Annotated in this window: 53 protein-coding genes, 1 tRNA gene and 1 pseudogene; 31 read left to right on the plus strand and 24 right to left on the minus strand. The window is 67.6% G+C overall.

The genetic code is table 11. The features are described from left to right. Together RJ03_RS25800 and RJ03_RS25805 are read left to right on the plus strand one after the other, a co-directional pair. Nucleotides 1-845, plus strand: an 845-nt coding sequence (locus RJ03_RS25800; protein ID WP_086007313.1) for an SDR family NAD(P)-dependent oxidoreductase, incomplete at its 5' end; no start/stop codon positions are given. Between the two features lie 123 nt (nt 846-968). Beyond that, a complete protein-coding gene (locus RJ03_RS25805) occupies nt 969-1,397 on the plus strand; it encodes a hypothetical protein (protein ID WP_036506653.1) in 429 nt (142 codons plus the stop codon). A gap of 316 nt (nt 1,398-1,713) precedes the next feature. Here the strand turns inward: RJ03_RS25805 and RJ03_RS25815 are convergent, their stop codons facing one another. Next, nucleotides 1,714-1,965: a hypothetical protein gene (locus RJ03_RS25815; RefSeq protein ID WP_036506659.1), complete on the minus strand. Its 252-nt coding sequence runs from the start codon at nt 1,963-1,965 to the stop codon at nt 1,714-1,716. 219 nt (nt 1,966-2,184) lie between these two features. Then, nucleotides 2,185-2,676 carry a hypothetical protein gene (locus tag RJ03_RS25825; RefSeq protein WP_051025257.1) on the minus strand — a complete coding sequence of 164 codons (492 nt, stop codon included), beginning with the start codon at nt 2,674-2,676 and terminating at the stop codon, nt 2,185-2,187. 353 nt (nt 2,677-3,029) lie between these two features. Here RJ03_RS25825 and RJ03_RS25830 point away from each other — a divergent pair, with 353 nt between their 5' ends. Next, the gene (locus RJ03_RS25830) at nt 3,030-3,878 is read left to right on the plus strand and encodes a helix-turn-helix domain-containing protein (RefSeq protein WP_245552386.1); all 849 of its coding nucleotides are present in this window, start codon (nt 3,030-3,032) and stop codon (nt 3,876-3,878) included. Continuing rightward, nucleotides 3,875-4,081 (plus strand): DUF397 domain-containing protein, encoded by a 207-nt coding sequence (locus RJ03_RS25835; RefSeq protein ID WP_036506666.1) that lies wholly within the window; start codon nt 3,875-3,877, stop codon nt 4,079-4,081. The genes RJ03_RS25830 and RJ03_RS25835 overlap by 4 nt, the downstream gene beginning before the upstream one ends. A 21-nt stretch (nt 4,082-4,102) precedes the next feature. On the opposite strand, the gene RJ03_RS25840 is transcribed toward RJ03_RS25835, so the two are convergent. Next, the gene (locus tag RJ03_RS25840) at nt 4,103-5,380 is read right to left on the minus strand and encodes an NADP-dependent oxidoreductase (RefSeq protein WP_245552387.1); all 1,278 of its coding nucleotides are present in this window, start codon (nt 5,378-5,380) and stop codon (nt 4,103-4,105) included. Here RJ03_RS25840 and RJ03_RS25845 point away from each other — a divergent pair. After that, nucleotides 5,379-6,368 (plus strand): Rpn family recombination-promoting nuclease/putative transposase, encoded by a 990-nt coding sequence (locus RJ03_RS25845; protein ID WP_036506670.1) that lies wholly within the window; start codon nt 5,379-5,381, stop codon nt 6,366-6,368. The genes RJ03_RS25840 and RJ03_RS25845 overlap by 2 nt on opposite strands. Nucleotides 6,369-6,386: 18 nt before the next feature. Here RJ03_RS25845 and RJ03_RS25850 read toward each other — a convergent pair whose 3' ends face one another. After that, nucleotides 6,387-7,079: a helix-turn-helix transcriptional regulator gene (locus tag RJ03_RS25850; RefSeq protein ID WP_036506672.1), complete on the minus strand. Its 693-nt coding sequence runs from the start codon at nt 7,077-7,079 to the stop codon at nt 6,387-6,389. 134 nt (nt 7,080-7,213) lie between these two features. Here RJ03_RS25850 and RJ03_RS25855 point away from each other — a divergent pair, with 134 nt between their 5' ends. From RJ03_RS25855 to RJ03_RS37340, 3 genes and pseudogenes are all read left to right on the plus strand, one after another. Next, complete coding sequence (locus RJ03_RS25855; RefSeq protein ID WP_036506675.1) at nt 7,214-7,738, plus strand: DUF2231 domain-containing protein; 525 nt, start codon at nt 7,214-7,216, stop codon at nt 7,736-7,738. Nucleotides 7,739-7,767: 29 nt separating this feature from the next. Further along, nucleotides 7,768-8,226 carry a hypothetical protein gene (locus RJ03_RS25860; RefSeq protein ID WP_036506677.1) on the plus strand — a complete coding sequence of 153 codons (459 nt, stop codon included), beginning with the start codon at nt 7,768-7,770 and terminating at the stop codon, nt 8,224-8,226. Between the two features lie 135 nt (nt 8,227-8,361). Next, nucleotides 8,362-8,493, plus strand: a pseudogene (locus RJ03_RS37340) (GTP cyclohydrolase I); the annotation flags it as partial. A 22-nt stretch (nt 8,494-8,515) separates the two neighbouring features. Here RJ03_RS37340 and RJ03_RS25865 read toward each other — a convergent pair. From RJ03_RS25865 to RJ03_RS25875, 3 genes are all read right to left on the minus strand, one after another. After that, nucleotides 8,516-9,004: a TIGR00725 family protein gene (locus RJ03_RS25865; RefSeq protein ID WP_036506680.1), complete on the minus strand. Its 489-nt coding sequence runs from the start codon at nt 9,002-9,004 to the stop codon at nt 8,516-8,518. Nucleotides 9,005-9,057: 53 nt separating this feature from the next. Continuing rightward, nucleotides 9,058-10,446, minus strand: a complete 1,389-nt coding sequence (locus tag RJ03_RS25870; protein ID WP_036506683.1) for a DUF7159 family protein — start codon at nt 10,444-10,446, stop codon at nt 9,058-9,060. Nucleotides 10,447-10,600: 154 nt separating this feature from the next. Beyond that, entirely contained in the window at nt 10,601-11,923 is a 1,323-nt protein-coding gene (locus RJ03_RS25875; RefSeq protein WP_036506686.1) for a UDP-glucose dehydrogenase family protein, read from the minus strand. Nucleotides 11,924-12,047: 124 nt separating this feature from the next. On the opposite strand from RJ03_RS25875, the gene RJ03_RS25880 reads away from it, so the two are divergent. Continuing rightward, nucleotides 12,048-12,584 (plus strand): YdcF family protein, encoded by a 537-nt coding sequence (locus RJ03_RS25880; RefSeq protein WP_036506689.1) that lies wholly within the window; start codon nt 12,048-12,050, stop codon nt 12,582-12,584. 67 nt (nt 12,585-12,651) lie between these two features. On the opposite strand, the gene RJ03_RS35205 is transcribed toward RJ03_RS25880, so the two are convergent. Next, nucleotides 12,652-13,704 carry a M48 family metalloprotease gene (locus RJ03_RS35205; protein WP_051025258.1) on the minus strand — a complete coding sequence of 351 codons (1,053 nt, stop codon included), beginning with the start codon at nt 13,702-13,704 and terminating at the stop codon, nt 12,652-12,654. A 138-nt stretch (nt 13,705-13,842) separates the two neighbouring features. Here RJ03_RS35205 and RJ03_RS25890 point away from each other — a divergent pair, with 138 nt between their 5' ends. Then, the gene (locus RJ03_RS25890) at nt 13,843-15,486 is read left to right on the plus strand and encodes a purine-cytosine permease family protein (protein WP_232329246.1); all 1,644 of its coding nucleotides are present in this window, start codon (nt 13,843-13,845) and stop codon (nt 15,484-15,486) included. A 127-nt stretch (nt 15,487-15,613) separates the two neighbouring features. Here RJ03_RS25890 and dcd read toward each other — a convergent pair whose 3' ends face one another. Beyond that, the gene (gene dcd, locus RJ03_RS25895) at nt 15,614-16,213 is read right to left on the minus strand and encodes a dCTP deaminase (protein ID WP_036506695.1); all 600 of its coding nucleotides are present in this window, start codon (nt 16,211-16,213) and stop codon (nt 15,614-15,616) included. 155 nt (nt 16,214-16,368) lie between these two features. On the opposite strand from dcd, the gene RJ03_RS25900 reads away from it, so the two are divergent. The 4 genes from RJ03_RS25900 (at nt 16,369) to RJ03_RS25915 (ending at nt 20,212) form a co-directional block, all read left to right on the plus strand. Then, the gene (locus tag RJ03_RS25900) at nt 16,369-17,037 is read left to right on the plus strand and encodes a fasciclin domain-containing protein (protein WP_036506698.1); all 669 of its coding nucleotides are present in this window, start codon (nt 16,369-16,371) and stop codon (nt 17,035-17,037) included. 117 nt (nt 17,038-17,154) lie between these two features. Next, nucleotides 17,155-17,802 (plus strand): ECF RNA polymerase sigma factor SigK, encoded by a 648-nt coding sequence (gene sigK, locus RJ03_RS25905; RefSeq protein WP_036506701.1) that lies wholly within the window; start codon nt 17,155-17,157, stop codon nt 17,800-17,802. Beyond that, a complete protein-coding gene (locus tag RJ03_RS25910) occupies nt 17,795-18,532 on the plus strand; it encodes an anti-sigma factor (protein ID WP_036506702.1) in 738 nt (245 codons plus the stop codon). The genes sigK and RJ03_RS25910 overlap by 8 nt, the downstream gene beginning before the upstream one ends. 66 nt (nt 18,533-18,598) lie before the next feature. Next, a complete protein-coding gene (locus RJ03_RS25915) occupies nt 18,599-20,212 on the plus strand; it encodes a molybdopterin-dependent oxidoreductase (protein ID WP_373281724.1) in 1,614 nt (537 codons plus the stop codon). Here the strand turns inward: RJ03_RS25915 and RJ03_RS25920 are convergent. The 7 genes from RJ03_RS25920 to RJ03_RS37345 all read right to left on the minus strand — a co-directional run bounded on the left by RJ03_RS25920 (nt 20,131) and on the right by RJ03_RS37345 (nt 29,463). Continuing rightward, nucleotides 20,131-23,895: an ABC transporter ATP-binding protein gene (locus RJ03_RS25920; protein WP_036506704.1), complete on the minus strand. Its 3,765-nt coding sequence runs from the start codon at nt 23,893-23,895 to the stop codon at nt 20,131-20,133. The two genes, RJ03_RS25915 and RJ03_RS25920, sit on opposite strands and share 82 nt — an antisense overlap. Continuing rightward, nucleotides 23,892-25,235, minus strand: coding sequence for an LLM class flavin-dependent oxidoreductase (locus tag RJ03_RS25925; protein ID WP_036506706.1), 1,344 nt, complete (start codon nt 25,233-25,235; stop codon nt 23,892-23,894). Before RJ03_RS25925 ends, RJ03_RS25920 begins: the two co-directional genes overlap by 4 nt. Before the next feature lie 39 nt (nt 25,236-25,274). Continuing rightward, nucleotides 25,275-26,015 (minus strand): ABC transporter ATP-binding protein, encoded by a 741-nt coding sequence (locus RJ03_RS25930; protein WP_036506708.1) that lies wholly within the window; start codon nt 26,013-26,015, stop codon nt 25,275-25,277. Beyond that, entirely contained in the window at nt 25,991-26,845 is an 855-nt protein-coding gene (locus RJ03_RS25935) for an ABC transporter permease (RefSeq protein WP_036506709.1), read from the minus strand. The genes RJ03_RS25930 and RJ03_RS25935 overlap by 25 nt, the downstream gene beginning before the upstream one ends. Before the next feature lie 4 nt (nt 26,846-26,849). Beyond that, nucleotides 26,850-27,935 carry an ABC transporter substrate-binding protein gene (locus tag RJ03_RS25940; protein WP_232329245.1) on the minus strand — a complete coding sequence of 362 codons (1,086 nt, stop codon included), beginning with the start codon at nt 27,933-27,935 and terminating at the stop codon, nt 26,850-26,852. A gap of 53 nt (nt 27,936-27,988) precedes the next feature. Further along, nucleotides 27,989-29,200, minus strand: coding sequence for an ROK family transcriptional regulator (locus tag RJ03_RS25945; RefSeq protein WP_083871337.1), 1,212 nt, complete (start codon nt 29,198-29,200; stop codon nt 27,989-27,991). A gap of 77 nt (nt 29,201-29,277) precedes the next feature. Then, nucleotides 29,278-29,463 (minus strand): hypothetical protein, encoded by a 186-nt coding sequence (locus RJ03_RS37345; RefSeq protein ID WP_157121646.1) that lies wholly within the window; start codon nt 29,461-29,463, stop codon nt 29,278-29,280. A 74-nt stretch (nt 29,464-29,537) separates the two neighbouring features. Between RJ03_RS37345 and RJ03_RS25950 the strand changes: the two genes are divergently transcribed. From RJ03_RS25950 to RJ03_RS25960, 3 genes are all read left to right on the plus strand, one after another. Next, complete coding sequence (locus RJ03_RS25950; RefSeq protein ID WP_051025267.1) at nt 29,538-30,524, plus strand: TauD/TfdA dioxygenase family protein; 987 nt, start codon at nt 29,538-29,540, stop codon at nt 30,522-30,524. A 146-nt stretch (nt 30,525-30,670) separates the two neighbouring features. Then, a complete protein-coding gene (locus RJ03_RS25955) occupies nt 30,671-32,131 on the plus strand; it encodes an NAD-dependent succinate-semialdehyde dehydrogenase (RefSeq protein WP_051025261.1) in 1,461 nt (486 codons plus the stop codon). A 22-nt stretch (nt 32,132-32,153) separates the two neighbouring features. Continuing rightward, entirely contained in the window at nt 32,154-33,098 is a 945-nt protein-coding gene (locus tag RJ03_RS25960) for a zinc-binding dehydrogenase (RefSeq protein WP_036506780.1), read from the plus strand. Nucleotides 33,099-33,143: 45 nt separating this feature from the next. On the opposite strand, the gene RJ03_RS25965 is transcribed toward RJ03_RS25960, so the two are convergent. Together RJ03_RS25965 and RJ03_RS25970 are read right to left on the minus strand one after the other, a co-directional pair. After that, the gene (locus tag RJ03_RS25965) at nt 33,144-34,022 is read right to left on the minus strand and encodes a TIGR03854 family LLM class F420-dependent oxidoreductase (protein ID WP_036506783.1); all 879 of its coding nucleotides are present in this window, start codon (nt 34,020-34,022) and stop codon (nt 33,144-33,146) included. 219 nt (nt 34,023-34,241) lie between these two features. After that, a complete protein-coding gene (locus RJ03_RS25970; RefSeq protein WP_036506717.1) occupies nt 34,242-34,598 on the minus strand; it encodes a winged helix-turn-helix transcriptional regulator in 357 nt (118 codons plus the stop codon). A gap of 64 nt (nt 34,599-34,662) precedes the next feature. Between RJ03_RS25970 and RJ03_RS25975 the strand changes: the two genes are divergently transcribed. Continuing rightward, the gene (locus RJ03_RS25975; RefSeq protein ID WP_036506720.1) at nt 34,663-35,040 is read left to right on the plus strand and encodes a VOC family protein; all 378 of its coding nucleotides are present in this window, start codon (nt 34,663-34,665) and stop codon (nt 35,038-35,040) included. An 11-nt stretch (nt 35,041-35,051) separates the two neighbouring features. Here RJ03_RS25975 and RJ03_RS25980 read toward each other — a convergent pair whose 3' ends face one another. Then, the gene (locus RJ03_RS25980; protein WP_030514283.1) at nt 35,052-35,504 is read right to left on the minus strand and encodes a DUF6325 family protein; all 453 of its coding nucleotides are present in this window, start codon (nt 35,502-35,504) and stop codon (nt 35,052-35,054) included. A gap of 334 nt (nt 35,505-35,838) precedes the next feature. On the opposite strand from RJ03_RS25980, the gene RJ03_RS25985 reads away from it, so the two are divergent. From RJ03_RS25985 to RJ03_RS26030, 9 genes are all read left to right on the plus strand, one after another. Continuing rightward, entirely contained in the window at nt 35,839-36,363 is a 525-nt protein-coding gene (locus tag RJ03_RS25985) for a cysteine dioxygenase (RefSeq protein WP_036506785.1), read from the plus strand. A 45-nt stretch (nt 36,364-36,408) separates the two neighbouring features. Further along, the gene (locus RJ03_RS25990; RefSeq protein ID WP_036506724.1) at nt 36,409-36,801 is read left to right on the plus strand and encodes a rhodanese-like domain-containing protein; all 393 of its coding nucleotides are present in this window, start codon (nt 36,409-36,411) and stop codon (nt 36,799-36,801) included. A 160-nt stretch (nt 36,802-36,961) separates the two neighbouring features. Beyond that, entirely contained in the window at nt 36,962-38,026 is a 1,065-nt protein-coding gene (locus tag RJ03_RS25995) for a hypothetical protein (protein WP_036506727.1), read from the plus strand. 617 nt (nt 38,027-38,643) lie between these two features. Beyond that, nucleotides 38,644-40,140, plus strand: a complete 1,497-nt coding sequence (gene qhpG, locus RJ03_RS26000) for a flavin-dependent monooxygenase QhpG (RefSeq protein ID WP_036506730.1) — start codon at nt 38,644-38,646, stop codon at nt 40,138-40,140. Between the two features lie 49 nt (nt 40,141-40,189). Then, nucleotides 40,190-40,810, plus strand: a complete 621-nt coding sequence (locus RJ03_RS26005) for a hypothetical protein (RefSeq protein ID WP_036506733.1) — start codon at nt 40,190-40,192, stop codon at nt 40,808-40,810. Further along, nucleotides 40,811-42,088: a cation:proton antiporter gene (locus tag RJ03_RS26010; protein ID WP_051025262.1), complete on the plus strand. Its 1,278-nt coding sequence runs from the start codon at nt 40,811-40,813 to the stop codon at nt 42,086-42,088. A 265-nt stretch (nt 42,089-42,353) separates the two neighbouring features. Next, the gene (locus tag RJ03_RS26015; RefSeq protein ID WP_051025263.1) at nt 42,354-43,637 is read left to right on the plus strand and encodes a cytochrome P450 family protein; all 1,284 of its coding nucleotides are present in this window, start codon (nt 42,354-42,356) and stop codon (nt 43,635-43,637) included. A gap of 146 nt (nt 43,638-43,783) precedes the next feature. Next, nucleotides 43,784-43,854, plus strand: a tRNA-Gly gene (locus RJ03_RS26020). Between the two features lie 388 nt (nt 43,855-44,242). Next, nucleotides 44,243-44,542: a hypothetical protein gene (locus RJ03_RS26030; protein ID WP_036506738.1), complete on the plus strand. Its 300-nt coding sequence runs from the start codon at nt 44,243-44,245 to the stop codon at nt 44,540-44,542. 58 nt (nt 44,543-44,600) lie between these two features. Here the strand turns inward: RJ03_RS26030 and RJ03_RS26035 are convergent, their stop codons facing one another. Both RJ03_RS26035 and RJ03_RS26040 read right to left on the minus strand, forming a co-directional pair. Then, a complete protein-coding gene (locus RJ03_RS26035) occupies nt 44,601-45,380 on the minus strand; it encodes an enoyl-CoA hydratase-related protein (RefSeq protein WP_036506741.1) in 780 nt (259 codons plus the stop codon). 73 nt (nt 45,381-45,453) lie between these two features. Continuing rightward, on the minus strand, nt 45,454-45,786 hold the full coding sequence (locus RJ03_RS26040; protein ID WP_036506745.1) for a hypothetical protein: 333 nt from the start codon (nt 45,784-45,786) through the stop codon (nt 45,454-45,456). Nucleotides 45,787-46,034: 248 nt separating this feature from the next. Here RJ03_RS26040 and RJ03_RS26045 point away from each other — a divergent pair, with 248 nt between their 5' ends. The 4 genes from RJ03_RS26045 to RJ03_RS26060 all read left to right on the plus strand — a co-directional run bounded on the left by RJ03_RS26045 (nt 46,035) and on the right by RJ03_RS26060 (nt 49,632). Then, nucleotides 46,035-46,820 carry an alpha/beta fold hydrolase gene (locus tag RJ03_RS26045; protein WP_036506748.1) on the plus strand — a complete coding sequence of 262 codons (786 nt, stop codon included), beginning with the start codon at nt 46,035-46,037 and terminating at the stop codon, nt 46,818-46,820. Between the two features lie 37 nt (nt 46,821-46,857). Continuing rightward, nucleotides 46,858-47,601 (plus strand): crotonase/enoyl-CoA hydratase family protein, encoded by a 744-nt coding sequence (locus RJ03_RS26050; protein ID WP_036506751.1) that lies wholly within the window; start codon nt 46,858-46,860, stop codon nt 47,599-47,601. Nucleotides 47,602-47,751: 150 nt separating this feature from the next. Then, entirely contained in the window at nt 47,752-48,858 is a 1,107-nt protein-coding gene (locus tag RJ03_RS26055; RefSeq protein ID WP_036506754.1) for a glycoside hydrolase family 183 protein, read from the plus strand. 75 nt (nt 48,859-48,933) lie between these two features. Continuing rightward, nucleotides 48,934-49,632 carry a class I SAM-dependent methyltransferase gene (locus RJ03_RS26060; RefSeq protein ID WP_051025264.1) on the plus strand — a complete coding sequence of 233 codons (699 nt, stop codon included), beginning with the start codon at nt 48,934-48,936 and terminating at the stop codon, nt 49,630-49,632. A gap of 17 nt (nt 49,633-49,649) precedes the next feature. Here RJ03_RS26060 and RJ03_RS26065 read toward each other — a convergent pair whose 3' ends face one another. The 3 genes from RJ03_RS26065 to RJ03_RS26075 form a co-directional block, all read right to left on the minus strand. Continuing rightward, complete coding sequence (locus RJ03_RS26065) at nt 49,650-50,066, minus strand: hypothetical protein (RefSeq protein WP_036506757.1); 417 nt, start codon at nt 50,064-50,066, stop codon at nt 49,650-49,652. Nucleotides 50,067-50,190: 124 nt separating this feature from the next. Next, the gene (locus RJ03_RS26070; protein ID WP_036506796.1) at nt 50,191-50,796 is read right to left on the minus strand and encodes an alpha/beta hydrolase family protein; all 606 of its coding nucleotides are present in this window, start codon (nt 50,794-50,796) and stop codon (nt 50,191-50,193) included. 21 nt (nt 50,797-50,817) lie between these two features. Then, on the minus strand, nt 50,818-51,112 hold a 295-nt coding region (locus tag RJ03_RS26075; protein ID WP_036506760.1), incomplete at its 5' end, for a formylglycine-generating enzyme family protein.

The raw sequence follows: 51,112 nt of genomic DNA on the forward strand, positions 1-51,112 counted from the left end.
ATATGATGGCGACAGACAAGGTGTGGCTGATCACGGGAGCCTCGTCCGGATTCGGATTCGCGCTGACTCGCGCGGTCGCGGCCGCCGGCGGCCGGGTCGCCGCGACGGCCCGCGATCCCGAGCGCGCGCGGGCCCTGCGGGAGTTGGCGGCCGAGCATCCCGAACGAATCCTGGTCGCCCCGCTGGACGTCACCGACGCCGAGCAGCCCCGGCAGGCGATCGCGCAGGCGAAGCAGGCCTTCGGACGGATCGATGTCGTGGTGAACAACGCCGGCTACGGGGTTTTCGGTGCGCTGGAGGAGATTCCGGACAGTGACGTGCGCGCCGTATTCGAGACCAATGTCTTCGGATCGCTCAACGTCGTGCGCGCCGCGCTGCCGGTGTTGCGCGAGCAGCGGAGCGGTCAGCTCGTACAGATCTCGTCGGTGGCCGGTGTCGCCGCGCCGTCGCCGGGGCTGGGCCTTTATGCCGCAACGAAATTCGCGGTCGAAGGGATGAACGAAGGATTGCTCCGGGAGGTCGCCCATCTCGGCATCGGTGTGACCATCGTCGAGCCCGGCATGTTCGGCACCGGTTTCGTTGCGTCACTGGGGATTACACCCACCGCCCATCCGGACTACGGCGACAGCGTCCGAGCGGCCTACGACCGTTTGTCCACCCTGGATCCCAGCGTGTACGGCGATCCGGACGAGGCCGCGCGGCAGATCGTCGCCGCGGTCGAATCCCCCACGCCCCCGCTGCGATTGCCGATCGGCCGGGACGCGATCGCCGCGATCCGCGCCAAACTGACGGGGGAACTCGCCGCCCTGGATGCATTGGACGGCGCCACGGCGAGCATCGGGTAGTTGCCGGGTCTCGGCACGTTGCGCGGGTCGAAATCCGGGGTGGCAGGCGCGCGGGAATGCCGCTAAGGTCGTTGCGTTCCACCGGCACGGTGCCGGTGGAGTTCTTCAACGGGGGTGGGCCGCATGGCATTCCGTAAATCGACGATTCAGAAACAGCTGGCCGAGAAGCTGGCCGAATTCGCTCCTCCGGGTGAGCAGATGCAGCTGGCCTTCCAGGCGATCACCGGCCCCAGCCCGTGGGTGGACGATCTGCCATACGTGCGGTTCGCGATGCTGTTCGTGCGCAAGTACTACTTCGTGGTGCTGACCAATACGTCGGTCGTCATCGTCGAGGCGAACAAGTGGACGGGCCGGCCCGCGAGCCTGGTCTGCGCCGAGCATTTCAGCACGGCCATGTTCACGGAGATGAAGATCAACCCGCTCTGGTCGAGGGTGTACTACCGCATGCCGCACACCGGAGCGCCCGAGCGCCTCAATGTGCATCGTCGCTGGCGCGAAGAGCTCGACGCGCTGGTGTCGCGACTCCCGCAGTTGGCGAGTCTGGCTGCCTGAGAGCAGGCGGGTCATCGCCGCCGCTTCCGCGAATCCGATTGCAGGGAAATGATCTTCGCGTCCTCGCTACCGGTCGTGTTTGCGCCCGAATCCGTCGCGGTACGTCCGTAGTCCCCGGGTCCCACTTCGCGCGTCCAGAACGGAACGACGTGCGGGTTGTGACTCGGGGCGATGGTCGTGACCACGTACTCCGCTTCACGCAGCGGATATGGTCCCCACACACCGCTCGGACACGCGCCTGCATGGATACCGCAGGAGGCAGCGGTGGTGACGATCGCCCAGTGCGAGAACAACTCTCGGTTGCGATGCTCTGTCATCACCTACTCCGCTCAGGCTCGTCGCGTACCACGCGGGCGGCGAGGTAGTGATCCCAGAATTCACGGCGGACCACATCCCACAAGTCCGCCAGATCCGGACGTAGTTCCCGCGCGGCGGCGAGATCCGTGCCCGGCGGGAAGAGTTCGTCGATGTCGCTGGATGTATTGCGTACGTTGATGATGTCGATGCCACCGCGTCCGTGCCGCCACGTCGCGCGCAGCCCGCGCACTTCGGTGATGCGGGTCGTCATCCGGCACCGCACCGATCCCGGCACCACCGCAACCCGAGTTCTTCGAGATCCAGGCGCTCCCTGATGTGCTGAACGCCTATCGGCAACGGAAGAGTATCGGATTGCCTGGCCGGCAACGGCATCCGACGCGGGCACGTTTCCGGGAGCCGCGAGCCGACCGCAACCCGAACCAGACAGATGGTGCCGAAGCACAACCCGATCGTCAGCATCAGGCTCATGTCACCGCATCCTCTGTGCTGCAACGCATTCCCGGACAGCGCTGAGTACATCTCCCGCAAGCGGTCGGTAGTCACCGACGGGCGCATCGTTCCACAATCGATACGCATCCGACTGCAGAGTTCCCGGAGCGGGAAGCGCGATCTCGGCGTTCACACCGGCGATGTCGACGTAGTGCCGAAACATCTCGGCGTGCAGCAACGGATCGGTCAGATCGGCATCGGCGGGAAGAGTGAGGAAGGTCCACCGCATCGAGCGCGGATGAGCGATGATCGGCCCGGCCGATCCGGACATGTCGACCAACCGCCCCCGCACCCGCGCCCCGAGCGCACTCGGCATCGACAAGGCGGCCAACGTCTTTCCCGCGCGCACGACCAGCCGCCCCGACCCCGGATGCACCTCGGCATCCAACCCGAACGCGCGCCGGTAGATCATCGCCCAGTTCTGCGGAGCACTCTCCGCACCTGCAGGCACATCGCTGAGCACATCATTCATCGCTCCCTCGATTCCGAATCGGTCGACGCGTTTCAGGCACGCTGTGACGCAGTCGTTTTGACTCGCCTGAGTTCGTTCCACCAACTGCCAGCGCAGTTACCTGGTTTCGGTCTTCTCGCTCGACGCGTCTGCTGTTGCCGAAACCCACTGCATCACTTCGGCTTCGGTTGTGGAACGTTCCGGATTAGGATTCAGCTAGTTCATCGGTCAAGTTCCAGGATGAGCATCTAGCTCGGGTTCCAAAATCTGCCCACAGGTTCCAGAGTGGGCACCGAGGTTCCAAAACGTCCCCAAGTCGTTACCGACCCTTCGGAGTACCCAAGATGGCAACTGGCTCTACACTTCCTCGCCGTTTGCTGGCACGGCAGCTCCGTGAGCTCCGCGCCGCCGCCGGAGTTTCAGCGGAGAACGCTCGCAACGAGATCGGCGTCAGTAAGCAAACGTTCTGGAGGATGGAAAATGGCCTACCGGTCAAGCTCAACCCGCTCTTCATTCGTCGGTTGTGCGAGATCTACAACGCCACCGCAGATCTCTCCAACGTGTTGCTGACACTCGCGGAAGAATGCAAAGCGAAAGGCTGGTGGCATGCCTTCAGTGACGCGTTGCCGAAGTCGTTCGGTTTGTACGTAGGGCTCGAAGATGCTGCACACCGCATCACGAGCTACCAGACCACCTTCATCCCGGGGCTGTTTCACACGGCCGAGTACCGACGAGAACTGATCTGGTCCGAGTACCCGAACATGCCGAGGGAGGACGTTGAGCGCGCCGTCGCGCTCGCAACGCAGCGACAGACACGTTTGACGAGTACCGACAATCCCCTGAGCATGGAGATTCTTCTGGACGAGTCGGCCTTGCGTCGCGAAACAGGTAATCGCAGTTTGATGTCCGACCAGCTGCGTCATCTCGCCGACGTCGCACAGCTGCCCAATGTCTCCATGCAAGTGGTTCCGTCTTCGGCAGGCACATATCGAGGTCTGTTCGTCGGACCGTTCGTGATGTTGGAGTTTCCGCCGCATCCCACGGCATACCTGACAGAACCGCCCGTCGTGTACGTCGAAGGCTTCGCCGGCGACCTTTATCTGGAGGCTCCGGAAGAGGTCAAGTTGTATCGTGGGGCGAGCGTGGACATCCTCCGTGTAGCGCTGGATGTCGCCGAGAGCCGGGCTCTCGTTCTGAAGATCGCAGAGGAGTATGCAGGGTGAAGGTCGACCTATCGGGAGCCCGCTGGTTCAAGAGCACCCGAAGCACGGGAACCAAGGAGTGCGTCGAGGTCGCCTTCCTCGACCACGGCATGGTCGGCGTCCGCGACAGCAAGAACCCCTCCGGCCCCGCATTGATCTTCACCCCCGGCGAATGGAATGCCTTCGTCGGCGGCGCGAGCAGCGGCGCATTCGACCGAGCGTGAGCGTGCTGCACCCACGATGCGTCAGGGCTCTGCGACCTCGACCAGTTGCTTGCCGAGATTGCGACCCTCGAAGACGGCGCGCAATGCGCTCGGCGCGGATTCCAGTCCCCTGCTGACGGTTTCGGCAATGGTTATCGCTCCCTGGGCCTGCCATTCGCGCAATGCCGTGAAGGCTTCCGGAAAACGGTCGAGGTAATCGAGGAAGATGAACCCCTCCATGCGCGCCCGGTCCAGCGCCAGCCTCATATAGTTCCGCGGCCCCAACGGCGGATCGGCACCCTCATAACCGGACGAGATCGCCCCGGCCAGGACGACACGTGCGTGAGGGGCCAGGTGCGCCAGACCGTATTCGAGAATTCGGCCGCCGACACCGTCGAAGAAGACGTCGACACCGTTGGGGGCGAGATCGGTCAGACGGGCATCGATATCGTCGTGCTTGTAGTCGAGGGCGGCATCCAGACCCGCGTGGTCCATGATCCAGGAGCACTTCTCCGGGCCACCAGCGATACCGATGACCTTGCAGCCCAATGCCTTTGCGATTTGCCCCGCGATGGACCCGGTGATACCGGCCGCCGCCGAAACCAGCACCGTCCGACCGGGCTCGGGACGGCCGATATCCGTCATACCGAAGTACGCGGTCAAGCCCGGCGGTCCGAACAGACTCAGCATCGATGTAGGGGGCACACCGTCGGGCACAAGGTTCAACCCGAACAACCCGCCCGCAGACCGAACGACGTAGTCCTGCCATCCCACCATCCCCGCGACCCAGCTACCCACCGGACAATCCGGGTCGTTCGAGCGAACCACCTGGCCGACACCACTGCCACGCATCACCGCGCCGATCGGCACGGCGTCGATATAGTTGTCGGACGCGTTGAGCCAGCCCCGCTGTGTGGGATCTATTCCCAGCCAATGCACCCGAATCAGGGCCTCTCCGGGCCCCGGCACCGGGACCGGCACATCCCTCAACTCGAAATCTTCGTCCCGCAGTGCCCCTACCGGCCGTCGCCGCAACACCCACTGCCTGTTCACCGCGTCCACCACCGGGCGATAGTAGATCGCCCGGCACCCGCCGCTCGACTCCTTTTCCGCCCGGGCGACAGCGCACGACATCCGGTTGCTGCGCGAGCGGTCGCAGTCGGTCTCGCCCGCCGCGGCTTGGCCATCGCCGATCGGCTTGCTACTGAAATCTGTTCGTCTACAACTTCTTTCGCGGCTCGGCGTGTTACGCCAATTGGGCGCATGGTCTACAACTGAACCCCTCCGGCTGTCATAGCCTCGAGGTAGCTTCGCGTCCATGCCCGCCAACCCGTCGAATCCGCACGACGCCTACTTCCGGCGCGTACTGAGCCGCCCAGCCGACGCCGCGTGCGAACTCCGCGCGGCGCTCCCGGCAGCCGTCACCGACCGGATCGATTGGGACACACTGCGTTTGCAGTCCGGCAGCTTCGTCTCCGCGGATCTGCGCTCCCGCTACAGCGACCTGCTCTACCGCACTCGCCTCGACGGCCATCCCGCCTACATCTACTTGCTGATCGAACACCAAAGCCGCAGCGACCATTTCATGGCCCTGCGCATCGTGGAGTACCTGGTCGGCATTTGGAATCAGCATCGTAGCCAGCACCCGGAGGCGCGCACCCTGCCCGCGGTGATCCCGCTGGTCGTGCACAGCAATCACACCGGCCGCCCATGGAAGGCCCCGACCGAAGTGGCCGATCTCATCGACCTCGACCCATCCGCCCGAGAAGCATTGCAGCCTCATCTGCCCCGGCTTCGGTTCCTGCTCGACGACGTGGCGGCACTGGACCTGCCCGCCCTGCTCCGACGGGATCTCACACCCGCCACCCGAGTGATGCTGGCCCTGCACAAAATGGCACCGAACAACATCGACCTCGGCACCGATATAATTTCACTGATCGACGACCTGCGTGCACTGCTGTTCGGCCCCGAGGGGAAGGCACAGTTCCAGGCCGTCATCGCCTACGTGATGACCGTCAGTGACATTTCGGAAGTTGATCTGCTCCCGTTGGTCGATCAGCTCGGACCGCCAGCCAAGGAGGCAATCGTGACCACTGCCGAACGGCTCCGCGCCGAAGGCGAAGCCCGCGGGGAAGCACGGGGTGAAGCACGCGGGCGTGCCGAAGCACTCATCGAGCTACTCACCCTCAAATTCGCTCCCCTACCCGCGGACGTCACCAAGACCGTCCACGCGGGCACTCCCGAGCAAGTACGCACCTGGACAGCGCGTGTCCTCACCGCGACCACACTGGACGAAATCTTCGCCTGAGCCCGCAGCCGCTCACCCCTACTGCGCGGGGCGGAGTTCCACGCAGCATTCGCCGGCGGTCGGCGCCAGCACCGCTTCGAGTGTCTCGGCTTTCAGGCCGGACAGCACTCCGCGTAGATAGGCGTGGTTGAGGCCGCAAACCAGGCCGGGGGCTTGGGTGGAGAGAGGGTGGAAGGGGCAGTTGCGCAGGCGTAGGCAGTTCAGCGGGTCGCGGCTGGGTTCGAAGCCCTGGTCGGACAGGATCGCCTGCACCACCGTGAGGGCGCGCTCGACGCCCAGGCGGCCGGGGCGTAAGCGCTCGCGGGCGTTGTGGCCCAGCGTGTTTCCGCGTTCGGCCGCGACTCGTTCGGCGGCGTCGCGGGCCGTTTCGCCGGTGCTCTCGGCCAGCACCGCATCCATCAGGATCGCGGCCAGCACTTCGTGGCGGCGTTCGGGGATGTTCACCCGCACCTCGGCGTCGGTGGGCTCGTACACCTTGGGAGCGCGGCCGACCCGGCGCAGGCCGCCGGTCTGTTCGTAGCGCGCCTGGAGGAGTCCGGCGGCGACGAGTTTGTCCAGATGGAAGGCAGCCAACTTGCGCGAGATACCGACCTGTTCGGCCGCTTCGTCACGAGTCACCGGCCGCCGGGCCGCGCGGATGAACCTGTACATGCCGCGCCGCAGTTCGTCGTCGAGCACCGCGACCGCACCGATCGCCGAATCGCTGGTCATCCGACCACAATAACGCCTAATCACATGGGTCGAAAGATCGATCACATCGATTCACGGGCGTTGTATTGACCACAGATACAGTTTCACCAATACTTATTGGCGAAACTGAACCTCTACCGAGGGAGGGTGGAGTCATGGCGGATGATGTGGTGGCCGGAGATTTGGAGCAGGCCAAACAACCCGTCAGTGCCGCACTGGCCGGGCCGTACGGGCATCCGTTCCACCCGATCCTGGTGACGGTGCCGATCGGGGCGTGGGTCGCGAGCCTCGTCTTCGACATCGGCTCCCACATCGTCGACGACCCGCAGTTCCTCGCCCGCGGGGCCGAATGGCTGGTGGCGATCGGCGTGCTCGGCGCCTTGGCCGCCGCCTCGATCGGCTTTCTGGATCTGTTCGCCATCCCGTCCGGCACGCCGGCGTTCCGCACCGGACTGACGCATATGAGCCTGAATCTGGTCATCACCGTCGCCTATGCACTGAACTTCTGGTGGCGGACCGCGGCCGGCACCGATCGCGCGACACCAGTCGGGCCCCTGGTCTTGTCGATCGCATCCCTGCTCGTGCTGGGCATATCCGGATATCTCGGCGGCAAACTCGCCTACCACTACGGCGTGCGAGTCGCCGGCGAAACCACGCAGGCCACCGGCTACCGCCGCTGACCTTCCCTTCTCATATTTCGGGAGTCACCATGGGCATCGCAGCTCTGATCCTCTGGCTGCTCACCGCCGGCGGAGGGTTCTTCCTGCTGGCCACCTGGATCGCCAAAGGCGGTGCACGACAACCCAGTTCGAGCCATCTGCCGCCGCCGGTGATCTTCGGGCACTTCCTGCTCGCCGCCGCCGGCCTCGTGGTGTGGATCATTTACCTGGTCATCGACAACGACGCCCTCGCGTGGGTCGGATTCGCCTTGCTCGTGCCCGTCGCGCTGCTCGGATTCGTCATGTTCTTCCGCTGGCTGCCGGTGTTCCGCGCCCGCACCGCGAACCAGGCCACCGACCACGCGGCGGCAAACCTGGCCGGGGCACACGAGGCCGCAGAGCCCGCCGAGCGGCATTTCCCCGTGGCGATCGTCGGTGGGCACGGCGTCCTGGCCGTCGCGACGCTCGTGCTCGTGCTGCTCACCGCTCTCGGCGTCGGTGGGAGCTAGCGTGTCCGTCCCCGCGTTACACGTCGTCCACGAGACCGGCGCCATCGACCTCGCGGTCGCCGAGGATGCCGCTCGGACCTTCCTCACCGCGTTGGGCGTCAGCCTCGACAGCGAACATCTGCAGGCCACGCCGGGCCGGATGGCGCGCGCCTACGCCGAACTGAGGGCTACGACGAACTGGTGCTGGCCCGCCGCATCCCGTTGCGCTCGGTCTGCGAACACCATCTGCTGCCGTTCGAGGTGACCGTCGTCGTGCCCGCGGCCTGAACTCCGCGCCCTGAGGCGAGCGTCAGCCGCCGGGTCGAGCACCCGCCACGGCGAATGCGACCGCCTCGGCCGCATTCGCCGCCCGGTGACTCCCCTCGACCGCTCCGCCCTCGGCATCGAGGATCTGCCAGCCACCGATCGACACCACCGGCACGTCCCCACGTCGATTGGCGAGCGCCAGCTCCGACAGCGTTCCCCAGGAACCGCCCACCACGATCACCGCGTCCGCCGACCGGACCAGAATCGCGTTCCGCGCCTCACCCATACCCGTGTACACGACGGCGGACAGGCCGTCACACACACCCGCGCGGTCGGTGTCCGGCCGGACTCCGATCACCAGGCCGCCTTCGGCCGACGCACCCTCGGCGACCGCCGCCATCACCCCGGTTCCGCCGCCGCACAACACGATCGCGCCGGCCCGGGCCAGCAGCCGCCCGACCTCCCGCGCGATATCGGCCTCGGCGTTCGTGCAGTCGCGCGGCCCGCAGACCGCGACCTGAACAGGGGGCATCTCGCACACTCCTCGGGCGTGGCCGATAGGTACTGCGGCAGCGGCGAAACCACCTACTGCCGCGGCGGGAACGGTGGCAGCAGCGGCGGAATGGTCGGCACCACGATCGGCGGCAGGCCCGGGACGACGATGGTCGGCGGCCCCGGCGTCGGGGGTGCGGTCGTGGTGGTCGGCGCCTGCCAGTTCGGAGTGGGCGCGGCGACCGAGGCATTGGTGGCATCGGTGGTCGGCGCTACCGAGGGGTCCGCGGAGGCGCGGGGCGGCGCGACAGGCACCGAAGTGGAGGCGGAGGTGTTGCTCTGGGAATCGCCGCGCAGAACCGATTGGCCCCAGCCGAGCCCGATCCCGAGCGCGGCGACGACGACCAGCGCACCGACCGCCACCCCGGCCACGCTCAACTCCCGGCGACGACCGGCACCGACAGCACCCACCTTGCCGCCGAGTGTGCTCGTGGCGCGCGCCTTGTTCCGCTTGCGCGCGCGTCGCAGCGCATCCTCGGACAACCACACCGGCGCCAATTGCACGGTGTCGTCGGCGGATCCGGGCCCGGGAGCCTGTGGAACCGGCGCGGGTGTGGCCACCTGGGCGGGACGGGCGAGCAGTGCCGCGCCGCGCACGATCACCGTCTCCGGATCGGCGGGCACCAGCACCGGCATCCCCATCCACCGCTCCAGAATGCGCGCGATCAGAGGAATCCGGGCGCAACCGCCGATCACGAAGACCGCCTGCACGGCCTGTTCGGAGCGCATCATCACATCGCGGGTCATGCGAGCCGAGGATTCGACCGCGAGCATGATCAGCGCTTCGAAGTTCTCCTGCGACAACAACACCAGGCCGTGCTCGGATGGCACCGCGACCGCCGTGGTACTCGACAACTGCTCCTTGGCCTGCCGGCATACGCCGTCCAGGGCCGCCAAACCCTGTGCGGTGGGGGGATGTTCGATCCGGCCGGAGGCGATCTGCTGTTCGCGGATCAGCGAATCCAGGTAGTCGCCGCTGATGTCGCTGGTGCGCTCGCTGTGGCTCACCTGGCCGGACTCGACGTCGATCACGCTGACCGAGAGGCCGGAACTGCCGAGGTCGTAGAGCGCGACCGTGCGATACCCCTGCAGTTCACCAGTGGCGCGCAGGAATTCCCGCGCCGCCGCGACCTCGGGCACGAGTTCGTAATTGGTGAGCTGGCGGCGCGCGAGGGCGCCCCGCAGCGTGCGCGCATGCTGTTCGTTGCGATAGGCCAGCGCGGTCGCGGCGATCTCGGGCGCGGAACCGAAGACGGCGCCGACGGTTTCGGCGGCCACATCGTCCATGGAGTGCTGCTCGCCGACCGGCATCGCCTGCACGTCGAAGGCGGTGGCGACGAATCGTTCGGCGGAGTTACCGGGATGTGGGATCGCGACGCGAATGGCGCCGGCCCCCACCGAAACTCCCAGTACCGAACTCATCTGCCGCCCATCTCGTTTCACGCTTCCCGACCGGTACGCCCCGGCCACCGCCCCCACCGGCCTGCGCTGGGCCGTGCGAGCGCCCCCAGGCCGCCGTGAACGGGCCCGATGCGCATGCCGCAGGGCGCCGCCACTCTACCTGGCTCCCGCCACACTACGACGTGCCGAGTCCCGCGTACACCCATCCCGCGGCGGTCCACGCGGCGCGCTCGAGACAGTTGCGTCCGTCGATGATGGAACGCCCGCGCACCACCGGCTCGAGGTCACGCGGCGAGAGTGCGGTGAACTCGTCCCATTCCGTGAGAACCAGCACGACATCCGCCCGATCACACGCCTCCGCCACCGAGGTCGCGTAGTTCAGCGTCGGAAAGACGCGACGGGAGTTCTCCAGCGCTTTCGGGTCGTAGACCGTGACCACCGCACCGTGCAGCTGGATCATTCCGGCCACGTTCAACGCGGGCGAATCGCGCACATCGTCGGATTCCGGTTTGAAGGCCGCGCCCAGCACCGCCACGTTGGCGCCCAGCAGCGAACCGCCGCACGCCTTGGCCGCCATATCGACCACCTTGGTGCGCCGGCGCATATTGATGTTGTCGACCTCACGCAGGAACGCGACCGCGTGATCGGCGCCGAGCTCCCCCGCCCGGGCCATGAACGCCCGGATGTCCTTGGGCAGACAGCCACCGCCGAAACCGAGCCCGGCGTTGAGGAACCGCCTGCCGATGCGGGCGTCGTGGCCCAGCGCGTCGGCCAGCATCGTGACATCGGCTCCGGTCGCCTCGCAGACCTCGGAGACGGCGTTGATGAACGAGATCTTGGTGGCCAGGAACGCGTTGGCCGACACCTTCACCAGTTCCGCGGTGGCCAGATCGGTGAGCAGGAACGGCACCTGCGCCGCGATCAGGTCGGCGTAGATCTCGCGCACCTGCGCTCGCACCCAGTCGGCGCGCTCGCGTTCGCCGTCGACACCGAGGACCAGCCGGTCGGGCCGCAGCGTGTCGCGCACCGCGAACCCCTCCCGCAGGAATTCCGGATTCCAGGCGACCTCGACGTCGGTGCGGGCGCGGGATCGCATCCGGCGGCCCAGTTCCGCGGCCGTGCCGACGGGCACCGTCGACTTGCCGATCAGCACCGACGGCCGCTCCAGCAGCGGCGCCAGCGAATCGGCCACGGCGTGGACATATTTCAGGTCCGCGCCGTATTCGCCCTTCTTCTGCGGGGTGCCGACGCCGAGGAAGTGGGCGTCGGCGTGCGCGGCCGCCTCCTCGTAGGAGGTGGTGAAGCGCAGTCGCCCGGCGTCGAGGTTGCGGCGCAGCACCGCTTCCAGGCCGGGTTCGTAGAACGGCACGACGCCGTCGGACAATTTGGCCACCTTGCCGGGGTCGATGTCCACCCCGAGCACCTCGTGACCGAGCTCGGCCATGCAGGCGGCATGGGTGGCTCCCAGATATCCCGTCCCGAATACCGTCAGACGCATAGTCGATTGATACGCGGCGGGTATGGCCGGTCCGCGTCCACGAGGCGAGGGCGCAGGCAACAGTGGGTGTACAGGGAGAAACCGCCGCCGATCAGCGCATTCGCCGACCACCTACCATCGCAGAGTGCGAAAACGGTGGTGGGTGCGCGGTGCGGTGGGGGTGGTGCTCGTGCTCGCCGTCGCGGTGGCGGCGCTGTGGCCGGTGTACGTGCGCCCGCGTACCGACGCGCCGCGCCCGGCCGATGCCATCCTGGTCCTCGGGGGCGCCCACGACGGCCGCGAGGAGCTGGCGCTGCGCCTGGCCCACGACGGTTACGCCCCGCAGGTGGTGTTCTCCGATCCCTACGACCACTCCCCGCTGATCAATCGAATCTGTCACGGCGGATACAGCTTCCGGGTGAGCTGCTTCGATCCCTCGCCGCGCACCACACGCGGCGAGGGACGCGAACTGGCCGCCCGCGCGGCACGGGAGAACTGGCGACGCGTGATCGTGGTGACCTTCACTCCGCACATCTCCCGCGCCCGGTATGTGCTCGGAAAGTGCTGGGGCGGTGAGGTTCTGCTCGTCGACGCGCGGCCGCACATCGGGCCGGCGCGGTGGGCCTACCAGTACCTGTATCAGTCCTCGGGATATGTCAAAGCCGCCTTCGAGGACTGCTGAACCGGCGGCCGTCGAGCCGGGCATCGGCTCCACGACCTTCCGGCTCGCTCACGGCCGATCCGACACCTCACCGGTCGGGTCCCGGAAACCCTTGTGCCGCACCACCTTCCGGAAGCACCGGCCCGGAATAGCCGGCGATGCGCACCCGCTCGTCCATGCGGTCGCGGATATGGCGAACGCGTTCGTCCACCGCGGTGCGCGGCGCGTACGCGGACACCGAGAGCGCGTACAGCGCCGCCGCGTCGCCGGACTCCGCCCGCCGTTCCTGCAGCGCCACACCGAGATCCGTACCGTAACCCAGGTCGACGGCCGCCCGGTCGGCCCGGTAGTCGATGCGACGCACGACCGGAACGAGAGCGCAGGCCGCCACCTCCGGAGCGATACGCAGCAGCAGCGCGGCCGGAAGCCCCACGATCACGGTGGTGGCCGCGATCGCCGGGCAGGCGACCAGCACCCGGCTGACCGCACTCCATCCGATACCGAAGATCCGGGCCGCCGGCGGAGTCATCCGCCGCGTCAGCCACGCTCCGACCGCCGCGGGGCCCGACAGCAACACCCGCTCCAGCCACACCAGCGGCAGATTGAAGTACCGGAACACGAACTGGCACAACGACACCCGTCCCTCGGACCGATACCCGAGCTCCCGGGCGAGTACCGCTTCGAGTTCCCGCGGGGGCGCACCGAGTACGGCCGACGGGACCGCGATCATCCGCCGGGGCAGCAACAGTTCACGCTCGCTCTCCCGGATCCACAGCGAATGCGAGGAGGAGGCGATGCCGGATCGGCGGGCCACCCGCTCCCACGCCGTCATCAGCGCGTGCCGCTCGCCGGAAGTGGGCGCGCGCACCCCGAAACGCGCCGACAACCACCGCCGCTCGGCGCCCAGGAAGCACACCACCGCGACGAGAACACACACCACCAACCACGCGATGGCGAGAATGCCGAGGGTGCCGAAACCCATCGCCAAACCGAGCCCGTAGAGCACCACCGTGAGGATCGCCGCGGTGGGTGCGGCGGCCAGTACCAGCGCCGCCCAGGAGCGGATCCGGTCGGTCGCGGAGGGCCGGATGGCCGCGCCCGCGCCGGGGTCGTTCGCCTTCGCTGTCGAGTCAAAGGTCATGCACCACGGTAAAGGGAGAGCACAAAGCCGCACGTCGCGGGGCGTTACACGGCGGTAACCGAGCGGCAAACCGGACACCACATCGGGCCTGCACCCTCGAAAGGCCGCGCCGAGCGCGGGAACGATGAGGAGTAGATCGTGGTTGATGTGCAAACCCGTCCGGCGACCGCTGCCGCCGCGACGAAGGAAACCCTCGAGGACTACACGCTGCGTTTCGCGCCCCGCAGCTATCGCAAATGGAGTCCGGCAGTGGTCGGCGTCTCCGCATTGGGCGGCATCGCCTATCTCGCGGATTTCTCCATCGGCGCCAACATCGGCATCGCGAACGGCACCGGAAATGCGTTGCTGGGCATCGGCATCTTCGCGATCATCATCATGATCACCGGATTTCCGCTGGCCTACTATGCCGCTCGCTACAACATCGATCTGGATCTGATCACCCGCGGAAGTGGATTCGGTTACTACGGTTCGGTGATCACCAACCTGGTGTTCGCCTCGTTCACCTTCATCTTCTTCGCCACCGAGGGTTCGATCATGGCGCAGGGCCTCAATCTGGGCCTGCACATCCCGCTGTGGCTGGGTTATCTGCTCTCCACGGTGCTGATCTTCCCGCTGGTCGTCTACGGCATGAATACGCTGGCGAAACTGCAGGTCTGGACGACGCCGCTGTGGCTGCTGCTGATGGTGTTACCGTTCGCGTTCCTGCTGATCCGCCACCCCGAATCGATCGACTCGTTCTTCGCCTACGGCGGTAAGGACGGTGCGGGCGTGAGCCTTTCCGGTGCGCTGCTGGCCGCCGGTGTCTGTCTGTCACTGATCGCCCAGATCGCCGAGCAGATCGACTATCTGCGGTTCATGCCGCCGAAAACCCCGGAGAACGCCCGCAAGTGGTGGGGCTGGATGCTGCTGGCCGGGCCGGGCTGGGTGATCTTCGGCGCCGTCAAACAGGTCGTCGGCCTGTTCCTCGCGGTCTATCTCATCGCGAATCTGCCGGGAGCACAGGACATCGCGAATCAGCCGGTGCATCAGTTCCTGGAGATCTACCGCGATATGGTTCCGTCCTGGCTGGCGATGACGCTCGCGGTGGTGCTGGTGGTCATCTCACAGATCAAAATCAATGTGACCAACGCCTATTCGGGTTCGCTGGCGTGGACCAACTCGTTCACCCGCGTCACCAAGACCTATCCGGGCCGGCTGGTATTCCTCGGGGTGAATCTGGCGATCGCGCTGATCCTGATGGAAGCCAATATGTTCGACTTCCTCAACGACATCCTCGGCTTCTACGCCAACTGCGGTATCGCCTGGATCGTCACCGTCGCAACGGATATCGCGGTCAACAAGTATCTGCTGAAGCTCTCGCCCAAACAGCCCGAATTCCGGCGCGGCATGCTCTACAACTTCAATCCCGTCGGCCTGGTCGGTTTCGGATTGTCGGCGGTGCTGTCGATCATGACCTTCTTCGGCGTCTTCGGTGCCGCGTTGAAACCGTATTCGCCGATCGTCGCCGTCGTGATCGCCTTCGTCGCGACCCCGCTCACCGCGGTTCTCACCCGGGGTAAGTACTACCTGCGCCGCGGCGACGACGGAATCGAACTGGACATGTTCGACGAACACGGCAACCCCTCCGGCGAGACCCTCACCTGCCACGTCACCGGAATGGACTTCGAACGGCCCGACATGATCGCCTCCGCGGTCCCCGGGCCGGAGGGCGAAATCCAATACATCAGCTCACTGGCCCTGTCGACGGACAAATCAGGCGCGCACGTGCTGCCGCCGAGCTAACCGGATGCCGACGTAGTAAACGTATCGTGCAAACCTCGGCGGTTTTTGCGGTTTTCTCGCATTGACGTCGAGGTTTGCACGAAAAGTTCAGGTCCCACTCCAACCACGCTTCCAGCAAAGGTGCTGTTCAGGACTCCGCGGGCTCCGGAATCGAATCGTGCGGCAGCGGAAAGTTCATATACGCGCGCGAGGGCGTGGGCCCCCGCTGGCCCTGATATTTCGAGCCGGCCGCCGCACTACCGTACGGGTGTTCCGACGGACTGCTCAGGCGGAACAGGCACAGCTGGCCGATCTTCATACCCGGCCACAGCGTGATCGGCAGATTCGCCACATTCGACAACTCCAGCGTGATGTGACCGCTGAAACCCGGGTCGATGAATCCCGCCGTGGAATGGGTGAGCAGGCCGAGCCGCCCGAGGCTCGACTTACCCTCCAGGCGTCCGGCCAGATCATCGGGCAGGGTGCAGACCTCGAGCGTCGAACCCAGGACGAATTCGCCCGGATGCAGGACGAACGGCTCACCCTGGTCGGGTTCGACCAAGGTGGTCAGTTCGTCCTGGCGTTGCGCGGGATCGATATGGGTGTAGCGAGTGTTGTTGAACACCCGGAACATTCGATCCAGCCGCACATCGATACTCGACGGCTGAACCAATTTCTCGTCGAACGGTTCCAGCCCGAGCCGCCCGGCGGCCAGCTCGGCACGAATGTCGCGATCGGAAAGCAGCACGGCGGTCAGCCTAGTAACCCGTGTTCGCGGGCTCGCAGCCGCACAGCGAGCCGGCGCGAAATCCGTCCCATCCGCGGTGGCGGGCAGCGCGAATTCCGTCCCGTCACCAACGAGCTGTGCGACCGCGGGGTCGTCCGGAGGAAAGCGATGAACCGATGAAAAGTATGCAGCGCGCTGTCGTCACCGCGGCGCTCGTGTCGGCCGCCCTGCTGGGAGTGTCGGCCTGTTCTTCCGACGACAACTCCGGTTCGGGATCGCCGTCGTCCATGACGAGCGGTATCGCGATGACCAGCACCGTGATGTCGCCGACCGGTTCGGCCGCCGATGCCATGGCCGGCCTGGTCGGTCCCGGCTGCAAGGCCTATGCCGAGCAGGTGCCCTCGGGCTCGGGCTCGGTCGAGGGGATGGCACAGGATCCGGTGGCAACCGCCGCCTCGCACAATCCGATGCTGACCACACTCACCGCAGCCGTGTCCGGGAAGCTGAACCCGCAGGTCAACCTGGTCGATACGTTGAACGGCGGCCAGTTCACCGTCTTCGCGCCCACCGATGACGCGTTCGCGAAACTGCCGCCGGCCACGATCGACAGCCTGAAGACCGATAGCGCCACGCTCACCGAGATCCTCACCTACCACGTGGTGCCGGGGCAGATCGCACCCGACGCCATCGCCGGTGAGCACAAGACGGTCGAGGGCGGCACGGTGAAGGTGACGCGCTCCGGCGACATGATCAAGGTCGGCGACGCGTCGGTGGTCTGTGGTGGCGTGAAAACCGCGAACGCGACGGTGTACCTGATCGACACCGTGCTGATGCCGCCGGCCTGATCACTTTCGAGCCGGCGTCGGCGCAGGTCGCGGGGTTGTGAGAACTTTTCCGCCGGTCGCGCCCATCCGGCACGCCGGGCATGTCGAAACTCTTCCTATGCATGCAGGAACGCACTCATGACCGGCGATCCGGAGTTCACCTCGATCCGCCTGGCCGACACCGACGAGGCCCCGTCGTGTCCGCCGGGCGGCGGCGAGCGAGCGGAGGCGCAGCGTGAGCTCGCGACTCTGCTCGCGGCCGCCGCCACCGGCAACCGGGACGCGTTCACGCGGTTCTACCGCGCGACCAGCGCGCGGGTGTTCGGGCTGGCATTGCGCATCCTGCGCAACCACAGCGCCGCCGAGGAGGTCACCCAGGAGGTCTACCTGCAGGCGTGGACGGCCGCCGAACGCTACGACGCCGCACTGGCCAGCCCCATCGGCTGGTTGATGATGCTCACGCACCGGCGCGCCGTGGACCGGGTGCGCACCGAGCAATCGGCGACGGTTCGTGATCGTGTCTTCGGCCACGCCCATCTGGGACGCGAGCACGACGTCGTCGCGGAGACCGTCGGTCAGCGACTGGAGGAGCAGGCGGTGCTGCTCTGCCTGGACACCCTCACGGCCACCCAGCGAGAAGCGGTCGCCCTGGCCTACTACAGCGGGCGCACGTATCGAGAGGTCGCCGAACATCTCGACGCGCCACTCCCCACCGTCAAGAGCCGTATCCGGGATGCGCTGAAGCGGCTCCAGAACTGCCTTTCAGGGGTTGCCTCCCATGCCTGACACATCCGAACACGAACTGCTCGACCTGGCCTATCCGTACGCCCTGGACGCCGTCGGCGATTCCGAGCGCGACGAGATCGAACAGCGCGTCGCCACCGCCGGTCCCGAGACGAGCCGGGCCTTCACGGTGGTGGTTCGCGGCGTCCGCGAGACGATGGGCGCGTTGTCGGTCCTCGATGCGAAAGAGCCTGCGCCGGAACTGGAAGCGCGCATACTCGCCGCACTCGACCGGGCGCGGCCCGCCGATCCGTCCGCCGCGGCTCCGCTCACCCGGCCGTCCAGGAGGCCTCGGCTACGGTGGCTGGCCGCGGCGGCCGCGGTAGTGGTGGCGGCGGGAGTCGGCGGCGGGATCGTCGCCCAGCAACACGCCGGACGGACCGCGAATCCGCCGATGGCGGAACAGATCATGCGACAGCCGGATGCGCACACCGCGAGCGCGCCGCTGAGCACCGGCGGCATGCTGACGGTGCACGCGTCCACCGGAATGGGCGCGGCCACAGTCGCTTTCGACAGCGTGCCGCCCGCGCCGCAGGGCCATGTGTACCAGCTGTGGGTGGTACCGCCCACCGGCGCGCCGCGCTCGGCCGGAGTGATGGACTCGATGCCGAGTTCGTCCGCGCCGATGGTCGCGACCTACTCCGGCGGCGACGCGCTGGCCGTCACCGTGGAACCCGCGGGTGGCTCCCCGGCTCCGACGACGACTCCGATCGGCACCATGCCGATGAGCTGACGAACGGTGCCGTCCGCGCGGTCCGGCGTCACGAATTCCTCACCCCACCTGGGAATCGAGGAGATCATGATCGATACGGCTACGCGCGGGCCCACCGCGCACCGCGGCACGCTCGGATTCGCCGCCGCCGCGCTCGCCGGGGTTCTGGCCGGTGCGACGGTGCTGGGAATCGGCGAATTCGTGGGCGCGATCCTGGATCCACGCTCCTCGCCGTTCTTCGCCACCGGGGCGACGGTCGTCGATCACACGCCGCAGCACCTGCGCGAGGAGGCGATCCGGCGCTTCGGCAGTCACGACAAGGATGTGCTGTTCGCCGCCATGGGCGCGGCGATGGCGGCGCTTTCCGCACTGTGCGGTGTGCTCGAACGTCGCCGGCGCATCGGCAGCGCGGTATTCGCCGTGCTGGGTATCGCGATCGCCGTGGCGGCACTGCGTCGCCCGGATGCGCAGTGGTGGTTCGCGGTTCCGACCGAGGCCGGTGTGGTGGCGGGGCTGATCACGTTGCGGCTACTGCTCCCACACGGACGGCGCCGCGGCGAGGTCCGGGACCGCAGTCGGGGCGGTGTGCCGAATCGTGTCCGGCTATCGGACCACGGTGACGCCGAGGACCAGCGTGAGGCGCCGGAGCGGCGTGGGGTCGGTGCGCGCGCGGAATCACTTGGCAGCGCACGGATTTCGGTAGACGCCGATCCTTCCGATGCGATTCGAGTGGAGCGCCGGCGTTTCCTGGCGATGGCGGCAGGGGTCGGCGCGATCGCGGTCGGCGCCGCGGCGGCCGGACGATTCGTCGCACAGCGGCTGCGGGACGTGGCCGCGGACCGAGCGAGATTCGTTGTGCCGAAGCCTGTTTCGGAGGCCGCACCGATCAGCCCGGTGATGTCGCCCCTGTTCCCGGGGCTGACCCCGTTCGTTACACCCGGCAGCGACTTCTATCGGGTCGATACGGCGCTACAGGTGCCGGCGTTCAGCAGTGCCGAGTGGCGTCTGCGCATCCACGGAATGGTCGACCGCACAGTCGAATTCACGATGGACGACTTGCGTCGGCGGCCCATGATCGCGCGCATGATCACCCTCACCTGCGTATCCAACGAAGTGGGGGGCACTCTCGCGGGCAATGCGGTGTGGACCGGATACCGGCTGGCCGATCTGCTCCACGAGGCGGGCGTGCACCCCGACGCCGATATGGTGTTGTCCCGCAGCGCCGACGGATTCACCGCCGGGACGCCGATCCAGGCGATGACCGACGGGCGCGACGCCCTGCTCGCCGTCGGCATGAACGGCGCGCCGCTGCCCCTCGAACACGGCTACCCCGCGCGGCTCGTGGTGCCCGGCCTCTACGGTTACGTCTCCGCCACCAAATGGGTGGTCGACCTCGAGGTGACCCGATTCGATCGCGCACAGGCGTATTGGACGGCGAGGGGGTGGGCCGGACAGGCGCAACTCCCCCGACACCTGGCGGCAATGGACCTACCGGTGGCAGGCCACCCCGGGCGCCCACACCCTGCGCGTCCGCGCCACCGACACCAGCGGAACCACCCAGCCCGCTCAGCGCCGTCCACCGATGCCGGACGGCGCGACAGGGTGGCATTCCCGCACGGTCAGCGTGCGTTGAGCGGGCGCGCCGATTCGCGGTCGTCCTCGCGCGACGCCCCCACATACGCCCGCCACAGCGCCGCGTAGGTCCCGTCCGCCCGCAGCAGCTCCGCGTGCGGGCCGACCTCCGCCAACCGGCCGCCCACCATCACCGCGACGATGTCGGAGTCCGCCGCGGTCGCCAGCCGATGCGCCACCACGATCGTGGTGCGGCCCGCGGTGAGCACGTCGATGGCCGCGCGCACCCGGGCCTCGGTGGCGAGGTCGAGGGATGCGGTGGCCTCGTCGAGGATGAGGATGTCGGGTTCGACGAGTTGAGCTCGGGCGAGGGCGAGCAGTTGGCGCTGCCCGGAGGACAACAGCCTGCCCTGCGGTCCGATCGGGTGGTGGTAGCCGTGGTCGAGTCCGGCGATCATCTCGTGGGCGCCGACCGCCCGGGCCGCCCATTCGATCTCGGCCGGATCGGCGTCCGGTTTCCCGTAGGCGATGGCGTCGCGCACGGTATCGCCGAACAGGTACGGCTCCTGCGGCACCACGCCGAGCCGTTTGCGGTAGTCCTCGAGCCGGAACTCGCGAATATCGGTGCCGTCCACCAGAATTCGCCCGTCGCTCGGGTCGTAGTAGCGGGCCAGGAGTTTGACCAGCGTGGACTTTCCGGCCCCGGTCTCGCCCACCAGCGCGACCCGCTGCCCGGGTTCGATACGCAGCGTCACGTCGTGCAGGACGGCGGCGTCCTCGGGCCGGTACCGGAAGCCCACATCCCGGACCTCGATCGCACCGTCGACGCGGTGCACCGCCTGCGGCCGCGCCGCCTGCGGGGTGGCGACCTCGACCGCGAACAACCGGCCGAGCCGATCGACACCCACCACCGCCTGCTGATAACTGTCGAACACCTGCGACAGCTGCTGAATCGGGGCGAACAGCAGATCGATGTAGAGCAGGAACGCGATGAGCGTCCCGGCGCTCAGCTCCGCACCGCGCACCTGATGCACACCCACGGTGAGGACGGCGGCCGTCGCCACCACCGACAGGAATTCGATGAACGGGAAGAACACCGCCATCAGGGTCTGGCTGCGCAGCCGGGCGTCGCGGTACTCCCACGACAGCCGGTCGAATCTGGCCTGGTTCCGCGCCTCGCGGCGATAGGCCTGCGTGACCTTGATGTTGTCGACATTCTCCTGCAGATAGGCGTTGACCGCGCTGACCTTGTCCCGCGCCGTGTTGTAGGCGGGCACCGACAGCCGTCGGAACCACACCGTGGACGCGATGAGGATCGGCATCAGCGCCAGCACCACCACGGCCAGCCGGGCGTCGATCACCAGCAGTGCGATCACCACGCCGCCGATGGTCAGCGAGGAGGTCAGCGCCGTCGACAGTCCGGTCTGCAGGAAGGTGGACAGACCGTCGACATCGGTGGTCATGCGGGTCATGATCCGGCCGCCGAGTTCGCGTTCGTAGTACTGCAGGCCGAGCCGTTGCAGCTGGGCGAACGTCTTCACCCGAAGGCCGAACAGCAGCCGTTCCCCGGCTCGCCCGGTCACCCGCACCTGCGCGACGCTGATCGCCCAGTCGACGAGTACCACCGCGGCCGCGAGCGCCGCCGCGCCGAGCAGGACATCCCGCGCGCCGACCAGGACTCCCCGGTCGATGCCGTAGCGCACCAGGACCGGGATCAGAATCTGCGCGATCGCGTCCAGTGCGACCAGGCCCAGGCCGGCCAGCAGCGGACCGGCGAACGGCCGCAGCAACCGGCGCAATCCGAACTCGGGATCGGCTGTGCGGGTGAATGTTTCGGGCACCTTCGGCTCACCGGTCACCGGTGGCAGCGCGTCGATGAGGGCCTGCACGTCACCGCTGGGCGGTGCGGAGGTCATCATGCCGCCGCCGCGCCCGAAACCGCCCGCCCCGGCCGCATGGTGGGAGAACGCCCGCGCCATCTGCTCCAGGGTGCGGCTCTCGTCGCCGTACTCGGCGGGTTCGGCCCACAGGATCTCGGTCGGCACACCGTCGGTCGTACCGCGCAGTGCCGCACCGATTTCCGCGACATCGGGTGGCGTGAACAGCGTCGCGAACAGGGCTCCGGATTCCTGGAGCTCGGCCAGGGTGCCCGATTCCGCGACCCGGCCGCCGTCCAGGATCACCACCCGGTCCGCCAGGGCAAGCGTTGAAACACGGTGCGCTACGACAACTGTCGTGCGCCGCTGCACCTCGGCGGCGATGCGTTCGAAGATGGTCTGCTCCACCTTCGCATCGATAGCCGACGTCGCATCGTCGAGCACCAGTACGGGGGCGTCGGTGATCAGCGCTCGCGCCAGCGCGAGCCGTTGTCGTTGGCCGCCGGAAAGGCGTTGTCCTCGTTCGCCGATCGACGTATCGAGCTGTTCGGGCAGCCGCCGGACGAAGTCGTCGGCCGCGGCCAGATACAGAGCGTGCCAGACCTGATCGTCGGTGGCCTCCGGACGGCCGTAGGCCACATTCGCCCGGATGGTGTCGGCCATCAGATGCGTGTCCTCGAAGACGATGGCCACCCGGCCGCGGAGATCCGGCACCTCGCGCACATCCACGCCGTCGATCCGCACCACCCCGGCATCCGGATCGATCAGTCGCGGCAGCAGTGCGGTCAGTGTCGATTTCCCGGATCCGGCGCCGCCCGCCAACGCCACCGTCGACCCGGCGGGGATGGTCAGGTCCAGGTGGTCGAGTACCGCGGTGTCGCCGATCCGCACGCTCACGCCGGACAGGTCGATCCGCGGCGGCGCGACGGCCGCGGCGAGCGGGTGAACCGCGGCCGCCTCCCGCCCCGGGCCCGCATCGATGACCTCGCGCACCCGATCCAGCGACGCCTTGCCCTGCTGGCTCACCGTGAGCAGTGTCGAGAACTGCCGTACCGGACTGACGAACGACCCGAGATACGTCATGAACGCCAGGAACGTGCCCAGGCTGATGCTCTGGTGGAGGGCCAGCAGACCGCCCACCACCAGGATGAACACCTGGCCCAGGGCCGGCAGGGCCGCCATCGCGGGAGTGAACCGGCTGGTGATCCGCACCACGCGCAGCCGTGACCGGAACAGGTCACGGGCGCGCTGCTCCAGTTCACCGGTCTCCCGGCGCTCCTGCCCGAACCCCTTGACGACGCGGACACCGGCGACCGCGGACTCCACCCGCATCGCCACCTCCGCCGCCTGGGCCTGTGCATCCCAGTTGGCGGGGAACAGTTCTCGCTGCGAGCGCCGGGTGACGAACCACAGTGCCGGCAGCAGCACCAGCGCGATGCCCGCCAGCGGCAACGACATCGTCGCCATCAGCACCAGCGCCGCCACCAGCAGCGCCGCATTGCCGGTGACGATCGGAATCAGTTGCAGGAACATCTGAATCAGCGTGATGTCGCTGATCGCGCGGCTCACCACCTGTCCGGTGGACACCGCCATCTGCTCGCGGCCGGGCATCCGCACCAGCGCGGCGAACAGATCCGACCGCAGATCGAACTGGACGCCCAGCGACAGCGTGGACGAGCACACCCTGCGCAGCATCGACAGCCCGAACCGGAGCACACCGATGACGATCAGGACGGTGACGGCGGCGGCCGGCGGTACCCGGGAATCACCCAGCGTATCGACGACATGGCGCACCACCAGGGGTAGTGCCGCGGTCAGCGCGGCACTACCGAGGGCGCCTGCGGCCGCACCCGCGACGGCACGCGGATGCGACAGACATCGATGCAGCAGATATCGCACCCAGCCCTGATCGGCAGCCGAATCCGTCCGGCTCACTGAGCGATCGCCGCATCGGCGGCCGCGCTGAACCGGTTCTCCGGACGCGCCAATCCGTAGTGCCCGCGCAAGGTGGTCGCCTCGTATTCGGTCCGGAACAGGCCGCGCTCCTGCAGGATCGGCACCACCTCGTCCACGAACCTCTCCAGCCCGGAGGGCAGGGCGGCCGGCATCACGTTGAATCCGTCGGCGGCGCCGTCGGTGAACCATTCCTGGATGGTGTCGGCGACCTGTTCCGCGGTGCCCGCGAAGGTCCGGTGCCCGCGACCACCGCCGAGGCGCGCGATCAGCTGGCGCACCGTGAGTCGTTCGCGGCGAGCGAGGTTGACGATCAGCGTGAACCGGCTCTTCGCCCCCTGGATCTCGTCCTCGGTCGGCAGATCCGCGGGCAGTTCGCTGTCCAGATCCAGCGCGTCCACCGGCAGCTTGAACCGCTCCGCGAGGGTGCGGCGCTGATATTCCGGCTGGATGAGGCGGGTCAGCTCGTCGTCGAGTTCCCGTGCGTGCGCTTCGGTGTCGCCGATCACCGGGACGATGCCCGGCAGGATCTTGACGGTGCCGGGGTCACGTCCGAGCCGACGCGCCCGCTCCTTCAGATCGGCGTAGAACTGCTTGCCGTCCTCGAGGGTCTGCTGCGCGGTGAAGACCGCCTCGGCGTAGCGGGCGGCGAACCCCTTACCGTCCTCCGACGAACCAGCCTGCACCAGAACGGGATACCCCTGCGGCGACCGCGGCACATTGAGCGGTCCCGCCACCCGGAAGAACTCGCCGATATGGTTGATCTCGCGCACCTTGTCCGGGTCGGAGTGGATGCCGAGTTCCTTGTCGCCGATGAAGGCGTCGTCGTCCCAGCTGTCCCAGAGTTTGGTCGCCACGTCGACGAATTCGGCGGCCTTCTCGTAGCGCAGCCGATGATCGGGAACGTCGTCGAGGCCGAAGTTGCGGGCCGCGTCGGCACCGGCGGTGGTGACGATATTCCAGCCCACCCGGCCGCCGGACACCCAGTCCACCGAGGCGAAGCGCCGCGCCAGGTTGTAGGGGTCGTTGTAGCTGGTCGACGCCGTGGCGATGAGGCCGATGCGGCGGGTGCGCAAAGCGATCGCGGTCAGCAGAATCGTCGGCTCCAGCTTGCCGACCGGCCGGCGGCCGGGATCACCCTGCAACACCGGCGAATCCGCGAAGAAGATCGAGTCGAACAGGCCCCGCTCGGCCGTTTCCGCCAGATGGATGTAGTGCTCGATATCCAAGTGCGCCAACGGGTCCGATTCCGGCAGCCGCCACGACGCCTCGTGGTGGCCGGTCGACATCAGGAATGCGTTCAGATGCAGAGTTCTGCTCATCGGTGGTCGAAAGTCTTTCCGGTAGTGGATGATCGGCGCTCAGGCCGCGATCGGATCGGCGCCCAGCGCGCTCAGCAGCGAGCGTCGGATCCGCTGGAACTGCGGTTGCGCCGGATCGCGCGGGCCGTCGATATCGATATCGATATCGACGTCGATGCGCCCGCGGTCCAGAATCAGCACCCGCTGTGCGAGGGTGATGGCCTCGTCGACGTCGTGAGTCACCAGCAGCACGGTCGGGCGATGAGCCGCGACGAGGCGGCGCAGCAGGGCGTGCATGCGGATGCGGGTCAGCGCGTCCAGGGCGCCGAAGGGTTCGTCGGCCAGCAACAGTTCCGGCTCGCCCACCAGGGCGCGAGCCAGCGCGGCACGCTGCTGCTCGCCGCCGGAAAGCTCTCCCGGCCACGCTTTTTCGCGTCCGGCGAGACCGACCTCGCCGAGCAGCGTGGAGGCCGCGGCCCGGCGGGAACGGGGCTGACCGTAGAGGACGTTGGGCAGCACCCGCTTCCACGGCAGCAGCCGGGAGTCCTGGAACACCATGGACGTCCGGTCCGGCACCCGTAACAGGCCGTCGCCCGCCACACCGTGATCGATACCGGCCAGTGCCCGCAGCAGCGTGGACTTGCCGGATCCGCTCTTGCCCAGCAGCGCCACGAACTGGCCCTCGGGGATGGTCAGATCGACGTTGTCGAGTACGGCTCGGCCGCCGAATCTGCGGGTCAGCCCGTCCAGTTGCACACCCGCACCGGGGTCGGGGGTCAGTCCGCCAGTGTTTGCCGCCACGACAGCACCTTTCGCTCCAGGATCCGGATTCCGGAATCGCATGCCAGGCCGAAAATTCCGTAGACGGCGAGCGCGACGAGGATGACGTCGGCCTGGCCGTAGTTCTGGGCGTCCTGCATCATCTTTCCCAGACCGTCGGTCGCGTTGACCGACTCGACCACCACCAGCACCAGCCACGACGTATTCACCGCGAGCCGCAATCCGAGGAAGAAGCCCGGCAGCGATCCGGGAATCACCACCTGCCGGATGAAGTCGAAGCGGGAAACGCCCTGGATCTCCGACAGTTCGACGAGCCGCCGGTCGATACCGGTCAGTGCGGAATGCGCGGGCACGTAGAGGGTCACCGCGGCGGCGAGCATGATCAGCACGATCTTGAAGCCGTTGCCGATACCGAGCCAGAGAATCATCAGCGGAACCAGGCCCAGCGTGGGAATCGAGCGTTTGAGCTGAACCACGCCGTCCACCAACGAATCTCCGACCCGGGACAGGCCGGCGATCAGCGCGAGGGTGGTGCCGATCAGAATGCCCAGGAACACCCCGGTGGCCACGCGCTGCATGGACACCGCGATGTTGGTGAGCAGTTGACCGTCGGTGAGCAAGTCCCACCCGGTCGTCACCACCGTCCACGGGGCGGACAATTTGCGCGGATCGAGCAGGCCGAGATAGGCCCCCGCCGACCAGGCGGCGAGCAGCAGAACCACACCGAGTAACCGCGCGAACGGGATCTGCCGGCGCAGGCCGAGGCGGCGGCGCGCGGGCCGGGCGGTGAAGCCCGCGGCGACGGCGGGACGCGCGCCGAGAGCGGGAAGATGTGCGGAGACGACGGTCATCGGGTCACCCCTGTGCCTTGGTGCGATATTGCGGAGCCACCGCGTCGGCGGCGATCTTCTCGAATCGCCGATCGAACAACTGATGGGCGTCGAAGGATTTCCCGAAGGCACCCGAGGAGGTGATCAAGTCGATCGTCTGCTGTTCCCAGTCGATCGACTTGTCCCAGTTATCCGGGAAGTACGGCCGTTCGGTCGTGGCCATGATGCGGCGGCCGTCGGCCTCGCTCACGCCCTGATTCTTGACGTAGTAGTCGGCGATCCACCGGTCCTGGTTCTCCCATTCCCAGACCTTCGCCCGCGCCCAGAATTTGACGAATTCCGTGACGGCCGCCAGCTTTCCGTCGTCGGCCAGCACCGAGGTCGGCGCCCACAGAATGCTCAAGGCGTCGACCGCGTCGGATTGCACGGTGCCGGCGCCCTCGGATCGATACTGAGCGAGGTATTTCGTCAGCGACGGCTCGGCCAGCGGCGCCACATCGACCTGTTTGCCCTGCAGCGCGGTGAGGAATTGCGGGCTGTTGAGCTGAACGAGGGTGACGTCGGAGGTTGTGAGCCCGGCCTGCTGCAAGGTCCGCAGCACCACACCACCCTGCGCTTGCCCGGGCGAGAAGGCGATCTTCTTACCGCGCAGGTCCTGCAGGCTGTGGATACCGCTGCCCGGGGCGGTGGCCAGGCCGTAGTTCGGGGTGCTGCGCCACAGCACGGCGACGATGCGGGTGTCGAGGCCCTGTGCGTGGGCTTGGATGGACGGGATTCCGGCGTTACTGGCCAACTCCACCGCGCCGCCCTTGAAGGCCTGGATCACATCCGGGCCGGCGGAGACATTCGGCCAGTCGGGCACGGTGAAGGGCAACTTGTCGATCTGGCCGCTACTGGTCAGGGCGACCTTCATATCGGTCGCCGAGATCTTCAGCGAGGTGCCCGGCGGCACGCTGGTCGGTAGCGGTTTGCTGAAGTCGGCGGACCCTCCGGAGGCCGCACAGGCCGACGAGGCACAGGCGGCGACCAGCACCACGAACGACGCCGCGCCGACCCTGCGGGTGAGGCGCATCCTACGCGTAGACGGTCGCGCTTCGATGAGCTTTCTCATCTATCGATCGTCGCGAATTATGTTGCGGCCCACAATATTCGGTCTACTTAAAATTAACGAGACTCGAACTGCGGTGATTCGAACCGCGGCGCGGGCTCCTCCTTCCGGTGGGCGCCGAAGCCCTCCGCCGCGACGGCGAGCGGGTCGGCGTAGAGGCGATGCAGCAACACCGCCGCGGCGGCGGTCTCCAGCGAGCGGTCGGGAAACGAGGTGCCGATGATGCGGTGCCGCGCGGAACGCACCTGCGCTCGCGCGGCGATCGCGTCGAAATAGGTGGCGCGCACCGCCGGCAGGCCGGTGAAGGCCCGGTCGGTGATGATCAGCGTCTCCGGATTCAGCACATCGAGCAGCGCGGCGGCCACGGCGGCGAGTCCGCGCGCCCGATCCTCGAACAGGGCATGGGCCCGCGGATCGGTTTCGGCGGCGGCGATGAGCGCCGGAATCGTGGGCTCCGCGACAATCCCCGAACCGGCCGCGCGCCTTTCGAGCGAGCGGTCGGAATAGGTGTCGAGCGGGCCCGGGCCACCCGGACCGAGGTCGGACGCAACGAGCGTGGCCAGCGAGCCGGCCGAGGAACCGGGGCCGTAGTGGACGCGCCCGTCGACGGCGAAGGCCGCATCGATCACATTGCCGACGAACAGCACGGCGGCCGAGGCGTCGAAATCCAATGCGCCGAACAGTTGTTCCGCGTGCACCATCGCGCGGGCGTGGCTGTCGAGTTCCACCGGCAGGCCGGTGAGCTGCACCAGCACGTCCCGGACGAGCGTGTCCTCGAGGCGCAGCAGCGGGTGCGAGAGCACCACGCCGGCTTCCGGATCGACCCAGCCGCCGGTGGCGACCCCGACCCCGGACAAGCGGGTGTCGTCCGGAAGGTCGCGGCGCAGCGCGGCGAGTGCGGCGGCCGCGTCGGCGACCAGATCCGCTCCCTCGAGCGTGCGGTGCGGAATCAGCGCACTCGAGACGAGCGTACCGGCGATGTCGACCACCGCCACCCGGGTCTGGGTAGCCGCGAAATGGATGGCCGCCACCGCATTCCGGCGATCGAGCTCCAGCGGCGAATGCGGCCGGCCCACCCGCTGCGAGCGGTCCACCGGAGGCGATTCGCGGAGCAGACCGGCCTCGAGCAGCGCGCGGGTCTGACTCGTCACCGTCGCCGGGGACAGTCCCGCGTGGGCGGCGACCACCGAACGCGATGCGCCACCCAATGCCAAGATCGCGCGAAGTACCGCGCCCGCGGCCGTCGGCCACCCTCTCGCCGGTCTCATAGGCCTCGGTCCCGTCTGGTCCCCATACGTCTCCGGCCGACCCTACGAGACCGGGCGAGGTTCGGCACCGTTCCGCATCAGCGTGATCCGAACTCGGGCAAATCGGCCGGTCGGCGCGGTGGGATGCCATTGTAGAACCGTCCGGAATTTCTTTGCCGAGAAAAATAAATAACGCGGATATTTGAAATCACGGCGACGGCAACAAGTGCGGCGGAAGAGGTTTCGAAATTATCATCGGAACCGTCGTGGGGATCGGAAATCATTGCACCCCACGGTATCTCCCGCACCAATGGCGATTCTCGGCCGGGTGCATTCGAATGCGATGGAGTGTAGTGAAATGACACTGGCTGTCGAAAAGAACGAAACGACCGAAGGTAATGACGGCGCCTTCACCGTGCATCGGGTGGCCGGGCATATCGGCGCGGAAATCGGTGGACTGGATCTGAGCAAGCCCCTCGACGACGAGACCGTCGCGCGGCTGCGCCGCAAGCTGCTGAAGTACAAGGTGCTGTTCTTCCGTAACCAGCACCTCGGCCACGCCCAGCAGATCGAGTTCGGCCGCCGCTTCGGCGAGCTCACCCACGCCCACCCGCACGAGGACGCGCCGCCCAGCGACGCCCCGCAGATCCTGACCATCGACCCCCAGGTCTACGAGCGGCGCTACGGCTCGGCGCGACCGGACTCCCAGGAGCGCCAGTACAGCTACTACAGCGGCTGGCACACCGATGTGACGGCCTCGGTGAACCCGCCGGCCATCTCCATCCTCCGCTCGGAGGTGGTTCCCGAATTCGGCGGCGACACCACCTGGACGAATCTCGTTGCGGCATACGAGGGTCTGTCCGAGCCGCTGCGTGCGCTCGCCGACGGGCTCACCGCGGTGCACCGGTTCTCGGCGGGCCGCAAGTTCGACGACAACGAGGCCTACGCCCGCCGGATCAACGACAATCTGCTGATCTCGGAACATCCGGTGGTACGGGTGCATCCCGAAACCGGTGAGCGGGCACTGTTCGTCAACCCCGGCTTCACCGATCACATCTCCGGGCTGTCTCCCGTCGAGAGCGCCAAGATCCTGGACCTGTTCTTCGGCCACCTCAGCAGCCCCCGGTACACGGTCCGGTTCCGCTGGGACGCCAACAGCGTCGCCGTCTGGGACAACCGCTCGACCGCCCACCTCGGCCCCCAGGACCTCGGCCACCTCGACGTGACCCGGACCCTGCACCGGGTGACCGTGGTCGGCGACCGTCCGGTGGGCCCGGACGGCTTCGTCTCGCAGATCATCGCGGGCGAGGAGTTCACCACCGAGGCCCACGTCAAGGTCTCCTGAGGAATCGGCGGCCCACCCTCCGGAGGGTGGGCCGCCGCACCCCCGCATCCCGGTGGATGTTTCGTGCGCCGTGGGCGGGTAGCCACCCCTTGACACCCGACCGACACCGACCGAGTCGGATTCCGTCGTACGAGGAGTGGTGACCGATGACATCAACCAACGTCCAGCCGATGAGCGCCTCGGGTCCCGACGCCGAACCGTTCGAGACGGTCGACGCCTATACCGGCGAAACCCTTGCCGAACTGCCCTATCTGGCGACCGAGCAACTCGATGCCCTGCTCGAACGCGCGGACGACGCGTATCGGTCGTGGCGCGCGACACCGATCGAGCAGCGCGCGCGGGTGGTGTCCGCCGCGGCGGATCTGATGCGCGAACGCAAGGACGACCTCGCCCGGCTGATCACCCGCGAAATGGGCAAACGCATTTCCGAAAGCGAATTCGAAGTCGACCTCGCGGCGAGCATTCTGCAGTACTACGGCGAGAACGGACCGCGCATCCTGGAGCCCACCGCATTGCCGGTCGAGGAGGGCGAAGCCCAGATCGTCAACGCGCCGCTGGGAGTGCTGCTCGGCATCGAGCCGTGGAACTTCCCGCTCTATCAGGTGGTGCGGTTCGCGGCACCGAATCTGGTGCTGGGCAACACGATTCTGCTCAAGCACGCCAAGATCTGCGCGCTCACCGCGCTCGAACTGCAGAAGATCTTCACCGACGCCGGCGCGCCCGAAGGTGTCTACACCAACGTCTTCCTGCGGATCTCGGACGTCGAGCACGTCGTCGCCCACCCCGCTGTCCGCGGCGTATCCCTCACCGGCAGCGACGCCGCCGGGGCGTCGGTGGCCGAGATCGCCGGGCGGCACGTGAAGAAATGCGTGCTCGAACTCGGCGGCAGCGACCCCTTCATCGTGCTCGACGCCGACGATCTGGACGCCACGATCGATGCGGCGACCACCGGGCGGCTGGGGAATACGGGTCAAAGTTGTGTTGCGGCAAAGCGTTTCATCGTCCCGGACGAGCTGTACGACAGCTTCGTGGCCGGTCTGGCCGAGCGGTTCGGCGCCCTGCGACCGGGCGACCCGTCGGATCCGGAGACCACACTCGGACCGCTCTCCTCCCCGAAGGCGGCCGAGGACCTGCTGGAACAGGTTCAGGATGCCCGCGAGAAGGGCGCCACGGTGGTCACCGGTGGCGGCCGCCCCGACGTACCGGAGCCGGGACGCAGGGACGGGTTCGTCGACGCGACGGTGCTGACCGATGTCACCCCCGATATGCGGGCCTATTCCGAGGAGCTGTTCGGGCCGGTCGCGGTGGTGTACCGCGTCGGTGACGAACGCGAGGCGATCGAGCTGGCGAACACCTCGAAGTTCGGGCTGGGCGCCACCGTGTACGGCAGTGACCCGGACCGCGCGCGAGCGGTGGCCGAGCAGATCGCCAGCGGCATGGTGTGGATCAATCATCCGACCTCCTCGCAGCCCGATCTGCCCTTCGGCGGGATCAAGCAGTCCGGTTTCGGTCGCGAACTGTCCGAACTCGGCATGTTCGAGTTCGCCAATCGCAAACTGATTCGTTCCCTGCCCCGCAAGACCGCATCCGCCGGTGTCGCGGGCTGACCGTTCGAAGGAGGAGATGCGCATGCGTGCAGCGGTGCTGCGGGAATTCGGTGGTCCGGAAGCACTCACGGTTCAGGACGTCGATACACCAGTTCCGGGACCGGGTGAGGTGCTGGTGCGAGTCCGGGCGTCGAGCGCGAACCCGGTGGACGGGATCATCCGCCGGGGACTGGCGAATCCGAACTTGCCGCTGCCCGCCGTGATCGGCAGCGATGTCGCCGGAGAGGTGGAACAGGTGGGCGACGGCGTCACCGACGTGGCGGTCGGCGACGCCGTGTACTACACCTCGGAACTGGCCTCGGGCGGCGGCGCCTATGCCCAGTACCACGTGGCGGCCGCCGCGATCGTGGCGCCCAAACCCACCACCCTGTCGTTCGCGGAGGCCGCCGCGATTCCGCTGGCCGGCGGAACCGCGTGGGAGGCGATCGTGCGCCGGCTCGCCGTGCGCCCGGGACAGACGGTGCTGGTACACGGCGGATCCGGCGGTGTCGGCACGTTCGCGGTGCAGTTCGCCCGCGCGGCCGGCGCCACCGTGCTGGCCACCGCGGGAGCCGATCATCAGGGGCTGCTGCGGGATCTCGGCGCGACCCCGATCGACTACAAGAGCGAGGACTTCGTCGAGGTCGCCCGTGCGCACACCGGCGGCGGCGGCGTCGACGCGGTACTCGATACCGTGGGCGGTGAGAATGTCGGCCGCAGTTGCGCCGCCACCCGCGACGGCGGGCGCATCGCCACCATTCTGGGGCCGGAAGGCCGGCTCGACGATCTCTACCAGCGCAACCAGACGCTCTACGGCATCTTCCTCAGCCGCGAACGCCGTCGGCTCACCGAGATGACTCCGCTGTTCGAGCGCGGCCTGGTCCACCCGCGCATCGCGAAGATCATGCCGCTCGACGACATCGTCGCGGTCCACGAACAGCTGGACGAGGGGCACAACGCCGGCAAGCTCGTCATCGACGTACCGTGACGCCCTCAGCGCACGGCCTCGGCCGGTGCCGACAGCCGTGCGTCCTCAGTTCTGACGCGGCAGCAGTTCGGTGACGAACCGGTCCACGAACTGCGCCGATATCGTGCCGTCGGCCGGCACCACCACGAATTTGCTCAGTCCGGCCGCGAGATACCCGTCCACGAGCCGGTGCAGGTCCGCCCAGCTCCCGGCGATCACATCGCCCGGATCGGCACCCGGTCGCTGCGCGCCGATCCGTGCCGCCAGTTCGGCCGGGATGCCGTTCTCGGCGAGCAGCAGCGTGATGCCGAAGTGGTCGGCTTCGATCTCCCGGCCCGCCGCGGCCGCCGCCGCAGTGATCGCCGTGACTCCGGCCGCCGCCTCGTCCGGGGTCACGAAGCTGCCCAGCCAGCCGTCGCCGTAGCGGCCGATGCGGCGGAAGGCGCCCGGCGACCGACCACCCAGCCAGATGTCGAGCGGGCGGGCCGGCCGCTTTCCGACTGTCGCCGCGCGAACGGTGAAGTAGTCACCGTCGAAGTCCACATCGTCGGCGCGCAACACCGCTCGCAGCAGGCGCAGCGATTCGTCGAAGACGGCGCCGCGCGGCCCCGGCACCGGGAACAGTTCCTTCTCCCCCGGCCCCGCAGGCTGTAATCCGAACACCGGCAGCACCCGCTTCGGAGCCAGGGCGGCCAGGGACGCCAACTGCTTGGCGACGAGCACGGGATGGCGCCCGGGCAGAATCGCGACCGAGGTACCGACCTTCAGACGGCTCGTGCGGGCCAGCGCGAACGCCATCCCCACCGTCGGATCGACGGCCGGGGCGAAGACCAGTTCGGAGAACCACAGCGAATCGACCCGCGCCGCCTCGAGCCGATCCACCAGGGCCGCCAGATCGTACGGATCGGCGGCCGAACCCGTACCCACGCCGAACCGGATCTTCACCTCGCCATTGCTCACAACCCTGCACAACAGCCGCTGCCGGACCGATATTTCGGCCGCCAGTTGTGAACGATCGACGCGGGCCGTTCGCGCCACCCAGCGGTAGCCGGTGCCGGACCGCCCCCAACCACCGTGCGGGACGGTCGGATTGAACATGCCGATGACCCATCGTTGATGTTCACCGACCTACGGAACGCGGAAATGACTGTGGCACTGCATGTTCTATATGACGCGGTCCGCCTGCTCGGGCGCCTCGTCGAGCAACTCGCGCAGATGCGTGCGCGACCAGGTGCACAGCTGGTGGACAGTGGCGAGCAGGTCGCGCCCGGCCGGGGTCAGGGAATAGTCGACGCGCGGATTCGGGGTGTGGTGGTCGTAGCGGGCGACGATGCCGTCGGCTTCGAGAGTGCGCAGCGTCTGGGTCAGCATCTTGTAGCTGATGCCCTCGACGGCGCGGTGCAGTTCGGCGAACCGGCGCTCGTGGTCACCGATCGCCTCCAGCACGGCCAGCGCCCACTTGGTGGACAGGGTCGCGAAGATTCGGCGCGCGACAGCCGCCGCCCGCTCCTGATCCGTCACCGCGTACCTCTCACCTGGAAGTGCGTACTTACCCAGCGTAGGGATCGACCGTAGCGTGCGAGGGATGCGGATTCTCGAGACCTACGCCCGCCTGTTCGTCGCGGATATGGATGCGGCCCTGCCGATCTACGAACGACTCGTCGGCGCGCCGGCCGATCTGCGCTTCCATTTCGAGGAAGCCGAAATCGCCGCTGTCGGTAGCTTTCTCGTCGTCGCGGGGCCGGACGCGGCGATCGACGGGTATCGCGGCACCGTCGGCCCGGTGATCGTGGACGATCTGGGCGCGCTCCCGGAGTTCCTCGCCGAGATCGGCGGCTCGATCCTCGGCGAGCCGGTCACCTCCGCCACCGGCGAGGTCGTCTACGCCCGCCACCCCGACGGGACAAGGGTCGAGTACGTGCAGTGGACGGACGAGGTGCGCATCCACGTCCTCGGAAGCTGAATCGCCGGGTGTCAGTTCTTGTCGTCGAGACTGTCCAGGGTCGTCAGGATCGCCTCGACCGGAATGCGGCCCGCCGCGACCGTTTCGGCGCCGTTGCGTCGCAGGGCCACCGACAGCGGTGCCGCCCAAGTGTTTTCGTAGATCAGCACGGCGGCCGAACGCCCGGGGTGCAACGCGGCGCCCGCCTCCCGCAGATCGCCGTCGTCGAGTACACCCGTCGTCTCCTCGGCGAACAAGGCCACGCTCGCTTCGCACTCGAGCCCGATATCGGCGATATCGATGCCGGTCAGCGACCCGTCGCCCTCCTTCCGGAGAAACGCCAGATTCAGCACCCGGATGATGCCCCGGCCGACCAGATCGCGCAGCACCGGCAATGCCGAACCGTCCGGCGGGCGGCCCGCGGGGAACTCGATGACGAGATAGTCGATCGGTCCCATCTCATCGATTCCGGCAGCACTGGTCATCCGAGCACCTCATCCGTGGCCGGATCACCGCGGTGATTCGGCGAGACAGCAGCTGATGTGACGCCGTCGGCGACGAGGACCTCGGCCACCGGCGTAACACCTAATGATTCGAAGCCACGCCGCTCGCGGATAAAGCGGGAATCGATTCTCTGGACGCGGGCCGTCGGACACGGTGTCTCATCCCCTGTCCGTCCCGCCACACGTTCATCCCGTGCCGCGGCCCGTCGATGAGTTCGAACGGCACTCCCGAGTTTCGCTCACGGTGAGTCTGGATGGTGGCAAACCGCGTGTGGCGGCGAAGAATTCGCGTGACCGCGGTGTGGAAGGGGTAGTGGTGACGACGTCCGTGCCTGTGCGACTGGAGCACGCGAAAGATATTCATCCGGGCGTCGATGTGCCGCTGCTCCGCGAGGCCGTGGTGGCCGAACGCACGCTGTGGACACCGGCCGAATTGCACGAGCTCACCGCGGTGGTGGCGAGCGAACTGGCGACACCGCTGCTGGATATCGTGCGGTTCGACACCACGCGGCGGTGGTGGACCCGGCTCGCCCTGACGATGGGCGTGGAACTGTGGCTGCTGTCGTGGGCGCCCGGACAAGGCACCGAACCGCACGACCACGGCGGTGCGTCGGGTTCGTTCACCGTCTCGATCGGCGAACTCGACGAGGACTATCGCTACCCCACCGGCCCCGTACGCTCGGCCGGTCGCCGCGCCGGCGACACGATCGCGTTCGGTCCCGAACGCGCGCACCAGCTGCACAACCGCAGCGCCCGGCCGGCCACCACGGTGCACGCCTACTCGCCACCACTGCGGCCGGTCCGCGAATACCGGTCGCTGCGGGATTTCACCGGTGTGTGACCATGCCCGGTACCCCCCATCGCACGATCGCCGAGGAGTGACGGTATGAGCGCCGAGGACCTGCTCGCCCGGGCACGCGCCGGACTGAACCGCGTCGAGCCCGTCACGGCCGCGCACCGGTTGGCCGAGGGCGCCCTCGTGGTCGATATCCGCCCGCACGCCGACCGCCTCGCCGAGGGCGAGATCCCCGGCGCGGTCGTCGTCGAGCGCATCGTGCTGGAATGGCGGCTCGACCCCGGCGGTGCGCATCGGCTCCCGGACCTGACGCCCGACACCGAGGTCATCATCGTCTGCAACGAGGGCTACGCATCCAGCCTGGCCGCCGCCGACGCACAGCGTCTCGGGCTGGCGCGCGCCACCGATCTGGTCGGCGGGTTCCGCGCCTGGAAGGCGGCCGGCCTGCCGGTAGCTCCCGGCGGCACCCCCGCCGTTCCGTAGTACCGCCGGCACCTCCCTCGCAGCACCGCGTCTACCTCCCGGTTCCCGGGATTCTTTCACCTGCAAACGATCTGGCTGAGAATGTAGACGGGCAAACGGAATTACGAGGAGTGCGATGACCAGGTGTGCGCATTATGTCGGAAGTGTTCCAGCCGAGTTGATGACCGGGGATGCTGCGGTGCTGCAGTGGTTCGCCGATCGCAGTGCGGGCCATCCCGTGACCGGATTGCCCTGTGATCTGGATCCGGACTGGATCCTCGACTACCTCCGCCGGCGCAGAGAGCACGAGGACGTCTTCGAGGTCGTCCGCACCGGCGATTACTCCGACTACAGCGATTTCCCGAGTTACGGCTTGCGCCCGGGGGCGAAGCTGGAACCACGGCACGTGGCGATGGACCGGCTCGACCGCATCGGCGCCGTGGTAGCCGCGTTCGACGAGGTGCGCGCCGGGCGGCCCGAACTGGACGGAACGAGATTGCAACTGAGCCAGCCCAATCCGCTGGATCTGGCGATGTTCGTCTTCGCCGGTGCGGCGGTGTCGAACGGTTTCCCGCTCGGTCCGGCACTGCGCCGCTCCGATCTCCTCGCGGCCGCGCTGCGGCATCTGCCGGTGTTCACCGAGGCCGCACTGCACGAGATCGCGGAGGTGAACGCGCGCTACGGCGATCGCGTGGTCTGGCAGGTCGAATCACCGTTCGCGCTGCTGGGCATGGTCAAGGCCGACCAACTGGGCGCGAAATGGGCGGCGGGGCCGCTGCTGGCTCGCCAGCTGGCCGGGGTACTCACCGGCATACACGAGATCGGGGCACAGGCGGTGGTCCACCTGTGCTACGGCGATTACCAGCACAAGGCGCTGCTCAACCCGCGTTCGCTGGCGCCCGCGGTCACCCTGCTGAAGCACACCGCACGCCGGCTGCGCGCAGCCGGCACTCCCTTTCCGGCAGTGCACATTCCGTGTGCGTTCGGTGCCGAACCCGCGCCGCAGGACGCCGCGTTCTATGCGCCCCTGCGCCGACTGGACCCGGACTGGAACGTCATCGCGGGGGTGGTGTCACCCGATTCCGCCGACGACAGCGCTCACGCCCTGCAACTGTTCGAACAGGCGGCCGGGCGCACCGCATTCGGCGTCGCGACCGCGTGCGGCCTCGGCCGCTGCAGTGTTGCGGACGCGCAGCGAGCCGCGGAGACGACCGCGGCACTGACCGCCGAGACGACCACCGGTTAGCACCACGGCACGGGTCGCGGGGCCGTGCGTCAGCGTCCTGACCCACGGCACCGCGGCCCGGCCCCGGGCGCCCGTCGCCTCGCGCGCATACCGCAATCTCGTTCGGCCCCAAGGATTCTGCGTCGCACACCTCGTCACCAGGGCATACACCCGAGGGGACCGCCGGAATCGGGCGGATGCCACGCGAGAACCGGACAAAGGCCTTACTCTGGATCAGTTGGTGGAAGTGGGGTGATGCCGGATGTGACCAACCGAAACCGCAACCCCGTGTCGGGCAGTCGTCACCGTCTCTTCCGCTTTGCTCGCCGATAACGGTACTCACGTAACGCAACGTCGCGTCCCCTGTCGTGACCCCTAGCCGCGCATCACCGACAGCGGCATTCTCGTACCTTCAGTAGCTATCGTCTGGCTACTCATTGACGGTGTGTACTTGCATCGAAACTTGCTGTTTCCCTTGATGATTCAAGTACTGCTGATAAACTGATTTCCCGTGTGCCGAGTTCGAGTTAACAAGCGGCTACGGAGGTTTCGGGTTTGTCGTAGGACATGCCATCCGGACCAGGTCCGGTAGCCGATCCGGCGCACCGTCCGTTCGTACGCAGTTCCAGGGAGTTGCTATGGGGAACAACGAAATTCCGCGCGTTCTGGTGGTAGGCGGCGGCCCGGCGGGGTCCACCGCCGCCGCATTGCTCGCACGGTCCGGAGTACAGGTGACCCTCCTGGAGCGGGATACGTTCCCGCGCTATCACATCGGAGAATCACTGCTGGCCTCGTGCCTGTCCACGCTGCGGATATCCGGCGCCTACGACAAGGTCGCCGCGCACGGCTTCCAGATCAAACGCGGCGGCTACTTCCAGTGGCAGAACGACACCTGGTTGCTGGACTGGTCCAAGCTCGTCGATGCCGAGGCATGGTCCTGGCAGGTCGACCGAGCCACCTTCGACGACCTCCTGCTGCGCAACGCGGCCGACCAGGGCGCGCAGGTCATCGAACAGGCGACCGTCAAGAACATCCTGTTCGACGGTGAGCGTCCGATCGCCGCGGAATGGGTCAAGGCCGGCGACGACACCGTCCACACCGCCGAGTTCGACTTCCTCGTCGACGCCACCGGCCGAGACGGGTTGCTGGCCAAGCACTTCGGCATGCGTCGCCAACATCCCGCCTTCCGCAACGTCGCGGTCTGGTCGTACTGGAAGGGCGCACATCTGCACCCGGACAGCCCGGAGGGCGCGATCAACGTGGTGTCGACTCCGGAGGGCGGCTGGTTCTGGAACATTCCGCTCGCCGACGGTCGTACCAGCGTCGGCTATGTGATTTCGGCGCGAGTGGCCGCGGAAAAGCTGCGCGGGCACGATTCGCGCCAGTCGTACTACCTGGAGACCATCCGGGAGAGCAAGCCGATGTGCGAAATGCTCGAGGGTGCGGAGCAGATCGCCGACGTGCGGGCCGAACAGGACTACTCCTATGTCGCCGACCGGTTCTGCGGCCCCGGCTACGTCCTCGTCGGCGACGCGGCATGCTTCCTGGACCCGTTGCTGTCCACCGGAGTCCACCTCGCCACCTATTCCGGGCTCGTGTCCGCGGCGGCGATCGCGACCACACTGCGCGGTGAGATGTCCGAGACCGATGCGCTGGCGTACTACGAATACACCTACCGCCGCGGCTACACCCGGTTCCTCTCCCTGGTCTCCCGGATGTACGAGCACTACATCGGTTCCGAGGAATACTTCGCGCACGCGCACAAGCTCACCGACGTCCACGACGGCGACTCACCCGAACAGTCGTTCACCCGGATCATGGCCGGTCTGACCGACGTCGGCGAGACCACGGGCGAACAGGACCGTACCGGCACCGAGGTCATCGTCTCGGAGGCGGAGCGCCTGCACACCGCCCCGGACACCGACGGGGTCAACATCAAGTACATGGGCGGACTGGATATGTCGCCGGTCTGGGACCACTGGCGTGATCCGCTGTCCGACACCGAGATGGGCGAGATCCGCATCACCACCGAACCGGTGTTCGGCCTGACGAGCCGCCCGCGCTCCGACGCCGAGCGCGAGGCCGTGGCGCTGCCGGTCCAACCGCCCCGCAAGGGCGCCGGCGCCGCACTCTAGCGGTGACCTCACCAGGACTCCCGGTGCGCACCGAGACGTGGAGTCGACAGTGACCGTCACAGGATCCGTCCCCGGCCCGCTGAGCGAACCGACGCCCAGCGGGCCGGGATTCCGGACGAACCCGGCCACGCAGATCGAGCGATTCCACCACCCCACAACCCGATCCCTGCTGTCGGGCGAAGGCTTCACGACGACGGCGCTCGAACACATCCTCGAGACGACGTTGAGCGTGCACGTCCTGCGCCAGCACCAGGTTCCGCCCCGCACACTGCCCACCTTCATCGTCGACGAACTCCGGCTGCAGGATGCCGAGGGCGCGCTGGTCCGGCGCTCCCGTCTGGTCACCCCCGCGCTGGCGACCGTCTCGATCAATTACGTTGTGGCCGTGCCACAGTCGGCCGCCGCCAGTGGCATCGATGATGTCCGGATGCCGATCGGCCACGGCTTGCTCACCCGCAGCCTGCCCCAGCGCCGCCGCCTGCTCTGGGCGGGCATCCGGCCGTGGCCGGACGGCCGGCCCAGTGCGTCCAGGGCATACATCATGACGCTCGGCCGCCATCCCGTGTGCTATATCCGCGAAGTTTTTCATCCCGCGGTCGTCCCACCCGCGCACACGACCGGTCCGCTGCCGGAACCGGCTCTGCGAGATGATGTCTCCGAGGAGAACTGAGTGCCTGCTCCCACCATCACGGTCCTACTCGACCTGGTTCTCATCATGGCGGCCGCACACCTGCTCGGCTGGCTCGCCGAAAAGATCGGGCAGCCACCGGTCATCGGCGAGATCGCGGCCGGAATCCTCGCCGGTCCGACCGTCATCGGACATCACCTGTCCGCCACCCTGTTTCCCGATGCCGGACGCTCGTATCTGACGCTGCTCGCCAATATCGGAGTGGCGGTGTTCATGTTCGTCGCCGGTCTGGAACTCGATCGGGAGATCTTCCGCGGTGCCCGCCGTTCGATACCCGCGGTGTCGGCGGCGGCCTACGCGATCCCCTTCGCGCTGGGAGGCGCGGTCGCGATCACCGTCCTGGCACGCCACACCACCGGCAACCGGCTGCACTTCGCCCTGTTCGTCGGCTGCGCGATGGCGGTGACCGCCTTTCCGGTGCTGGCGCGAATCCTGCACGACCGCAATCTGGTTCGCACCGAGATCGGACAGCTCAGCCTGGCCTGCGCGGCGCTGGTCGACGTCGTGGCATGGTCGGTCCTCGCCGTCGTACTCGCACTCGCGCACCCGGGTGGCGTGCAGTGGCGGCTCGTCCTGCTCCTCCCACTGGTCGGACTGCTGTGGTGGTTCGTGCGACCGCTGCTGGCCCGGATCTCGGAATCGGGCACCCAGCAGACGATGATCGTGCTCGGCGTGGGTGGTGCACTCGGGCTCGCCGCGATCACCGAATGGATCGGCTTGCACCTGATCTTCGGCGCTTTCGCCTTCGGTGTCATATTCCCGCGCGAACGCCGCCGGACGGTCGAGTCCGGTGTGCGAATTCTGTGCCTGCTGCTGATGCCCGGCTTCTTCGTGATCGCCGGGCTGGCCGTCGATCTCGGCTCGGTCGACGCGACCTCGATCGGCGAATTGATCGCGGTCATCGGTGTGGCGGTGGTGGGAAAGGTCGGCAGCGTCTACGTCGCGGGCCGGCTGACCGGGATGCGGTCGCGGGCGGCCGCCGCCGTGGCAGCGCTGCTCAACACCCGAGGTCTGACCGAACTGGTGATTCTGAACGTGGGCTTGACGAGCGGCCTCATCGGCACCCAGTTGTATTCACTGCTGGTGATAATGGCCCTGGTGACGACGGCCTCGACCGCGCCGATGCTCCGTCTGCTCGGCATATCGCGCGGCGGCGACCTGTCGTCGCGTCCGCCGCACGCACCGGACTCGGAGCACGACCCGGATCCGGACGTCGTGGCCGCGGCGGTGCAGACGCCGGATATGAGCGGAAAGCACTGAACCACAAGCACATCCGATCGACTCCGGGCGCCGGTGGCGGCAGCCCTCCTCCCACGTTCGCAGACACCGTCCCCGCGTCGCTGCTATGTTGCTTGCGTGGGCGAACCGCCAGGCACCGCACGACAGGTCATCGAAGTCTGCAGATCTGTGGGCGTCGAGACGGTCCGGCATACAGTCTTCCTCGCACCGCCCATGTGAGTGCGACACGTGCCGCACCCGCCGAGCTCTCGTCGAATTTCTGTTCCATCCGTCTGGAGTCCCGTCTTTGACCACACCACAGTCACCCCTCCCCGAGCCCTACACCACGGCGACCGGAATATGCCCCGTCCAGCACGGCTCGCCCTTCGATGCCGACGACGACCGATTCCCGATGTACACAGCCGAATTCGTCGCCGATCCACACGCCGCCTATCGCGAGATGCGCGGGCAGTACCCCTCCCTCGTTCCCGTCGAGATCGCCCCCGGTGTGGCTGCCACCCTGGTCATCGACTATGCCGTCGCGGTTCGCATCCTCAACGACCCGGACCACTTTCCCTCCGATCCGCGCACCTGGCAGAAGACCATTCCGCAGGATTCACCCGTGCGCCCGATGATGGAGTGGTTTCCGGCGGCCCGGTACAACACCGGTCCGGCCCATGCCCGCTACCGCGCTCCGTCGGTCGCCGCGATCGACCACATCGACCTCCACAGCGTGCCCGCGATCGTGGAAAGGGTTGCCGTTCCCCTGGTCAACTCCTTCTGTGAGCAGGGATCCGCCGATCTCGTCATGCAGTACTCGTTCCCGCTCGTCCTCGAGGTCCTCAACCGGATGGTCGGCTGTCCCGCCGACATCGGGACCCGAGTCGCCAACGGCATGGCCGCCCGGTTCGACACCGTCAGGGGTCAACAGGGGATGGACATGCTCAAGGAAGCGCTCATGGAACTCATCGCGTTCCGGCGCGAGCAGGCCGGCGACGACGTCACCTCACAGCTGGCCCATCATCCGAACGGCCTCAACGATATCGAGGTGTTCGCCCAGCTGATGTCCTTCTACGGCGCCGGTTTCGAGGCCCAGCGCAACCTCATCAACAATGCGCTGATGCTCATCCTCACCGATGAGCGATTCCGGTTCGGCGACATCCTCGGCCGCAACCTGTCCACCACCGACGCCCTCGACGAAATCCTGTTCAACGACCCGCCGATGGCCAACTTCTGCACCACCTATCCCCGGCAGCCGATCATGATCGACGGCGTGTGGCTGCCCGCCAACCAGCCGGTCCTGATCAGCCTCGCGGCGTGCAACAACGATCCGAAGATCCGCGGCGAAGCAGCGAGCAGTATCGGCAACCGTTCGCATCTGGCCTGGAGCACCGGACCGCACGCCTGCCCCGCCAAATCGGTGGCCTATCTGACGGTCCAGAACGCCATCGACCAACTCTTCGACGCACTCCCGGAGATCCAGTTGGCCGTCCCGGCCGCACAACTGGAATGGCGGCCCGGTCCGTTCCACCGGGCACTGACCTCGCTGCCGGTCGTCTTCCCGAAATCGCCGCCGCTGCCCGTGATGTAGCAACCGCATCGCCCGGCCCGGGCGACCGCCGCGACGGTCGCCTGGCCGGGTGGCAACTCGCTGATCGGGGGCCGTGCCGTTCTAGGTGGGAAGTTGTGACCTCGGGGACGGCCTCTGCTATCTTCTCTGCAGTGCCTCACGCACCGGCCGGTGTAGTTTAGTGGTAGAACATCAGCTTCCCAAGCTGAGAGTGCGGGTTCGATTCCCGTCACCGGCTCTCTCTTCTTCCCCGCGGCAGCGCCCATCGGGTACGCGATACGTCCATCCGGACCAATTCCCTTGTCTCTCTTTCACATCGGCTGCCGGTGAACCACCGACAGCCGATGGCTTCGGCCGGAGTCTTCATCAGCCGGCGCCGAGGTCGATGCCGAACGGCACCTCGATCCGCCGCACGGCGAGATCCCTGCGACCGCGGCGACCGAAACGCCCGAGCCCCGCGTACAGCGGTGATTCCGGCCGGAAGGTTAGGCGGGGCGAATCGTGGCTACCCCTCCCGAGGTGCTGGGTGCCGTGGACGTCGAGCGGCCGGGTCGGAGGGCCGGTCCACGGCACGGATGTACAGCACCGACCGTGACCTGTGACGACGGCGGAAGGAAACCGGACAGATGCTCATGCTCACGCCCACTGCCATCGAGGCCGTTCGCACCATCACCTCCGCGGACGGGATGCCCGACGATGCGGGACTGCGCATCTCCACCAACGACGGCGCCGAGACCCTGCAGCTCGCAGTAGCCGCGGGGCCGTCGGACCAGGATCAGGTGCTCAATGCGGAAGGCCCGCGGGTCTTCCTCGACGAGCACGTCGTCGACTTCCTGGACGACAAGATTCTCGACACCGGACTGGGTCCGGACGGGCAGGGCACCTTCGTGCTCGCCCAGCAGGACCCGAACACCGCGGGACACTAGACCGACGCCGATTCGGCTCGATTTCGGCCGAATCGGCGCCCTCCCGCCGACGGCCGGCCTAGTCCGGCCAGATCGGCGTGCGCTTGGTCAGAAAGGCATCCATACCCTCGCGCGCACCGGGCAGCTGGGACGCGGCGGCCATGACCTCGAGTGCGATCGCGTAGGCGTCGTCCTCGGGGCGGTCGAGCTGGGCGTACAGCGTCCGTTTGCCCAGCGCCTTACTCGCCCGGCTACCCCGGGTGGCCCTGGTGAGCAGGTCGGTGACCGCCCGATCGAGATCGGCATCGGGGACGGCGCGGTTGATCAGTCCCCAGTCGGCGGCGGTGCGGGCATCGATCGGATCGCCGGTGAGGGCGAGTTCCATCAGGCGTTTGCGGCCGATCGCCCGGGCCACCGGAACGGCCGGGGTGTGGCAGAACCAGCCGCCCTTACCGCCCGGGAGAGCGAAGCCGGCCGATTCGGCGGCCACGGCGAGATCGCAGGAGGCCACCAGCTGGCATCCGGCGGCGGTGGCCAGGCCGTGCACACGCGCGACCACGACCTGGGGCACGGATTCGACGGTCGACATGACCTCGGTGCACAGGGTCAGCAGGTCGCGGACGCCGAGCAGGTCACGGGCGGCGACATCGGCGAAATCGTGCCCGGCGGAGAAGACGGGACCGTTCGCGGCCAGAACGATCCCGCTGGCATCACTGCCGCCCGCCCAGCGAAATGCCGACAACAACTCCCTTAGATGCTCGGCCGAGAGCGCATTGCGCCGGTCCGGCCGATTCATCGTGATGCGAACGGTCTCACCGTTGCGCTCGACGAGCAGGTGCTGGTACTCCGCTGTGGCCATACCCCACGGTAGATCGGTCCGGGGGCGTTCGGGCGGGCGAACTCGTCGAGCGATCGGTGATCGTCGCGCGGTGCTACTGCGGCGCCGCGACGCAGGTGGTCGCGATCTTCTGGGTCGCCGCGCGCGCCTTGTCGGAGTCCTCCTTGCTCAGGCCGCCCATCGAACCGTCGGCCACCTGGGCAGTGCTGCCGGGCTTGGTCATCTTGCGCAGGCCGTCCTGCGAAATGCCTTCGTCCACATAGAGTTTGGCGGCGCAATCGGCGAGTTTCGCATCCTTGAGGCCGCTGGACTGCAGGGATTTCGACAGGTCGGCCTGGGTGACGGTCGGCTCCGAATCCTTGTCGGAGCCGCACGCACCCAGCAGCGGCAGGGCGATGCAGACGGCGGCGATCAGCGAAATCCTCAACTGTTCCTCAATTCTCAGGCGTATCAGCTATGGCGCGCTCCGGCGGACCGGACACGAACCGCGCAGGTGATACTGCCGCATCACGCGGCCGGACAACAGTCCGAGTGTCGCGAACACGGAGCCTTCACAACGGCGCCCCTGACGGAACCGTCGTCCACGGGGTCGCGACCTCTGTTGGCATTACGTCAATGATTGCTAGGGTGTCCCCGTTCCTCGTCGGCGTCCGAGTCTCGGTGCGGGAGTTTCGAATGATGTTGAACCATCACCGGGTCGGCACCGGTGAACCACTGATCCTGATCCACGGCGTCGGCAGTCGCTGGCAGGTGTGGGAACCGGTCATCGACACGCTGGCGGCCCACTTCGACGTCATCGCGGTCGACCTACCCGGTTTCGGCGGGTCCGACCCGCTACCGCACACCACGGTCGACACCCTCACCGACGCCCTGCACGCATTCCTCACCGAACAGGGCCTGGAACGTCCCCACCTCGCCGGCAACTCCATGGGCGGCCTGATCGCACTGAACCTCGGGGCCCGCGGTGTGGGGAGTTCGGTGACGGCGTATTCACCGATCGGCTTCTGGTCCGACGCCGGGCGCATCTGGTGTCAGCAGGCGCTCGCCCGCGCGGCCACCCTGGGCCGGGGGCTGCGCAAGCAACTGCCGGCCATCCTCGGCACGCCGGCCGGGCGGACCGCCTTCCTGAGCATCGTGTTCGGCCGGCCGTGGGCGCTGGACACCCGGACCGCGGTGGAGACCGTGGACGGCGTCCTCGGCGCCCCCGGATTCCGTTCGGCCCTGGCCTCTTTCGACCACGCGCGGCTGCGCGACGGTGGGCGCCTCGCCCGCATTCCGGTCACGATCGCCTGGGGCAACCGCGACATCCTGCTCACCTATCGGACGCAGAGCCGGCGGGCGCGGCAGTGGCTTCCCCAGGCCAGGCACGTCACCCTGCCGGGCAGCGGCCACACCCCGTTCTACGACGACCCTGCCGGTTGCGCGAAGATAATCCTCGAGCAGATGCCTACCCACGGGTAACCGCGGGTAGGCCGACCCGATCAGCACGGAGTGAGCGATGAGCGACGTATCCCTGACCTTCGACGGTGATCGTGCCTACGTCGAACTCGACCGGCCCGACAAACACAACGGGCTCACCATCGACATGTTGAACGATCTCGTGCGGGTGGCGCGGGTGATCGGAAAACGCGACGAGATTCGCTCCGTCATCCTCGCCGGCAACGGGCCCAGTTTCTCCAGTGGTCTGGATATCGCGAAGGCGACCGGCGACCCGCTGAGTATCGTGCGCAATTTCCTGCCGCTACCGTGGCTGGGCACCAATGCCTTTCAGGAGGCGTGCTGGGCGTGGCGGCGACTGCCGCAGCCGGTGATCGCGGCGGTGCACGGCCATTGTTTCGGCGGCGGACTGCAATTGGCGTTGGCGGCCGATATCCGTTTCGCCACACCGGATTCCGACTTCGCCGTGATGGAAGTCGCCCACGGCCTGATCCCGGATATGTCGGGCGCGGTCACATTGTCGCGCCTGATCGGCGTGGACAAGGCGCTGCTGCTGACCATGACCGCCGACCCCGTCGACGCCGCCTATGCCGCCCGCATCGGATTGATCACCGAGGTCAGCGAGGATCCGCGCGCCGATGCCGAGAAATTGGCCGATCGGATCGCGGCGCGCCCGGCACCCGCCGTCGCCGCCGCCAAACAATTGTTCGAGCGCACCTGGCATGCGGGCACCCGCCGCACCCTGGGAATCGAACGGGCGACCCAGATACCACTTCTGGTCCGGCAGGCGCTCGGCCGTCGGTAGATCCGACAAAGGGACACACCGCCGACCCGGGAATTACCCGAAAGTGCGAGCGGGAAACCCATTTACCTGCGATTCGCTGTTAGCATTTTCACACTTTGCCAGCGAAGCCGGTGAACGGGGGCGCATCGGCGAGAACGGGAAGGGCTGCATTTGTCCAAGACCGTATCCGTCCTGCTGTCCGCGATAGCGGGCGCCTCGGCCGTCCTTCTGACCGTGACCGCGCCCGCGGCCGCCAACCCGAATGCCATCAATCCGATTCCGGTTCTCAACGGCACCACCGGGTTACCGAATCTGGCCGGCCGTTCGCGAGCGATATTCCAGGTCACCGGAATGGCCAGCCCGAACGCCACCGAGAACTACAACGTCCTCGGCACCGACCTGGGAATCATGTGGGACAACGGCCGCGGCGAGATGCTCACCGCCTTCGGCGATACCGCCGGCGTGGGGCTGCCGAATCTGCTGGCTGGCAGTTTCTGGGCGTGGCGCAGCAATATCCTGGTGCGCAGTCACACCCAGGATCCCTCGGGCGGCATCTATTTCGACAGCGCCGTGCGCGACGTGTTCGGCCAGGCGCGGGATCTGATTCCCAGCCCCAAGATTCCGTTCATCGAGATCAGCCGCATCCCGACCGCGGGAATCTCGGTGAACGGCGTGCAGTACATGAGCCTGATGTCGGTGAAGAGCTGGGACGACGTCGGCCAGTGGACCACCAACTACTCGGGCCTGGCGGCTTCCGCCGACAACGGGGAAACCTGGGCCGACCTCGATTTCACCCGCCGGCCCAGCGAGGGTGGCAATGCCAACTTCCAGATGAACGCCTTCGTGAAGAGCGGCGGCTGGGTGTACGAATACGGCACGCCCTCGGGCCGCAATCACTTCGCCTACGTCGCGCGCGTACGGGAGAACGACATCCAGAATCTCGCCGAATACGAGTACTGGGACGGCGGGGCCTGGCGCAAGAACGATGTGAACGCCGCCCGCCCGATCACCGGCGGCGTAGCCGAGATGTCGGTGATGTGGAACGACTACCTCGGACAATTCGTCATGCTGACCACCGATCCGTGGAATTCGGTGGTGATGCGCCGGGCGTCTTCCCCGGAGGGACCGTGGAGTGAGCCGGAGGTGCTGATCGATACGCGCGAATTGCCGACCGCGTACGCCCCCTCGATCTTCCCGTACCAGACCGGGCGGGACTTGTACTTCCTCACCACGGTGCACAGCCAGTACAACGTCGTCCTCATGCGCACGACGCTGTAGTTCGCCTCGAACAGCCCACGCCCGGCCGGGTTCCGCTCGGCCGGGCGTCGCGCTGTGGCTGGCTAGACTCGCCCCATGGACGCCGCCGAGTGGGACGAGCGCTATGCGCAGAGCGAGTTGGTGTGGGGCGCACCGCCGAACGCGACGGTCGTCGAGCACATCTTCGGATTGGAGCGCGTCCACCTGGTGCCCGATGCGCCCGGAGAGGAGCCGCCGGAACTGCCGCGTGCCCTGGATCTGGCATGCGGCGAGGGGCGGCACGCGCTGTGGCTGGCCACGCACGGCTGGCAGGTGCGGGCGGTCGATTTCTCCCAGGTCGGCATCGACAAGGGGCGCACGGTCGCCTCGCGGCTGTCGCGTTCGGTTCGCAGCCGGATCGACTGGGAATGCGCGGACGTCACCGATCTGGCCGGAGCCGGGATCGACGGCCCGTTCGAACTGATTCTCGCCGTCTACATCCACCTGCCGGCCGAGCAGCGGCGCACCCTGCTGCTCTCGGCGGCCGAGCGGCTGAGCCCGGGTGGCACCCTTCTCGTCCTCGGCCACGACACCACCAATATCGCCGACGGCTACGGCGGGCCACAGGATCCGGCGATCCTGTTCACTCCCGACGATGTGGTGGCGGATCTCGCTGCGGCAGAACATATCCGGGTCGACACCGCGCAGCGGGTGATCCGCGAGACCGAGGGGCGCGACGCCATCGACGCCCTCGTGGTCGCCACCGCGACCGTGCCCGATCTCGAGGAGCAAGCGACGGCCACCCCGGACGCGTGATCCGGGGTGGCGACGCCTCACAGTCCGGCGCTGCCGGTGGGTAGCGGCGCCGGTCCGTGGGACTGTGCGGGCGGAGCGGTCCGGTCGTCACCGAATCGGTCACGGCCGAATCGGTCACGGCCATAGCGGTCGTACCCGAACCGGTCGTAACCGAGTGAGTCGTATCCGGACCGGTCGAAGCCCGAGCGGTCGCGGCCGAACGAGTCGTATCCGGACCGGTCGAAGCCCGAGCGATCGCGGCCGAACCGGTCGACACCCTGAGCGTTGAACCCGTCGGAGCCGAAGCCGTCGGCAGTGCACGGCGGGGCCGCGCCACACGGAACGCTCGCTTCGGCCGCACCCGCCCCGGCGACGGCGATACCGGTCGCGGCGAGGACAGCCAGTGCGAGACCGGCCACGGGACGGCGAGCGGCGCGAATCGGGCCTGCGATCATGGATCACTCTCCTCTCGAAATCCCGACCGCAGTCGAAATTACCTCCCGGATCCCGGCAAGACATCGGGGTATTCCCGGAGTTGGGACCTGAGATTTCGTGGTCCGCAGAGATTTTCGGCTCCGCTCAATCCAGCGTCGCCCACCGGCGCAGCCACGGTTCCACCGTCTGCGCGATCAGATCGAATCCGGCGCGGAAGGAATGCGGCTGGCGAGGAACGACTTTCACCTCGGCGGCATCGGCGGGATCCGGAATGCCGAAGGGATCGCGCTCGCCGTTGATCACCACCACATCGACGTGCGCGGACGCTGCCACCAGTTCATCACGCCGCGTCTTCTCCGGCTTGCCGGGCGGATGCAATGGGAAAGACAGGGCCAGTACGCCTTTCGCGTCGGCTTCCACGGCGGTCCGGCAGGCGACCCGGGCGCCGTTGCTGCGACCGCCCTGGATCAGCGGTACGCCGGGTACCCGGTCCCGCAGGGCGGCGACGATCTCGAGCCAAGCCGCGTCCTGCACGGTCGCCGATCCCGGCGCCCGGCGCCCGGCGACGCGATACGGCTGGACCACCCGCGCGACCACCCCGCCCAGCGCCACCGCGCGATCGCGGACGGCCAGCAGATCCCCGGCCTCCACCCCGCCGCCGGAACCGTGGGTGAGCAGCAGCAGAAAACGATCGCCGGTACCCCGCTCGATCTCCACCCCGGCATCCCCCGCAGTCGTCTCGATGCGCACGTGGTCCACGGTAATCGCCGTTCAGCTCGCCGCGACCACGCACCGGAAGCCGATATGGCTCATGCCGGTGTCGATCATCTGCGGGCGCCGCGCCGCGGGCCGGTACCGGCGGCAGTAGCTGTCGGCGCAGAGGAACGAACCGCCCTTGATCACCTTGCGCGGCACCCGGAACTGCGGCTGACGCGGATCGAAACTCCGTTCCCGGTCCCCACCGCGCGGATTGCGCGGGACGCAGCATCCGCCGCCGTCCGGATGGCGTTCGGCGTACCAGTCGTCGGTCCATTCCCACACGTTGCCGGCCATATCGAACAGGCCA

Origin of the sequence: Nocardia aobensis NBRC 100429 (assembly GCF_000308375.1) — a bacterium.
In the GTDB taxonomy this organism is placed as follows: Bacteria; Actinomycetota; Actinomycetes; order Mycobacteriales; family Mycobacteriaceae; genus Nocardia; species Nocardia aobensis.

What these genes read in the sequence shown, in the direction of transcription:
- RJ03_RS25805 (WP_036506653.1), top strand. Translation starts at nt 969, where the DNA reads ATGGCATTCCGTAAATCGACGATTCAGAAACAGCTGGCCGAGAAGCTG.
- RJ03_RS25815 (WP_036506659.1), bottom strand. Translation starts at nt 1,965, where the DNA reads ATGACGACCCGCATCACCGAAGTGCGCGGGCTGCGCGCGACGTGGCGG.
- RJ03_RS25825 (WP_051025257.1), bottom strand. Translation starts at nt 2,676, where the DNA reads ATGAATGATGTGCTCAGCGATGTGCCTGCAGGTGCGGAGAGTGCTCCG.
- RJ03_RS25845 (WP_036506670.1), top strand. Translation starts at nt 5,379, where the DNA reads ATGCCCGCCAACCCGTCGAATCCGCACGACGCCTACTTCCGGCGCGTA.
- RJ03_RS25840 (WP_245552387.1), bottom strand. Translation starts at nt 5,380, where the DNA reads ATGGACGCGAAGCTACCTCGAGGCTATGACAGCCGGAGGGGTTCAGTT.
- RJ03_RS25850 (WP_036506672.1), bottom strand. Translation starts at nt 7,079, where the DNA reads ATGACCAGCGATTCGGCGATCGGTGCGGTCGCGGTGCTCGACGACGAA.
- RJ03_RS25855 (WP_036506675.1), top strand. Translation starts at nt 7,214, where the DNA reads ATGGCGGATGATGTGGTGGCCGGAGATTTGGAGCAGGCCAAACAACCC.
- RJ03_RS25860 (WP_036506677.1), top strand. Translation starts at nt 7,768, where the DNA reads ATGGGCATCGCAGCTCTGATCCTCTGGCTGCTCACCGCCGGCGGAGGG.
- RJ03_RS25865 (WP_036506680.1), bottom strand. Translation starts at nt 9,004, where the DNA reads ATGCCCCCTGTTCAGGTCGCGGTCTGCGGGCCGCGCGACTGCACGAAC.
- RJ03_RS25870 (WP_036506683.1), bottom strand. Translation starts at nt 10,446, where the DNA reads ATGAGTTCGGTACTGGGAGTTTCGGTGGGGGCCGGCGCCATTCGCGTC.
- RJ03_RS25875 (WP_036506686.1), bottom strand. Translation starts at nt 11,923, where the DNA reads ATGCGTCTGACGGTATTCGGGACGGGATATCTGGGAGCCACCCATGCC.
- RJ03_RS35205 (WP_051025258.1), bottom strand. Translation starts at nt 13,704, where the DNA reads ATGACCTTTGACTCGACAGCGAAGGCGAACGACCCCGGCGCGGGCGCG.
- RJ03_RS25900 (WP_036506698.1), top strand. Translation starts at nt 16,369, where the DNA reads ATGAAAAGTATGCAGCGCGCTGTCGTCACCGCGGCGCTCGTGTCGGCC.
- sigK (WP_036506701.1), top strand. Translation starts at nt 17,155, where the DNA reads ATGACCGGCGATCCGGAGTTCACCTCGATCCGCCTGGCCGACACCGAC.
- RJ03_RS25910 (WP_036506702.1), top strand. Translation starts at nt 17,795, where the DNA reads ATGCCTGACACATCCGAACACGAACTGCTCGACCTGGCCTATCCGTAC.
- RJ03_RS25915 (WP_373281724.1), top strand. Translation starts at nt 18,599, where the DNA reads ATGATCGATACGGCTACGCGCGGGCCCACCGCGCACCGCGGCACGCTC.
- RJ03_RS25925 (WP_036506706.1), bottom strand. Translation starts at nt 25,235, where the DNA reads ATGAGCAGAACTCTGCATCTGAACGCATTCCTGATGTCGACCGGCCAC.
- RJ03_RS25935 (WP_036506709.1), bottom strand. Translation starts at nt 26,845, where the DNA reads ATGACCGTCGTCTCCGCACATCTTCCCGCTCTCGGCGCGCGTCCCGCC.
- RJ03_RS25940 (WP_232329245.1), bottom strand. Translation starts at nt 27,935, where the DNA reads ATGAGAAAGCTCATCGAAGCGCGACCGTCTACGCGTAGGATGCGCCTC.
- RJ03_RS25945 (WP_083871337.1), bottom strand. Translation starts at nt 29,200, where the DNA reads ATGAGACCGGCGAGAGGGTGGCCGACGGCCGCGGGCGCGGTACTTCGC.
- RJ03_RS37345 (WP_157121646.1), bottom strand. Translation starts at nt 29,463, where the DNA reads ATGATTTCCGATCCCCACGACGGTTCCGATGATAATTTCGAAACCTCT.
- RJ03_RS25950 (WP_051025267.1), top strand. Translation starts at nt 29,538, where the DNA reads ATGACACTGGCTGTCGAAAAGAACGAAACGACCGAAGGTAATGACGGC.
- RJ03_RS25955 (WP_051025261.1), top strand. Translation starts at nt 30,671, where the DNA reads ATGACATCAACCAACGTCCAGCCGATGAGCGCCTCGGGTCCCGACGCC.
- RJ03_RS25960 (WP_036506780.1), top strand. Translation starts at nt 32,154, where the DNA reads ATGCGTGCAGCGGTGCTGCGGGAATTCGGTGGTCCGGAAGCACTCACG.
- RJ03_RS25975 (WP_036506720.1), top strand. Translation starts at nt 34,663, where the DNA reads ATGCGGATTCTCGAGACCTACGCCCGCCTGTTCGTCGCGGATATGGAT.
- RJ03_RS25980 (WP_030514283.1), bottom strand. Translation starts at nt 35,504, where the DNA reads ATGACCAGTGCTGCCGGAATCGATGAGATGGGACCGATCGACTATCTC.
- RJ03_RS25990 (WP_036506724.1), top strand. Translation starts at nt 36,409, where the DNA reads ATGAGCGCCGAGGACCTGCTCGCCCGGGCACGCGCCGGACTGAACCGC.
- RJ03_RS25995 (WP_036506727.1), top strand. Translation starts at nt 36,962, where the DNA reads ATGACCGGGGATGCTGCGGTGCTGCAGTGGTTCGCCGATCGCAGTGCG.
- qhpG (WP_036506730.1), top strand. Translation starts at nt 38,644, where the DNA reads ATGGGGAACAACGAAATTCCGCGCGTTCTGGTGGTAGGCGGCGGCCCG.
- RJ03_RS26030 (WP_036506738.1), top strand. Translation starts at nt 44,243, where the DNA reads ATGCTCATGCTCACGCCCACTGCCATCGAGGCCGTTCGCACCATCACC.
- RJ03_RS26035 (WP_036506741.1), bottom strand. Translation starts at nt 45,380, where the DNA reads ATGGCCACAGCGGAGTACCAGCACCTGCTCGTCGAGCGCAACGGTGAG.
- RJ03_RS26045 (WP_036506748.1), top strand. Translation starts at nt 46,035, where the DNA reads ATGATGTTGAACCATCACCGGGTCGGCACCGGTGAACCACTGATCCTG.
- RJ03_RS26050 (WP_036506751.1), top strand. Translation starts at nt 46,858, where the DNA reads ATGAGCGACGTATCCCTGACCTTCGACGGTGATCGTGCCTACGTCGAA.
- RJ03_RS26060 (WP_051025264.1), top strand. Translation starts at nt 48,934, where the DNA reads ATGGACGCCGCCGAGTGGGACGAGCGCTATGCGCAGAGCGAGTTGGTG.
- RJ03_RS26065 (WP_036506757.1), bottom strand. Translation starts at nt 50,066, where the DNA reads ATGATCGCAGGCCCGATTCGCGCCGCTCGCCGTCCCGTGGCCGGTCTC.